General features: G+C 64.8%; 46 protein-coding genes and 1 tRNA gene (1 of these 47 running past the window's edge). 7 read left to right on the top strand and 40 right to left on the bottom strand.

Features of this window, described 5'->3' with window-relative positions; translation table 11 throughout:
• The 22 genes from AC1DOP_RS25745 to AC1DOP_RS25640 all read right to left on the bottom strand — a co-directional run.
• Positions 1 to 1,903, bottom strand: the 5' portion of a protein-coding gene (locus AC1DOP_RS25745) for a heparinase II/III family protein (RefSeq protein WP_442124346.1). The gene continues 80 nt to the left of window position 1, outside the view; 1,903 of the gene's 1,983 nt are visible here — the first part of the coding sequence; it begins with the start codon at positions 1,901 to 1,903; its stop codon lies beyond the left edge, outside the window.
• Positions 1,903 to 2,976: a glycosyltransferase family 4 protein gene (locus tag AC1DOP_RS25740; protein ID WP_477254102.1), complete on the bottom strand. Its 1,074-nt coding sequence runs from the start codon at positions 2,974 to 2,976 to the stop codon at positions 1,903 to 1,905. Before AC1DOP_RS25740 ends, AC1DOP_RS25745 begins: the two co-directional genes overlap by 1 nt.
• 84 nt (positions 2,977 to 3,060) lie before the next feature.
• A complete protein-coding gene (locus AC1DOP_RS25735) occupies positions 3,061 to 4,383 on the bottom strand; it encodes a phenylacetate--CoA ligase family protein (RefSeq protein WP_477254100.1) in 1,323 nt (440 codons plus the stop codon).
• 9 nt (positions 4,384 to 4,392) lie between these two features.
• Entirely contained in the window at positions 4,393 to 5,640 is a 1,248-nt protein-coding gene (locus tag AC1DOP_RS25730; protein WP_477254098.1) for a glycosyltransferase, read from the bottom strand.
• Positions 5,641 to 5,685: 45 nt separating this feature from the next.
• A complete protein-coding gene (locus tag AC1DOP_RS25725; RefSeq protein WP_442124342.1) occupies positions 5,686 to 6,540 on the bottom strand; it encodes a beta-1,6-N-acetylglucosaminyltransferase in 855 nt (284 codons plus the stop codon).
• A gap of 109 nt (positions 6,541 to 6,649) precedes the next feature.
• Positions 6,650 to 8,881, bottom strand: coding sequence for a DUF4962 domain-containing protein (locus AC1DOP_RS25720; protein ID WP_477254096.1), 2,232 nt, complete (start codon positions 8,879 to 8,881; stop codon positions 6,650 to 6,652).
• A 317-nt stretch (positions 8,882 to 9,198) separates the two neighbouring features.
• Entirely contained in the window at positions 9,199 to 9,957 is a 759-nt protein-coding gene (locus AC1DOP_RS25715; protein ID WP_477254094.1) for a glycosyltransferase family 2 protein, read from the bottom strand.
• A 2-nt stretch (positions 9,958 to 9,959) separates the two neighbouring features.
• Complete coding sequence (locus tag AC1DOP_RS25710) at positions 9,960 to 11,171, bottom strand: glycosyltransferase family 4 protein (RefSeq protein WP_442124339.1); 1,212 nt, start codon at positions 11,169 to 11,171, stop codon at positions 9,960 to 9,962.
• A complete protein-coding gene (locus tag AC1DOP_RS25705; RefSeq protein ID WP_477254091.1) occupies positions 11,168 to 12,685 on the bottom strand; it encodes an oligosaccharide flippase family protein in 1,518 nt (505 codons plus the stop codon). The genes AC1DOP_RS25710 and AC1DOP_RS25705 overlap by 4 nt, the downstream gene beginning before the upstream one ends.
• 1 nt (position 12,686) lies before the next feature.
• Positions 12,687 to 14,156, bottom strand: a complete 1,470-nt coding sequence (locus AC1DOP_RS25700) for an O-antigen ligase family protein (protein WP_442124337.1) — start codon at positions 14,154 to 14,156, stop codon at positions 12,687 to 12,689.
• Between the two features lie 9 nt (positions 14,157 to 14,165).
• Positions 14,166 to 14,858, bottom strand: a complete 693-nt coding sequence (gene epsI, locus AC1DOP_RS25695) for an exosortase-associated protein EpsI, B-type (protein ID WP_442124336.1) — start codon at positions 14,856 to 14,858, stop codon at positions 14,166 to 14,168.
• Entirely contained in the window at positions 14,855 to 15,760 is a 906-nt protein-coding gene (xrtB, locus tag AC1DOP_RS25690) for an exosortase B (protein ID WP_442124335.1), read from the bottom strand. The genes epsI and xrtB overlap by 4 nt, the downstream gene beginning before the upstream one ends.
• 1 nt (position 15,761) lies before the next feature.
• Positions 15,762 to 16,631 (bottom strand): chain length determinant protein tyrosine kinase EpsG, encoded by an 870-nt coding sequence (epsG, locus tag AC1DOP_RS25685; protein ID WP_442124334.1) that lies wholly within the window; start codon positions 16,629 to 16,631, stop codon positions 15,762 to 15,764.
• Positions 16,632 to 16,644: 13 nt separating this feature from the next.
• Positions 16,645 to 18,051, bottom strand: coding sequence for a chain length determinant protein EpsF (epsF, locus tag AC1DOP_RS25680; RefSeq protein ID WP_442124333.1), 1,407 nt, complete (start codon positions 18,049 to 18,051; stop codon positions 16,645 to 16,647).
• Between the two features lie 57 nt (positions 18,052 to 18,108).
• A complete protein-coding gene (gene epsE / locus AC1DOP_RS25675) occupies positions 18,109 to 18,897 on the bottom strand; it encodes a polysaccharide export protein EpsE (protein ID WP_442124332.1) in 789 nt (262 codons plus the stop codon).
• A 34-nt stretch (positions 18,898 to 18,931) separates the two neighbouring features.
• Entirely contained in the window at positions 18,932 to 19,996 is a 1,065-nt protein-coding gene (locus AC1DOP_RS25670) for an EpsD family peptidyl-prolyl cis-trans isomerase (RefSeq protein WP_442124331.1), read from the bottom strand.
• 146 nt (positions 19,997 to 20,142) lie between these two features.
• Entirely contained in the window at positions 20,143 to 21,123 is a 981-nt protein-coding gene (gene fcl, locus AC1DOP_RS25665; protein ID WP_442124330.1) for a GDP-L-fucose synthase, read from the bottom strand.
• Between the two features lie 3 nt (positions 21,124 to 21,126).
• Entirely contained in the window at positions 21,127 to 22,242 is a 1,116-nt protein-coding gene (gene gmd / locus AC1DOP_RS25660; protein ID WP_442124329.1) for a GDP-mannose 4,6-dehydratase, read from the bottom strand.
• Positions 22,243 to 22,406: 164 nt separating this feature from the next.
• On the bottom strand, positions 22,407 to 23,786 hold the full coding sequence (locus tag AC1DOP_RS25655; protein ID WP_442124328.1) for an undecaprenyl-phosphate glucose phosphotransferase: 1,380 nt from the start codon (positions 23,784 to 23,786) through the stop codon (positions 22,407 to 22,409).
• 20 nt (positions 23,787 to 23,806) lie between these two features.
• Positions 23,807 to 25,015: an XrtB/PEP-CTERM-associated polysaccharide biosynthesis outer membrane protein EpsL gene (epsL, locus tag AC1DOP_RS25650; protein WP_442124327.1), complete on the bottom strand. Its 1,209-nt coding sequence runs from the start codon at positions 25,013 to 25,015 to the stop codon at positions 23,807 to 23,809.
• A 39-nt stretch (positions 25,016 to 25,054) separates the two neighbouring features.
• Positions 25,055 to 25,780 carry a CAAX prenyl protease-related protein gene (locus AC1DOP_RS25645; protein ID WP_442124326.1) on the bottom strand — a complete coding sequence of 242 codons (726 nt, stop codon included), beginning with the start codon at positions 25,778 to 25,780 and terminating at the stop codon, positions 25,055 to 25,057.
• A gap of 50 nt (positions 25,781 to 25,830) precedes the next feature.
• Positions 25,831 to 27,747 carry an ATP-binding cassette domain-containing protein gene (locus AC1DOP_RS25640; protein ID WP_442124325.1) on the bottom strand — a complete coding sequence of 639 codons (1,917 nt, stop codon included), beginning with the start codon at positions 27,745 to 27,747 and terminating at the stop codon, positions 25,831 to 25,833.
• Positions 27,748 to 27,891: 144 nt separating this feature from the next.
• Here AC1DOP_RS25640 and AC1DOP_RS25635 point away from each other — a divergent pair.
• Positions 27,892 to 27,966 (top strand) — tRNA-Arg (locus AC1DOP_RS25635).
• Positions 27,967 to 28,102: 136 nt separating this feature from the next.
• Here the strand turns inward: AC1DOP_RS25635 and AC1DOP_RS25630 are convergent.
• Positions 28,103 to 28,912 carry a LuxR C-terminal-related transcriptional regulator gene (locus AC1DOP_RS25630; RefSeq protein ID WP_442124324.1) on the bottom strand — a complete coding sequence of 270 codons (810 nt, stop codon included), beginning with the start codon at positions 28,910 to 28,912 and terminating at the stop codon, positions 28,103 to 28,105.
• A gap of 785 nt (positions 28,913 to 29,697) precedes the next feature.
• Positions 29,698 to 31,149 carry a tyrosinase family protein gene (locus AC1DOP_RS25625; protein WP_477254085.1) on the bottom strand — a complete coding sequence of 484 codons (1,452 nt, stop codon included), beginning with the start codon at positions 31,147 to 31,149 and terminating at the stop codon, positions 29,698 to 29,700.
• Between the two features lie 161 nt (positions 31,150 to 31,310).
• On the opposite strand from AC1DOP_RS25625, the gene AC1DOP_RS25620 reads away from it, so the two are divergent.
• Positions 31,311 to 31,610: a nuclear transport factor 2 family protein gene (locus tag AC1DOP_RS25620; RefSeq protein WP_442124322.1), complete on the top strand. Its 300-nt coding sequence runs from the start codon at positions 31,311 to 31,313 to the stop codon at positions 31,608 to 31,610.
• Here the strand turns inward: AC1DOP_RS25620 and AC1DOP_RS25615 are convergent, their stop codons facing one another.
• From AC1DOP_RS25615 to AC1DOP_RS25585, 7 genes are all read right to left on the bottom strand, one after another.
• On the bottom strand, positions 31,611 to 33,722 hold the full coding sequence (locus AC1DOP_RS25615) for a hybrid sensor histidine kinase/response regulator (protein ID WP_477254083.1): 2,112 nt from the start codon (positions 33,720 to 33,722) through the stop codon (positions 31,611 to 31,613).
• A gap of 109 nt (positions 33,723 to 33,831) precedes the next feature.
• Complete coding sequence (locus tag AC1DOP_RS25610) at positions 33,832 to 34,536, bottom strand: response regulator (protein WP_442124320.1); 705 nt, start codon at positions 34,534 to 34,536, stop codon at positions 33,832 to 33,834.
• 56 nt (positions 34,537 to 34,592) lie between these two features.
• On the bottom strand, positions 34,593 to 38,909 hold the full coding sequence (locus AC1DOP_RS25605; protein ID WP_477254080.1) for a hybrid sensor histidine kinase/response regulator: 4,317 nt from the start codon (positions 38,907 to 38,909) through the stop codon (positions 34,593 to 34,595).
• A 60-nt stretch (positions 38,910 to 38,969) separates the two neighbouring features.
• Complete coding sequence (gene ggt / locus AC1DOP_RS25600; protein WP_477254078.1) at positions 38,970 to 40,751, bottom strand: gamma-glutamyltransferase; 1,782 nt, start codon at positions 40,749 to 40,751, stop codon at positions 38,970 to 38,972.
• 130 nt (positions 40,752 to 40,881) lie between these two features.
• Positions 40,882 to 41,649: a 3-hydroxyacyl-CoA dehydrogenase gene (locus tag AC1DOP_RS25595; protein WP_442124317.1), complete on the bottom strand. Its 768-nt coding sequence runs from the start codon at positions 41,647 to 41,649 to the stop codon at positions 40,882 to 40,884.
• Between the two features lie 93 nt (positions 41,650 to 41,742).
• The gene (locus AC1DOP_RS25590) at positions 41,743 to 42,519 is read right to left on the bottom strand and encodes a hypothetical protein (protein WP_442124316.1); all 777 of its coding nucleotides are present in this window, start codon (positions 42,517 to 42,519) and stop codon (positions 41,743 to 41,745) included.
• Between the two features lie 76 nt (positions 42,520 to 42,595).
• On the bottom strand, positions 42,596 to 42,982 hold the full coding sequence (locus AC1DOP_RS25585) for a VOC family protein (protein ID WP_442124315.1): 387 nt from the start codon (positions 42,980 to 42,982) through the stop codon (positions 42,596 to 42,598).
• A gap of 136 nt (positions 42,983 to 43,118) precedes the next feature.
• On the opposite strand from AC1DOP_RS25585, the gene AC1DOP_RS25580 reads away from it, so the two are divergent.
• Entirely contained in the window at positions 43,119 to 44,417 is a 1,299-nt protein-coding gene (locus tag AC1DOP_RS25580) for an acetyl-CoA hydrolase/transferase family protein (RefSeq protein ID WP_442124314.1), read from the top strand.
• Positions 44,418 to 44,507: 90 nt separating this feature from the next.
• Positions 44,508 to 45,032, top strand: a complete 525-nt coding sequence (locus AC1DOP_RS25575; RefSeq protein ID WP_442124313.1) for a DsbA family protein — start codon at positions 44,508 to 44,510, stop codon at positions 45,030 to 45,032.
• Here AC1DOP_RS25575 and AC1DOP_RS25570 read toward each other — a convergent pair.
• The 8 genes from AC1DOP_RS25570 to AC1DOP_RS25535 form a co-directional block, all read right to left on the bottom strand.
• On the bottom strand, positions 44,956 to 47,130 hold the full coding sequence (locus AC1DOP_RS25570; RefSeq protein ID WP_442124312.1) for a sodium-translocating pyrophosphatase: 2,175 nt from the start codon (positions 47,128 to 47,130) through the stop codon (positions 44,956 to 44,958). The two genes, AC1DOP_RS25575 and AC1DOP_RS25570, sit on opposite strands and share 77 nt — an antisense overlap.
• A gap of 147 nt (positions 47,131 to 47,277) precedes the next feature.
• Positions 47,278 to 47,934, bottom strand: a complete 657-nt coding sequence (gene adk / locus AC1DOP_RS25565; RefSeq protein ID WP_442124311.1) for an adenylate kinase — start codon at positions 47,932 to 47,934, stop codon at positions 47,278 to 47,280.
• A 180-nt stretch (positions 47,935 to 48,114) separates the two neighbouring features.
• Positions 48,115 to 48,867: a 3-deoxy-manno-octulosonate cytidylyltransferase gene (gene kdsB / locus AC1DOP_RS25560; protein ID WP_442124310.1), complete on the bottom strand. Its 753-nt coding sequence runs from the start codon at positions 48,865 to 48,867 to the stop codon at positions 48,115 to 48,117.
• Positions 48,868 to 48,875: 8 nt separating this feature from the next.
• Positions 48,876 to 49,049 carry a Trm112 family protein gene (locus AC1DOP_RS25555; protein WP_442124309.1) on the bottom strand — a complete coding sequence of 58 codons (174 nt, stop codon included), beginning with the start codon at positions 49,047 to 49,049 and terminating at the stop codon, positions 48,876 to 48,878.
• Positions 49,030 to 50,073, bottom strand: coding sequence for a tetraacyldisaccharide 4'-kinase (gene lpxK, locus AC1DOP_RS25550; protein ID WP_442124308.1), 1,044 nt, complete (start codon positions 50,071 to 50,073; stop codon positions 49,030 to 49,032). Before lpxK ends, AC1DOP_RS25555 begins: the two co-directional genes overlap by 20 nt.
• Positions 50,074 to 50,147: 74 nt before the next feature.
• On the bottom strand, positions 50,148 to 50,600 hold the full coding sequence (locus tag AC1DOP_RS25545) for an ExbD/TolR family protein (protein ID WP_442124349.1): 453 nt from the start codon (positions 50,598 to 50,600) through the stop codon (positions 50,148 to 50,150).
• Positions 50,600 to 51,205, bottom strand: coding sequence for a MotA/TolQ/ExbB proton channel family protein (locus AC1DOP_RS25540; RefSeq protein ID WP_442124307.1), 606 nt, complete (start codon positions 51,203 to 51,205; stop codon positions 50,600 to 50,602). The genes AC1DOP_RS25545 and AC1DOP_RS25540 overlap by 1 nt, the downstream gene beginning before the upstream one ends.
• 48 nt (positions 51,206 to 51,253) lie before the next feature.
• Positions 51,254 to 51,718, bottom strand: coding sequence for a hypothetical protein (locus AC1DOP_RS25535; RefSeq protein ID WP_442124306.1), 465 nt, complete (start codon positions 51,716 to 51,718; stop codon positions 51,254 to 51,256).
• Positions 51,719 to 52,455: 737 nt separating this feature from the next.
• On the opposite strand from AC1DOP_RS25535, the gene xseA reads away from it, so the two are divergent.
• Both xseA and AC1DOP_RS25525 read left to right on the top strand, forming a co-directional pair.
• Entirely contained in the window at positions 52,456 to 53,817 is a 1,362-nt protein-coding gene (xseA, locus tag AC1DOP_RS25530; protein ID WP_442124305.1) for an exodeoxyribonuclease VII large subunit, read from the top strand.
• A gap of 81 nt (positions 53,818 to 53,898) precedes the next feature.
• A complete protein-coding gene (locus AC1DOP_RS25525) occupies positions 53,899 to 54,477 on the top strand; it encodes a superoxide dismutase (RefSeq protein WP_442124304.1) in 579 nt (192 codons plus the stop codon).
• Here AC1DOP_RS25525 and glpD read toward each other — a convergent pair whose 3' ends face one another.
• On the bottom strand, positions 54,478 to 56,052 hold the full coding sequence (gene glpD, locus AC1DOP_RS25520) for a glycerol-3-phosphate dehydrogenase (protein WP_442124303.1): 1,575 nt from the start codon (positions 56,050 to 56,052) through the stop codon (positions 54,478 to 54,480).
• A 615-nt stretch (positions 56,053 to 56,667) separates the two neighbouring features.
• Here glpD and AC1DOP_RS25515 point away from each other — a divergent pair.
• Positions 56,668 to 57,671: nucleoside-diphosphate sugar epimerase/dehydratase (locus AC1DOP_RS25515; protein WP_477254070.1), on the top strand; the 1,004-nt coding region annotated here is incomplete at its 3' end.

The following is a 57,671-nucleotide window of genomic DNA, read 5'->3' as shown; positions in this document are numbered from 1 at the left end:
CCTTCGATTCGTAGCAGCGCGAATACCAGCCCAGCGGCGGATTTTCGTTGGCGCGCACCAGTTCCAGCTTGAGGTCGGCGCCATGGGCGTGCATCTGCAGGGCGAAGCGTTTACCGCGCACGTGCAAGCCAGAACTATCCAGGCGGACACTCAGTCCCGGCGCGAAATGCCAGAACAGCTCGACCTGGTGATGCTTCCTGGCGGCGAACTCGTCGCGCACGACCAGGCTGGAGGTCGCGGCGTCGAAACGCACGCTGCGCATGTGGCGCACCGGGTCCGCCAGGCGCTCGTAGCCGTCGTGCGAGCCGCGGAAATCGAATTCATGGGGCGACTGCGGCATCCTTTCGATGGCCGCCCTGGCCTTCTTCAGCCACATGAAGCGACCGCCCGACACCGACTGGTCGAGACCGTCGATGCGCACGGTGTTGTGGGCCGAGGTGCCGCGGAAGTAGTCTCGCCACTTGTGCTCCTGCCAGTAGGAATAGGTGCCGGGGTCGACCAGGCATTCCTCGCCGCCGACCGACAGGTTCAGCGCCAGCGCGTCGGCGTGGCCGTGGGCGGCGATCCCGAGGTAGCCGAGCGGCCCGCAGTCGACCATGCCCTTGATCTCGTTGGCTTCGCCGAAGTGGGAGCCGAACAGCAGGTAGCCGCCGTCCGGGAAGGCCCAGCCGGTCTCGGATTCGTGCGGATCGGTTTCCGGGCGCTTGCCCGGCAGGGTGTGCAGCAGCCAGCGCACGCCCGGATGCTCGCTCGCATACGCGCTGTCGTGGCGCCGCAGCACGGCGTCGCCCAGGGCCAGCAGCTGGGCCGCGCGGTCGCTGCCCGGGGCGTCCAGGCGGAACACGATGCCGTCGTCGGCGTCGCCCACCATCGGCACGTTGCCGCCGACGTCGCGCAGCGACCGTAAGAATCGTAATGCGCGCTGCAGGCTGGCCCAGTAGGCGCGCGAAAAAGGCTGACTGCGGGGATGGCCGCAGGCCTGGCCGACCAGGCCGGCGACGAACAGGAATTCGGACGAGAAGATGTGGTAGGCGAAGGCCTGCTCGCGGTTCACGCCGTCGCGCGAGAACTGGGCCTGGGCCTCGTGTTCGAGTTCGCGCCTGGCCTGCTCGAGCCAGGCCCCGGACGACTTCCAGCAGGGCCAGATCGAGGCGCCCACATACAGGCCGGCGAGTTCGCCGATCAGGTGGTTGTTGGCCGAGGAATGGCGCGACAGGTGGCGCGCGATCGCGCTGCAGTGGGCGTGGATGGAATCGAGCCAGTCGGCGCGCAGGCGCTCGCCGTCCTCGCCGGCGAACAGGCCGCTGCCCTCGCCGCCGATCAATTGCCAGACCAGGCTCCAGTTGATCAGGCGGATGCCCAGTTCCAGCGAGCTGGTCCAGTTGGGGCCGACCAGCGGCGGACACTGGTCGAGCCAGCTGCGCAGCTGGTGGTGCAGGGCGTGCAGCCAGGCCACGTCGTTGGTCGCGGCCCAGGCCTGGCCCAGGCGCACGAGGTGCAGGTGGCGGTTCAGTTCCCAGACATGCTTGATGTCGCCGACCTGGTCGCGGTTGGTGATGGCGATGTCGCCGGCGTAGATGGCCGGTCCGGTCACGCCGCTTTCGGGATCGCGGTTCCACAGCGGCGGCATGCCGACGTCGAAGCGGCGTTCGGCGAACAGGACCACGTGGCCGGCGCAAATGCTGTCGGCGTCGGCCAGCAGGGCTTCGCGCTCGGCCGCGCTCAAGGCGGGCGCGCCATGGATGGCGAAGGTGCGGGCGCGCGGCAGCGGCGGCGCGGCGCGCTGCCTGAGCCGTTTCGCCACCCCTTTCGCCGCCGCCTGCTGGATCCGGTAGCCGACCTCGGCCACCGACATGCAGCGCAAACGGTTCACCAGCCAGACCATGCCTGTCGCTTCGCTCATCATTGTGTCCCCGCCAAGTCACGGTAGATCGCGGACAATTGCCCGCACACTACCTCGGTTGAGTAATGCTGCTCGATGGTTGCGCGCGCCCGCTCCGCCAGCCGTGCACGCAGGGCGTCGTCGCCCAATACCCGCTGCAGCGCCCCGGCCAGCGCCGCCTCGTCGCGCGGCGGCACCAGCAGGCCGTTGTCGCCGTCGACGAGGGTTTCCGGAATCCCGCCCACGCTGCTGGCGACCACCGCCCGGCCGGCCGCCATCGCTTCCAGCATCGACATCGGCAATCCCTCGGCATGCGAAGGCAGGCAGAATACGGCGGCGCGCGCCAGCTGCCCGTCGCGTTCGCGCGGGCCGAGCCAGCCGGGCAGTTCGATGCGCTCCAGGATGCCGAGCTCGGACGCGCGGCGGCGCAATGCTTCCGCATCGCCCTCGCCGCCGAACACCAGGCGCAGGTCCGGGAAGCGCGTCGCCAGCCGGGCGCCGGCGCCGAGCAGTTCGAACACGCCCTTGGCTTCCTCGATGCGGCCGAGGAAGAGGACGCGCTGCGCTTCGCCGCGAATGCCGGAGGGCGCCGGCAGCGGCACCGAATTCGGCACCACCGCCACCCTGGCCTTCGGCGCAAACGCGCGCACGAAGTCGGCCCAGCCGGCCGACAGCGTGATCACGACGGAACTGGCTTCCAGCGTGTGGCGGATCCAGCGCCGCATCAGGGCGCCGGCCTCGACGGTGGCGAACTGGCGGAAGCCGCCGCCATGCAGATGAAAAATCGTCTTGCAGCCCGCCAGGCGGGCGATCAGCAACACGATGGACTTGCGCACGAAGCTGGCGCGCGAGGCAGCGTGCACATGCACCACGGCCGGATGCTGGCTCACACAGGCCAGCACGGTCTGCCAGAAACCGGACAGCGCGCCCTTCGCCTTCTCGGCTTTCGAACCCTCGCGGTGGGTGGCGACGTAGCGCACCCGCTCGCGCTCGAACAAGCCATGCTGGCGCAGCACGGATACCACCGCCGCCACCCCGCCCCTGCCTTCCAGGGCGGTACCGACCATCAGGATGCGCGGCGCGGGCGGTTTCACGCGTACGTCTCCCCGGCTATTCCCTGCATGGTCGGTGGCTGTTTCAACAAAATACACGCTCTTATTAAACGGGCAATATTTCGATCATACATCATGAATTTCCCGTGGTGCGCACGGTTCGTCTTCCTCATCGACAATAACGAACTCGAACTTGCCCCGCGGTCCGCGCGGAATCGCCTCGATCCGCGCGACGCTCACCTCGACACCGGGCACGCGCAGCAGGAATTTGTCGACCATCGCGCGCGCGTCCGCCTCGCTCCAGGCCTCGGTGGCCACCACCCGCAACAGGAAGCGGCCGTGGCCGCGATACACCACCTGGCCTTCGACCAGGTGGCGGTCGTGGCCCTGGAAGATGCGGTCCAGGCGGCCGATCATGCGGCCGTCCGGCAGGGTGAGGACTTTTTCCTGGCGTCCAAGGATGGTCTTGACGGTCGGGAACACGCGGCCGCAGGCGCAGGCTTCGCCGCCCGGGATCACGGTGTCGCCGGTGCGGTAGCGGACCAGCGGCATCGCCAGGTTGTTCAGGCCGGTGCCGACCAGCTCGCATGCCTCCGGCTGGTCGGTGTCGAGCAGGGCCACGCTGCCGTAGTCGGTCAGCACGTGGTAGCTGCCGTGCTCGCAGGTGCCGATCGCGGCCACCCGTTCGGACTGGCCGTACCAGTCGAACACGCGCACGCCGAAAGCCTGTTCGACCGCCGCCCTCACCTCCGGCTCCATGGTTTCCGACGAGGTCATCACGCCCTTCAGCGCCCTGCCTTCGTAGCGTCGTCCGCGCGCGTTCAGCCAGGCCGCCAGCGCCGCGATCGAGGATGGATAGGCATGGATCACGACCGGATCGACCCCTTCGAGGGCGGCGACGTAGGCGCCGATCGTGTCATTCGACAGGTGGTAGGAGGACATCATCAGCATGTTGCCGACCCAGTCGCGGCACCAGTAGCGGCCGTCCTTCGGCTGGTCGGCGCAGACGATGTCGCCGCGGATCCAGGCGCGCGGCTGGCCGGGGCGCCAGCCGATCCAGCGCAGCTGGCGGTAGACGAAGCCCTCCTCGCGCACCATATTGCCGAGCGACTGGACGATGGTCAGCGGCGTACCGGAGGTGCCGCTGGTCTTGATGGTGGTGCGGATCAGGGAGCCGAAGCGGCGCGGGCGCAGCAGGCGTTCGGGATGCTGGCGCAGCTCCTGCTTGGTCAGCAGCTGGGTGCCGGGCGCCAGGCGCGGCAGGCTGAAAGGATCGCCGTCGAGCGGCACGCCGACCCTGGCGGCACGCCTGGCCACATAGCGGGCCAGGGTCTCGCGCGAGCGCTCGTTCCTTGCGAGTGCCGGGTAGACCAGCAGACGCCCCCAGATGTTGCGGACCAGTTCACGCCCGAGAGAACGCAGGGAGAACTTGAGCGAATGGGTCCACATCGTGCAGGGCTACTCCATCAGGATCTTTTTATAAGTTCTTGCAACATTTCGGCCGAGAATATCATAGGTACGATGGGCTTTTACGTACGCTGGGCCACGCATGGCAAACTGCCGGGCTTGCTCAGGATTGTTCAATAACTCGCGGACGGCGGCCGCGAAAGCCTGCGCTTCCATCGGCACGCACAGGCCCGCGCCGCTCTGCGCCAGGACCAGCTGCTGGTCGGGAATGTCGGTGGCGACGGTGGGAATGCCGAGCGCCATGTATTCGATCACCTTGGTCGGCGACATGGTGTCGCCCAGCACCCCGCGCGGCATCGGCGCCAGGCCGACCTCGGCCCGCACCGCATAGCCGAGCGCCGTCCGTTGGGGCAGCCAGCCGGTCAGCAGCACGTGTTGTTCGAGCCCGCGCGCGGCGATCTCGCGCCGCATCCACGCCATCTCGTCGTTCGAGGGCGCATCGCCGGCGATCACCAGCAGGACCTCGGGACATTCGCGCCGCAGTTGTTCGGTGACGTCCAGCAGGAAATCGGACCTGCGCGACTGCGCGATGCGGCCCAGGTAGAGCACCACCCGGCGGCCGTCCAGGCGCGGATCGGCGACGGGCTCGACCGTCGCGCGGTCGAACAGGGCGGCGTCCACGCCCATCGGCACCGCCGTCATGCGCTCGCGTGGAAAACCCTTGCCGGCCAGCCAGTCGGCCATCGCATCGCTCTGCACGAAGATGTGGCGCGCGCCCGGCAGCACCAGGCGGTAGATGACATGCCAGGACGCCCAGGCGCGCAGCGCATGCGCCGCCCATTTGAGGCGGCCGACGGGGCCGCGCTGGTGGCGCGCGATGTCGTCGCGGCGCACCGCATAGCCTTCGACGATGGGGAAGGACATCCAGTAGACGAAGGGCACGCGCAACAGCGCGGCCGCCACGCGACCCAGCACGCCGCTGGCGATCTTGTCGCGCACCTGCAGGCAGTCCGGGCGCCGACCCTGCGTCAGGCCGCGCAAGCCGCCGAGGGCGCGCCACAGGCCCAGGAGGTCCCACAGCGGCGAGCAGACACTGGCGAGCGGCGAGTGAAGACGCCCCACCACGTGCATGCCGCCGGCCGGCCATCCGGGCGCGCCGGCTTCCTGCCCGCCCTGCCCCACCAGCTCGGTATGCACGCCGTAGCGCGGCATCTCGATACCGAACAGGGTCAGCACATCGGCACGGGTCGGAGGGAGCGGATCGCGAAGGATGCAGGCAATCGATAACTGGGTCGGCATGAATTTATTCTAACGCAGCCGTACCGACGCACGATTGCGCGGTATTCAGCCTGCCCGCAGCGCTTCGAGGCGTTGCAGGAGCGCGGCACTGGTCCGGCTGTCGATCTTGCGGCAGAAATGGGCGTTCGAGGCGGCGATGCGCTCGAAGTCGTGCTCGTCGAGGATCTTTGGATTGCGCGCGCCGCGCTGCGGCCACTGGACGTAGCGGAAATTTTCCGACAGCACGCGTTCCCTGAAACGCGAATTCATCACCAGGGTCTGGAAGAACAGCTCGTCGGCGCAGGACACGCTGCGGAAGAAACGCAGGAGGCCGGGCTCGCGGCGGATCCGCGCCAGCACGTCGCGCACGCAGTCGCGCGACAGCGCCCACCATGACGAGCCGCCATGGGGCTGCAGGCCGTTCGGCATGCGCCGCGTGAGGCCGCAGGCGCGCATCGCGCGGTTCGCCAGCGAGCAGGCCAGGCGCAGCGCCGGCCCCGCGTCCGGGCGGTAGAAATACTGGTAGCGGTAGGCGGCCGCCCACTGTCCCGGTCCGCGGCCGATCGGCGCGGTGTCCAGCAGCTCGTGCCCGCGCAATGCCGCCAGCGCCGACTTCAGTGCGGCGTTCGACAGCAGCGGGAAGTCCTGGGCGCTAAGGAACAGCAGCTTGTCGAACTCGGGCACCTCGGCCACGATCTGCGCCAGCGAATTGAGGGTGGCCTCGACCTGGCTGAAGCAACCCCAGTGCACGGCGACGCGCTGGCCGACCAGGCGCGCGCCTGGGTGGACTTCGGCGGGTTGGATGGCACCCTTGGCGTCGAGGTGGACGTAGATCAGGAAGTCCTCGTCGCGCAGGCGTTCGACCAGCGCGTTCAGCTGGGCGGGATCCTTGTGGGCGGCGATGAGGAAGACCTGCTTCATGATGAGCTACCGGCGAAAAAAAAATCCTTCGCGGCGCCTTGCCTGCGAAGGATTCCGGCCCGCGCGCCGAGTGTAGCACGGCGCTTCGGGAACTCGACGGACGCTTGGATCAGTTGAGATTCACGGTCTGGGTACCGATGGTGAAGGTACGGGTGCTGCCGGAGGCGCCGATCTTGACGGTCGGACGCTTGCAGCCGACGTCCATCAGGACCAGGAATTCGCCGACCGACTTGCCGTCGTTCTTCAGGTAGAAGGCGCCGTGCGCTTCGGTCACGCCGGCCTTCGCCGCCGGGCCGGTCCAGGTCGCGAACGGGGCGTTGCCGTTCAGGTCGCGCAGGCAGACCGACTGGCCGCCCGCCGTGATCTTCACGCTCGACGGGCTCTCCACCGTGAACGCCACCGGGGCGTGGAGGTTGAACTCGTAGGTGTGCGGAACCACGGCCGACAGCTTGTCGCGCACCAGCATCGCATCCTGGGCCTTGAAGTACCAGATCTGGCGCTTGGCCATCGTCAGCTGGCCGCCGTAGGCCGGGGTCGCATCGCCTTCGGCGTAGTCGTAGTTCGGATTCACCGCCCACGCGGTGATCTTGCCGTTACGCTGCAGCTGCTCGCGGTAGCCGTCGACCAGCTGGCCCTTGCCGCCGTCGAAGGTGATCGCGTTCTGCGACCTGGTCTGGTGGTACCAGTCGCTCCACTGCGGCGAGCCGTACCAGTCGTACCAGCCCGACTTGATCAGCAGCGGCTGGCCGGCCACCGACAGCAGCAGGCCGTTCTGGTCGCCGTGGCTGTGGTTGAAGGAACCGTATGGGCTCGACTTGAAGTAGAACGAGCTGCGGTTGGTGTTGCCGATATCGCTGTGGATCGCGACCCAGCCGATGCTCGGGTAATACGACTCGTTCGACGGCGCCGCGAACACGGTGTTGCCGGCGATCGGCATCGGGTACGGCGCTTCCAGCACCTGCATGCCGTCTTCGATGCCGCCCAGTTTGGATTGGTACCAGTTGGCGCGCGGGTTGACCAGGCGCTGGGCGAAGGCGTGGAACACGCGCGGATCCGGCTTGGTCTCGGAACCGTCGCCGAAGGCGTGGACCTTCGAGCCCGGCGGCGTCAGCATCATGGCGAAGTCGAGGAAGCCGAGGGTCCAGGGCTTGGCGTACATGTTGACGCCGGTGGCCTGGTTGATCGAATCCCACAGCGCGACCATGTAGCCGGCCGCGTATTCGGCGTAGGCGGTGCCGTTGGCGTAGCCGCCTTCCGGACCGGACCACGGCGACGGCGTGTTCACGTAGGCGCGGAAGGTGAAGTCGAACCACTTCTGCGCATCCGGGATGTCGCCCAGCGACAGGCTCGAGATCAGCGACATGAAGATCATCAGGGTGTTGCCGTGCGAGTCGAACGGGAACTGGTCCAGGCGGCCGTTGTCGCCGGCCAGGTTGCTGAACATCTCGTTGGTGCGCACGCGCACGACGTCCAGCCAGCGGTTGCGGCGGGTGGCGTCGAGGTCACCCGGCAGCAGGTCGATGGCCTTGATCAGCGACAGCGCGATCTGGCGGGTGGCCTGGTCCTGGTTGGCGTAGCTGGTCGGGCCGGTCGGGGTCAGGGAGGCGAGCTGGTCGCCGCGCTTGATCGCCTCGTTCAGGTAGATCGGGTCCTTGCGGATGCGCCACAGCAGGGCCGCGGCTTCCATCTGACGGGTGGCTTCGTTGATCCTGTTGCGCACGTCGACCTGCTGGGCGGCCATCTGCGCCGTCAGCGGGGCGCCGATGGTGATCGGCCACGTTGCATCGCTCAGGTTGGGCAGCGCACCCATCTGCAGCTTGACTTCGTTGGTGAGGCGGCTCAGGTAAGGATCGAGCTCGGCCTTCTTGGCGGTATTCCAGGTCGAGTAAGGCGTGGTGGTCGCCGGCAGCGAGCGCGGGCGAGCCTTGGCCAGGATGCGGGCGCGCAGGGTGGCGTTGTCGGGTACTTCGAACACGGCCGATTTGCTGGTGATCGCGAAGGAACGCGGGGCCGACCAGTCGGACGAATTCGCCGGGCGCACGCGCCAGGTGTAGTTGCCGAGCGCCATGGCCTTGGTCGGCAGATACCAGTTACGGTCGACAGTGGCCGTCACCGGTGCGCCGCCGGCCGGCGTGATCTCGATCACGTAGCTGGCCGGACCGGAGGCATAGCGCGCCCAGGCGAAGCCGGGCGGGTTCTGGGCCTGCACCTGTCCGTTGGCCGGGGCCGGTTGGACGACGAGGGGATCGGTGGATTGCGCCCAGTCGGCACGCGCGCTGAACGAGCAGAACAGCGACATCAGGGCGACCGCGAGGACGATTCCTTTCCGATGAAATTTCATGTGGGAGCTCCGAGAATATTAACTAAGACTTACAAGGGATGGCTCGTCGGCATGGCGCCAGACGTATTCGGCGACGCGCGCTTTTTGTGAGTGAAAAACGCTGTCCGGTTCCAAATAATAGTACCGCACATCAATTGATCTGCGGCAAAATTCCCTTAGAAATCAAAGATTTTTCTCGCCCATCGCGAAAATCCAACGTGTGTACGGACAACTTTGCAGAAGGAATATTTTCAATAACACCAGCCTCGTTTTTCAACTGAAAAGACAGTCTGGAAACTCCGAGAGCAATTCTGCAAACTTGCCTTAAAAACCACAAGTCAAAACACCTCTTCCGCGCGCAGGGTCCGCATGCGTTTCATGTAGCGCAGGCAGTAGATACCAAAAGCCAATGGCGCCTGCGTCAGGTAGCGCCGCCGGACCGCGAATTCTTCCTGGCGCGCCTTGATCCGGTTGGCCGAGGACAGGCTGCCGGCATGGTCGCGGAACACCGCCAGCGGGCGGTCGACGGTCGACGGCCGCGCCACCCGGCCCAGGCGCAGCCAGAGGTCGACGTCCATCGCGTACTTCAGCTGTTCGTCGAACATGCCGACCCGGCCGAAGGCGCTGCGGCGGATGAAGACGGCCGGATGCGGCACCCAGGCGCGGCCGGCGGCGAAGGAATCGAAGCTGAACGGCAGCATCGGATAAGGCGGCACCAGGGCTCCGTTCTTGAGCACCTGCACGTTGCCGAACACCCAATCCGTCCCTTCCCTGGCGAAGCGCTCGGCAACCGTCTCCAGCACGTCGTCGCTGGCGTAGTAATCGTCCGAGTGCAGGTGGGCCACGTATTCGCCGGTGGCCGCTTCGATGCCCTGGTTCATGGCGCGGCTGACGCCGCCGCCGACGTCGCGCAGCACGCGCTTGCGGCCCGGGTAGGCGGCGATCATCTCCAGCGTGCCGTCGGTCGAGCCGCCGTCGACGAAGATGTGTTCGAAGTCCTGGCAGGTCTGGCGCTGCACCGAGGCAAGGGTATCGGGCAAGGTGGCGGCGCTGTTCCAGGTGCAGGTGACGATCGAGAAGGTGGGTTTGCTGGTCATGGTCATTTGGCGTAGAGATCGAGTAGTTGAGGGATGGCGCGCGACACGTCCATCGCGAAGGAATCCGGGAGCGGCACCGTCACTGGCGCACGTCCCAGCATGCCGACCAGCCGCTCCACCAGCCGCGGCATGGTCTCGGCCAGCTGCAGCTGGCCGTCGTAATATTGGTAGGCGGCCAGCTCCGGCGTGCCGCCGCGCGCCAGCGCCACGCACTGCTTGCCGAGCGCCAGCGCTTCCAGCACGGTGGTGGAGCAGGCTTCCTCGCACACCGACGGCACCACCAGCACGTGGCTGCGCGCCGACAGCTTGATGACCTCGCCATAGGGCTGCCAGCCGAGGAAGCGCACCTGCGGACCGGCGTAGCGGCTCTCGAGCTGCTCGCGCAGCGGGCCGTCGCCGACGATGGTGACCCGCGCATGCGGCGGCAGCCAGCCGGCGACCTGGCCCAGGAATTCGCCGAAGCCCTTGCCGGTATCGATGCGTCCCACCAGCAGCACCTCCCCTGCCCGGAGCTCGCCGGCTTGAGCCGCGAGCTCGCGCAGGAAGGGATAGCGGATGAAGTTGTGGATCACGCAAGCGCGCGACAGGTCGGCGTCCGGCACCGAGCGCAGGAAGGCGCGGCGCAGGAAGTCGGACACGAACACCGTCTTGTGGCGCGCGAAGGACTCGGCCGTTTCGGAACGGTAGCGCTGTACGGCAAAGCCAGAAACGGTCCGGCGTAGCGAATTCGGCGCCGGATGGATACAGGCGGCGCAGTCGCGCCGGTCGCGCGTCTCGCACACATGCCCTTCCTTGAAGCGCAGGTGGGTCACGCATTCGCTGCCCTGGTCGTGCCGGGTCTGGACGAAGTTCATCGTCGGCGGCACGTAGCGCCCCACCATCGGCAGGTGGCCGTGGTAGTGCACCACGTCGTACTGGCCGGCCTCGCGCATCAGCGCGCGCGCCACCCGCCGCGCGAACCAGGGGCGCTTGACCGGGTTGAAGAAGCCCAGCTGGGACTCCTTCCAGCCGGGCCGCGCAAACGCGAAGCCGGGCAGCAGCCGGCCGTGGAAGCCGATCTCGCGAGCAGCCTCGGCATGGAAGCGGTCGCTGCGTCCCATGATGTCGACTTCATGTCCCTGCTCCAGCAGGGCGTTGGACAGGGTGACGACATGCTTGCCCAGGCCGCCGATCTGGGTGCCCGGCAAATCCTCCGATACCATCAGGATCTTCAAACTGCTTTCCTCATCGACAATAAACCTTTGACTCTGGACCAGGCGAGAATCTTGTCGTCCTTTTCGATCACGAACAGCGCGCCCCAGGCGAACAGCAGCGCCACCGTCAGCAGCACCAGCAGCACGAGGTCGAGCGGACCGCCGTCGAACAGGCGATTGCCGGCGTCGGCGAGCACGGCCACCAGGCCAACCCCGAACACGCTCGGCAGGTAGGCATGGCGCACCAGGTCCTTCATCCGCGCCGGCACGGTGCGGCCGTGTACCGCCGCCAGGAAGATGCAGGTCATCAGCACCGATGCAATCAGGTGGCCCCAGGCGGCGCCGACGATGCCCCAGCCATCCACGCCGAACCACACCACGACCAGGCCGAAGGCCGCGCGCACCAGCGCGAACATGCCGCTGACACGCGGATGCCCCATGCCGTCGTTGACCAGCGACGGCAGGCTGGTGAGCGAATCGATGAACTGCGACAGCGCCATCACCGCCAGCACCACCTGGCCGGCGCGCGCGAACTGCGGATTCATCCAGTAATACAGGATCTGGTAGGAGAACACGGCCACCAGCACCAGCACCGAGGCGTTGATGAACACGACATAGCGGCTGGCCTTCAGGTAGAGGGCGCGCAGGCGCTCCAGCTCGCCGCGCGCGGCCAGGGCGCTGGCGGCCGGGAACAGCACCCCCGACAGGCGGAAGGTCAGGCTGAGGATGCGGTTCGCCAGGGTCGAGGCCACCGTGAAATACGCCAGCCCGGTCACCCCCACCAGGGCGCCGATGATCAGCTTGTCCGCATAGGCATACGACAGACCGGCGAAACGGCTGAGGAAGGAATAGGCGGAAAAGCCCAGCAGCTCGCGCCGGATCTGGGCGCCCGGCCGGCGCCAGGCGAGTTCCGGCAGCAGGCGGCGGATGCAGCGCCACAGCACCACGCAGTTGATCGCGCTGGTGACGACGCGCAGCAGGATCACCTCGAACAGGCCATGGCCCAGCATCAACACGGCCACCGTCAGCAGCGGCACGCCGGTGCCGAACACCATCTCGATCCGGCCGGCGATGTCGTAGCGCATCAGCGATTGCGGGATGCTCTGCAGATAGCTCTGCAGCTGGCCGAGGAAGAAACCGAGCGCCGCCAGCTTCAGGGTGGCGGCGGCCTCGCCCACCAGCTGCGGCGGCACCGAGAACACGCGGGTGACGAAGAAGTGGGCGCCGCCATACAGCCCGATGGCGCCAAGGAGGCCCAGCAGCGAATAGACGGCCAGGCCGAAGAACACGGTCTCGTCGATGCGCTTCTGGTCCTGGCGTGCATTGAATTCGGCGATGTACTTGACCGAGCCGGCGGTGACGTTGATGTCGATGACGGCGAAATAGCCGACGATGGCGGTGACCAGCGAATACACGCCGTAGTTCGCATCGCCCAGGCCCTTGACCACCAGCGGTACGGTGCCCAGGGCGACCAGCGCGGGAATGACGGCGCCGAGCAGGTTGGAGAAGGCGTTGCGAACCAGGCTCGGAGTCATCTCACAGCCGGGCTTGCGCCGGCACCAGGTTGACGTGGCCGCGCTTGTTCGTCTCCCTTACCGGCTGGACGGCAGCTTCGCGGCACACGGCCATCGCCACATAAGGCAGGGCCAGGCAGATCGCCAGCATCTGGGTCGTGCGCACCTGCGGGAACGGCGTGCCGACCAGCAGGTCGGGCAGCATGAAGGCCAGCCCGGCGGCGCCGGCGGTCGCCACCCCGAGCACCTCCGGCGACACGGTCCGCAGCGCGCGGCGCGCGAAGGCGGCGAAGGCGAAGATGGTGCCGCCCAGCAGGACCAGCCCGGGCAGGCCGGCTTTCAGGGCGATGTGCAGCACGCCGCTGTGCAGGAACAGGCCGCCGTCCGGATTGGCCTGCCACGAAATGTGCTGGTAGCCCGTGTAGCGGCCCCAGGTGCCGATGCCGGTGAGCGGATGCGACAGGAAGTCGCCCATTGCGAACTTCAGCTCCAGCACCCGTTCGCTCTCGCTGCCGAAACGCTTCGACTGCATGTCGAAGAACAGGCTGGACAGGCCATGCGCGCCCTTGGTCTGGCCGAGACGCTTGAACGCGGCGTACAGCAATCCCACTCCTACCACCGGCGTGCCCAGCACCATCAGCTGGAGGCGGCGCTGCATCGGGAAGCGCATCATGACGATCAGGCCGGCCAGCACGAAGCCGATCCAGGCGGTGCGGCGGTAGGACAGCACCACGCACATGGCGGTCACGCACAGGGTGGCCCATTCGACCAGGTGCCAGAAACTGCCGCGCCTGGTTTTCACGATCTGGAACAGGTTGACGGCGGCGATCGCAAACGCGATCGTGCACAGCAGGCTGTCGTTGATGTCGAAGAAGGTCAGCTTGATCTTCAGGCCGTTCATGTTGGCATAGACGTTGTTCGGGTCGCCCTTGAAGATCGCCCAGCGCACCAGGCCGAACAGCGCACGGCCCAGGCCCGCCAGCATGATGAAGCGCGACAGTTCCACCACATCGTCGCGGGTACGGAAGGACAGCAGCAGCAGCGAGACCAGCGGCGCCATCCAGATGATGTTGGAGAAGCCGGCCACCGTCAGGATGTCCTGCAGCTTGACGTCCATGAACAGGCCCACCGCGACATGGCCGCAGAGCAGCAGGAACCAGGCGAGGAACCAGGGCCGCAGGTTGCACGGCGGGGTCGGAAAACGCTGGAAGTTGGCCGACACGCGGGCGCAGCACCAGAACGCGAACATCATCCAGAACAGCAGCGGGAACAGCAGCACGCCGGAACCGCGGGTGTAGATGCCGGGCGAGCCCGCGGTCGACAGCGAGCCGTAGGTGGTCGAGTTCATGCAGAAGAACACCAGCATGTAGGCATACGCCAGCCAGCGCGGCCGCACCATCCCGATGCCGGCACCGACCACCGCCAGCAGGCACAGCAGTGCGACGATGATGAAAGGCAGCGAGGTGTAGACGTAGAGGATGAAGTTCTGCATCGAAGACCGCTATCCGTGGTTGGTGGCCGCGCCCAGCAGGCGGCTGCGCGCCTGCGGGTCGAGCGCACCGAGCATCTGGTTGACGAAGCGGTCCTGGACCTTGTAGGCATTGCCCTCGTCGGCCTCGATGGTCGAGACGCGCACCAGCATGCCGTCCGGGATGCGGCCCGACAGGCCGTACATGAAGCGCTGCAGCTTCTGGTCGAGGCCCGACATCACGGCCTTGTCGCCGATCGTGACCCAGTAGGTGATCGGCTCGTTGCGCGCGTTCTGGCGCGCCACCAGGCGCTTGACCGGCAACTTGCCGAAGCCGGTCGCCAGCTCGTCGCGGCGGTCCTTGAGCATGTCGAAGCCCTGCGCCACGTAGCAAACCTCGGGCAGGTGCAATTGCAGCTGCTTGCTCTGGTCGCCGCCGTAGGCAATCGACAGCATCACGCGCTGTCCCTGGGCGTTGATATAGGTGCGCGACAGGGTCTGGTCGTAGAGCGCGGCGATCAGTTCCTTCTGGTTCGGATCGGGTGTCAGCGGCACCACGCTGTTGTCGATGGTCCAACCGGCGAAGCTCTTCGGGATCATCGTGTCGAGATTGAAGTTGGCGCGGGCGTCGGCCACCTTCTGGGTCGGCGTCAGGGCGCCGGTCAGGGCCGAGGTGCCGGCCATCGCCACGCCCAGGATCACGCTGGCGGCAAATTTGCGGTTCATGCGGCCTCCCTGGTGCGCAGCGGCGCGTTCTTCGCCTCCCTGCGGCGGATGGTCCACTGCAGGGCCGAGTCGATCGACAGGATCAGCACCAGCGCGGTCACGAACAGCACCATGCCGGCAAAGCCGTGCAGGAAGCCCTGCCCCGCCGCGTCGCCGTAGTAATAGGTGATCAGGGTCAGCACGATCACGCGGATCACGTTGGCCGAGAACGAGATCGGGATGATGAACAGGGCCAGGCCGACGTTGCGGAAGGCCGAGGGGTGGCGCATCAGGTTCAGGTAGAACAGGCCCAGCGCCTCCAGCGTGAGCAGGGTCTGCAGGCCGGCGCAGGCATCGGCCACCAGCAACTGGTACTGGCCGATCTGCAGGATCACGCCGGAGCGGCTGATCGGGTAACCGAAGGCGAACAGGATGTGCTCGGTGCCCCAGGAGACCGCCATCTTCATCGGCATCGTCACCGCCGCCACGAATTCGCTGGGCAGCGGCACCATGAAGATCATGAAGAAGAACGGGAACCACAGCACGCGCATGGAGCGCCCGCCGCGCTTGATCAAGAGCACCGACATCATCACCAGGATGATCGACAGCACTTCGAGCATCAGGATCTTCTGCGAGCGCCCCAGCATGTGGGTCAGCAGGCCGATCGCCAGGATGGGCCAGCCGGTCCAACTGGCGCGCGGCGGCGTGGTCGCTTCCAGCATCTCCGGCCACTTGCGGTAGATCAGCCACAAGGCCAGGCCGAAGATGATCGGGCCATGGCCCTGCTCTTCGCCGACCCAGGCCCCGGTGAACAGGTCGTAGAAAGTCGGGACGAACAGCACGGCCAGGCCGAGCAGTACCGGCCACCATTCGGGCAGCGCGGCACGGAAAGAGCGCATCGAGCGAATGGCCAGCGTGTTCATTTCAGAACTCCATCACCACCGAACCGAGGATCTCGCAGCCGGCGTCGACCAGATGTTCGGCGGTGCGGCCGATGTGCGAAATACGGGTGTAGTTCTTGCGCGTGACCAGCAGCGCGCCGCCGGCACGGCTGGCGACCGCGATCGCGTCGACCCCGACATGGAAGGGCGGCACGTCGTACAGCACCACGTCGTAGCGGCTCTCGAGCATGGTGTTGAGGTTGCGGAAGCCCTCGCGCGCCAGCAGTTCCTGGGGGTTCGGCGGCAGCGTCCCGGCCGGCATCACCGACAGGTCGACGAAGGCCGGCACCCGTGCGATGACGTCGAGGTCGGCGCGTCCGGCCAGCAGGTCGGACAGGCCGGCGCGCGGCTTGATCGCGAACGCATCCTGCTGGCGCGGGGCGCGCAGGTTGGCGTCCACCAGCAGGGTTTGCTCGCCGAGCTGGGAGAACACGATCGCCAGGTTGGCCGCGAATAGCGCGGCGCCGTCGTCCTGGTCGACGCCGACGATGGCCAGGGCGCGCCGTCCGCGTGCGAACCAGCGCAGCATCAGCTGGCTGCGGATCGCGCGCAGCGACTCGACCTGCGGCGAGAACGGTTCATAAGCGGCGATCAGCTTGGGCGACAGCCCGGCCTGCCCTTTCTGCAGATAGGGATAGGAGAACTGGCGCGCCAGCACCTGCTGGATGTCGTCCTCGCTCACCAGGCCCAGGCGCACGGCCGCTTCGCCGAAGCGGATGCCGGTTTCCTTCTGCATGCGCAGCACGCGTTCGGCGTCTTCCGGATTGAGCTTGCCCGAATCGAGCAGGAGGGCGCCCATGCTCATTTCGGCGGCGTGGTCGGCGTGGACGGCGGATAGCATCGGAGAATTCATGGTCTGTCCTCGATCAGTTCAGGCGCAGCAGGCGGCGCGGTGCCAGGGAGCGGATACCGCCGAGACGGCCGCGCGCCGGTTTCCATTCGATGGTGCCGAGCACCGGGATGCCCAGCATGTCCTTGACGTCGCTGGGCGAGCGCACCGGGCGGTTCAGCAGTTCCAGCAGCAGGGCCAGGCCGACGCCCAGCACGGTGCCGGCCAGGATGCCGATCAGGGTGTTCAGCAGCACGCGCGGGCCGGACGGCTCGGTCGGCGCCACGGCCGGGTTCAGCAGCGAGATGTCGGACTGCTCGGACTGGGCTTCGATACGGGTCTGCGAGAAGCGCTGCGAAGCGGCGTCGAAGGCGCGCTGGGCGCTGTCGAGATCCTTCAGCAGCACGCCGAGTTCGTCGCGGGCGCGGTTCAGTTCCAGCACCTTGGCCTTCTGCTGGGCGACGGCTTCGCGCAGCTCGGATTCGCGGGCACGCAGCACCTGGGCATTCGCGCCGACGCTGCGGGAGACGGTGCCGAGGGCGGCGTTCAGCTCGCCGCGCACCTTGTCCAGCTCGGCCTTGGCGGCCTGGTACTGCGGGTGATTCTTGCCGTAGCGCTGGGAGGTGTCGGCGAACTTGCCTTCGGCGGTCGCCAGGTTGGCGCGCATCTGCTGGATCAGGGCATTGTTGGCGACGTCCGGCGAGGTCAGGGCCGAACCGGCGGCGGCCTGGCGCGAGTTGCCTTCCATCGCGGCGGTCTGTGCCTGGACCAGCTGGCCGGACAGGTCGTTCAGGCGCGACAGTTCGACGTCGACGCGGTTGTTGTCGAGACTGACGATGCCCTTCTCCTGCTGGTATTTGGAGAGGCGGGCCTGGGCGGCTTCGAGGTTGTCGCGCAGCTGCTTGGTCTGTTCATTGAAGTACGACGAGGCTTTCTTGGCCGGCTCGGTCTTGAGCTGGACGGTGATCTTCTGGTACTCGTCGGCGAATGCGTTGGCGACCGCCGCCGCGAAGGCCGGGTCGGCGCCCTTGAAACTGATCTCGACCACCGAGGATTCGCGCGAGGGCACGATCTCGAGCTTCTTCAGCAGCAGGTCGGCCAGCCAGTCGCGCACCGAGCCACGGCCTTCGGTGGCTTCGTTGAACTGCTGGATCACGGCCGGGCTGCTGGCCAGGTGCAGCGCATCGACCACCCGCAGCGCCACGTTCTTGCTGCTGATGATGTCGATCTGGGTGGCCATATAGCCCGGCAGCAGCTGACCCGGCATGGTCAGTCCGGTCAGCGGATCCACCCCCTTGTAGTTCAACAGAACGGATGCTGTCGCCTTGTACGTCTTGGATTGGATCAGGCTGAACCCGAGGGCCAGCGCGACCGTGACCAGCAGGGTCGTCAGGATGATCTTCTTCCGTGCAAGCAAGATCAGCAGGAATTGATGAACGTTCATGATGAACCTTTTTCAAAACGGGGTGGAACAGGAAACCGGGACTGCCTTACACAAAAATCAGAACCACGATTCGCGCACCGTGATGACGTCGTCGGTCTGCACCAGGTCGTCGTTCTTCACGTCGATCGTATGCGCCACGCCGCTCGCATCCTTGCGGGTCACGCGCAGGCCGCGCTGGGTGCCGCGCTGGGTCAGGCCGCCGCCGGCCGAGACGGCCTGCTGCACGGTCATCGCGCGCTCGATGCGGAACGGACCCGGACGGTTCACTTCGCCGGAGATGTAGGCGCGCGGTGCGCGTTCGACGAAGATGATGTCGCCGCCGGCCACTTCGTAGTCGCGGTCCAGTTCACCCTTGCGCACCATGTCGACGATGTCGATGGTTTCGCGGGTGGTCTTGCCGTTACGGTTGCGTACCAGGCTGACCATGTCGCCTCCATCCTGACTGATGCCGCCGGCGATCGCCAGCAAATCGAGCACCTTGCGCTTGCCCTCGATCGGATAGCGTCCCGGGCGGTTGACCTGGCCCAGCACCGACACCTGCTGGCTGGCCAGGGTGGTGATCAACAGGTTGACCTGGGCCTTCTTCAGGTAGCCGCCCTTCTCCAGCAGGCCGCCGATCTTCTTCTCGGCCTGCTGCGTGGTCAGGCCGCCGACCTGCACCTCACCCAGCAGCGGGAAGGTCATGCTGCCGGCTTCGGAGACGCGGGTCTCGGTGGCCAGGTCCGGGCTGCCGTAGACCGTTGCCTTGACCACATCGCCCGGGCCCAGCACCACTTCGGCGGCGCTGGTAAAACCGGCGGCCAATGCCAGGGTTGCTGCGATCATCCAGTGTACGAGTCGTTTCATTTTTGTTCCCTCTTTTTGATCAATGTTGAACGTGTCACTTCAGTCCGGCGACGCCGCGGTCGAGCGCTGCCTTGTCGGCATTGTTTTCCGATGCCGGCGCCGGTGTCGCGGCGGCACCGTTGGCCGGTACGCCGCCCTGCTGGTCGGCAACCGGCACCCCGTTGGTCCTCGCCACCGCGCTGGTCGGCGCACCGCCAGCCGGCAGCGTCGGCGCCGATTTCGGGTCGGGCATCAGCGATTTGTTCAGGTACTCGATCTTGGCGTCGGCACGCAGGCGCTGCAGCTCGGCCGTAGCCAGCTCCTTGTTTTTCTTGTTGACCAGGAACTGCTCGATCTGCGGCGAGGCAACCGCCAGCGTGACCGGTGCGTCCTTGACTTCGGTCACCGAAATGAACATCGCACGTGAACCTTCCTTGACCACGAACAGCTGCCCCTTCGGCATGCCGAGCAGCTTCGACGACAGCTCAGGCGGCACGTCGGCCGTGCTGCGGGTGACCTGGGTGCGTCCATACTTGAGCTTGTGGGCATCCAGCCAGACCGCGACTTCCTCCAGCGACTTGGCGCTGTCGGCGGCGGCCCGTACTTCCGGCGTCAGGTCGTTGGCACCGATCACGATTTCGCTCATGCTGAACTGCTTGCGGTTGGAGAAGAATTCCGGATGGGCATTGAAGTAATCCTCGACCTCTTTCGGCGTCGGCTTGGTCACGTTGCCGACCCGCTTCTGCAGATAGGCCTGGGCGATGATCAGCGACTTGGCGCGGTCGATCGCCTGCATGACCTTGGGATCGCGGTCCAGGTTTTCCTTGGCCGCTGCCTCCTCCAGCAACTGGCGGTCGATCAGGACCTGAAGCAATTGCTTGCTGGCGGTGTCCTGCTGGGCCGCCGAGACGCCTGCCCGCTGCAGCTCCTCGTTCAGCTGCAGCACCGTGACTTCTTCGCCGTTGACGCTGGCCAGCGCTTGTCCCGGTTTCTTTTCCTTGGCCTTGTCGCCGCACGCGCTCAAGGTTGCCGCAACGAGGATCAGCGCGGCGCACAGCACGCGTTTCGGAGTGGAGGGGGCATGGCTCGTTTTCATGGCCGCCAGGTGGTGTGTGTTCACTTTAGTTTCCTTGGGTTGGTGGGAACTCTTTTTATGACGAAGATGTCTCACATTTCAGTCTGCTACTGATGCATTCTGGGTGCCGCACGCTTGGGGCTCTGTTCGTCGGCTAACACTCAACCTTCGCCTTGCGTGCGGTTCTCGTGTCAGGCCGCGGCCCGGTTCTCCTGCGCTTCCATCAGTTCGACGAAAGCGGCATAGGCGCGGCGCAGGCCCTCCGGCAGCGGGGTCGTGGCCTGCCAGCCGAGCTGCCTGAGCTTCGAGACGTCCAGCAGCTTGCGCGGCGTGCCGTCCGGCTTGCTGGTATCGAAGCCGATGCGTCCCTTGTAGCCGACCACCTCGCCCACCAGCCGCGCCAGCTCGGCGATGGTGACGTCCTCGCCGGTGCCGACGTTGATGTGCGAATGCATCGGATCGGTGAGCTTCGCATAGGTGTCGTGGTCGAGGTTCATCACATGGACGCAGGCGGCCGCCATGTCGTCGACATAGAGGAATTCGCGCATCGGCTTGCCGCTGCCCCAGATCACGACTTCCGGCGCATTCGCCAGCTTGGCTTCGTGGAAGCGCCGCATCAGGGCCGGGATCACGTGGCTGTTTTCCGGGTGGTAGTTGTCGCCCGGACCGTAGAGATTGGTCGGCATCACGCTGCGGTAGTCGGTGCCGTACTGGCGGTTGTAGCTCTCGCACAGCTTGATTCCGGCAATCTTGGCCATGGCGTAGGGTTCGTTGGTCGGCTCCAGCGTGCCGCTCATCAGGTACTCTTCCTTGATCGGCTGCGGCGCCATGCGCGGGTAGATGCAGGACGAGCCCAGGAACAGCAGCTTTTGCACCCCGTTGACCCTGGCTTCGTGCACGACATTGGCCTGCACCATCATGTTGTCGTAGATGAAGTCCGCCGGGTAGCTATTGTTGGCGTGGATGCCGCCGACCTTCGCGGCCGCCAGGTAGACCTGGTCGATGGCTTCGTTACGGAAGAATTGGCGGACCTGCTCCTGGTCCGTCAGCTCCAGTTCCTGGTGGCTGCGGGTAATGATATTCGTATGGCCTTGCGCGCGCAGGGCGCGCACGATGGCCGAGCCGACCAGGCCGTTATGGCCGGCGACGTAGATGCGAGGCTGAGTATTCAACGTTCACTCCATTGAAATTGCAACGTTGTAACCATGCGATGCCAGCAGTTTGTGGCGGCGCGCCGTGTCCAGATCGGACGCCACCATTTCCTGCACCATCGCCGCGAAAGGGGTGCGCGGTTCCCAGCCGAGGCGTTCGCGCGCCTTGCCCGGATCGCCCAGCAGCGTGTCGACCTCCGTCGGACGGAAATATTGGGGATCGACCGCAACGATCGGCTGCCCCATCACCACCCCCGGCGCCTTGTCGCCGCTGAGGGAAGCGACGACGCCGCGCTCGTTCACGCCCTCGCCCTGCCAGGCGATTTCCATGCCCAGCTCGCGCGCGGCGAGCTCGACGAAGGTACGCACCGAGTACTGGCGGCCGGTGGCGATCACGTAGTCCTCGGGCTTGTCCTGCTGCAGCATCAGCCATTGCATCTCGACATAGTCGCGCGCGTGGCCCCAGTCGCGCATGGCGTCCAGGTTGCCGAGGAAGAGTTGCTGCTCCAGGCCCTGGGCGATGTTGGCGAGGCCGCGCGTGATCTTGCGGGTGACGAAGGTCTCGCCGCGGCGCGGAGATTCGTGGTTGAACAGGATGCCGTTGCAGGCATACATGCCATAGGCTTCGCGGTAATTAACCGTGATCCAGTAGGCATACAGCTTGGCGACCGCGTAGGGGCTGCGCGGATAGAAAGGCGTGGTCTCGCGCTGCGGGGTTTCCTGCACCAGGCCGTAAAGCTCGGAGGTCGATGCCTGGTAGAAGCGGGTCTTCTTTTCCAGGCCCAGGAAGCGGATCGCTTCCAGCAGGCGCAGGGTGCCGATGCCGTCGACGTCGGCCGTGTATTCCGGCGACTCGAAGGACACCGCCACATGGCTCATGGCGCCCAGGTTGTAGACCTCGTCCGGCTTGACTTCGCACATGATGCGATTCAGGTTCGAGGTGTCCGACAGATCGCCGTAGTGCAGGAAGAAATTCTTGTTTTCGACGTGGGGATCCTGGTAGATGTGGTCGATGCGCCCGGTATTGAACAGCGAAGCGCGCCGCTTGATCCCGTGTACCTCGTAACCCTTCGAGAGCAGCAGTTCGGCGAGGTACGAGCCGTCCTGTCCGGTCACTCCTGTGATCAGCGCTTTTTTCATGTTCTTGCTTGCCTTTCAGGTAGCAGTCCACATGGGTCTGCCCCTTAAATATTGCAATCTCATCAATTATTCTACGCAGCTCAATCGAGCCCGCAAGCGCCGATCCGATTGAATCCACCCCTTTAAGTCAACCTTAAGTAGACTTAATTTCCGACAAAACACACTTAAAATGCGTTTTCTCGCGTCAATACGACCTTCACCGTCCTGAGCACGATCCACAGATCCAGCCACAGCGACCAGTTGCGCAGGTAATCGAGGTCGTACTGGATGCGCGCTTCCATCTTGTCCAGCGTGGCGGTTTCACCACGCAGGCCGTTGACCTGGGCCCAACCCGTGATGCCCGGCTTGACCTTGTGGCGCAACATGTAGCCCTTGATCACCTTGCGGTACTGCTCGTTGTGCGCGACCGCGTGCGGGCGCGGGCCGACGATGCTCATGCGGCCCTGCAAGACATTGACAAATTGCGGCAACTCATCCAGCGAGGTGCGGCGCAGGAAGCCGCCGATCTTCGTGATCCGGCCGTCGTTGCGCTGGGCCTGGGTGACGGTCGCGCCGTTTTCCATCACGCTCATCGAGCGGAACTTGTAGACGATGATCTCCTCGCCATACAGGCCGTAGCGGCGCTGGCGGAAGATCACCGGTCCCGGCGAACTCAGCTTCACGGCAATGGCGACCACCAGCATCAGCGGCGCCAGCAGCAGCAGGATCAGCGCGGCCAGCGCGACGTCGGAGGCGCGCTTGATGGTGCTGTTCAGGCCCATGAAAGGGGTCTCGCAGATGGCGATCACCGGCATGCCGCCGACGTTGTCGAAGCGCGCCTGCATCAGGTCGAAGATGTAGACGTCGGGCAGGAAATAGACCGAGGCCGTGGTGTCCTGCAATTCGTCGATCAGCTTGCGGATGCGCGGCTGGGCCGAAATCGGCTGGCTGATGAAAATCATCTTGATGCCGTGCTCGCGCACGTACTGCGCCAGCTCGCCGGTCTTGCCCAGCATCGGGTGATGCATGCCGGCCGGGATGCGGTCGTCGGTGCGGTCGTCGAAAAAGCCGCGCACCGCCATGAAGAGGTTCGGATGCTTCTCGACCACGCCGGCGAACTTCAGGCCGACGTCGTTGGCGCCCACCACCACCACCGAGCGCACCTCCTTGCTGCGGTTCGGCGAATTCGCCAGGCGCGCGGCGATGTGGCTGGTCAGCAGGATCGCGGGCGTCGCGATCGCCCAGGTGGCCAGCACGCGGGCGTCGTAGAAGTACTTCAGGCCGCTCGACGAACCGAGGAACCACAGCACGGCCAGGGTCACGGCCCAGCCGAACACGGTATCGCGCGCATAGGCCCACATGCGTCCGCTGCGCCAGGTGCGGTAGGGATCGATGTGCTGGTACACGGCCGACGAAATGAAGAAGGCCAGGATCATCAGCACCAGCATGTAGCCCGAGAACGGTTCGTGGAACAGCAGCGCGGACAGGTACAGCGTTCCCATGATGATCAGGGGATCGAGCACCCGCTGGAAAAACGAGATCAGTGGTATGTCATTGACCGTCATAGGAACCTGTTGGAACTGCCTCAGAACTGGGCGTTGGCCGTCAGCGTCACGCTGTTCGACTTGAAGCTGCCAGTACCGAGGACCACGGAGCCGCTGCGCGACTGGTGCGCCACCCCGCCCTGCACCTGCAGCAGGGGGCGTGGATGCCAGGTCGCGCGCAGGCTGGTCGTGCGGATCGCATCGCGGAGGTTGTCCGAGCCGGCAAAGTCGCGGCGCGGGTTGTAGTTGCGGCGTTCATAGGTGGCGTCGGCGTTGACCGAGATCTTGGCGGTCGCATCCCACTGGGCGCCGACGCTGGCGCCGGTGTTCTGGGTATAGCTGACCACCGTGCTTTCGAGCGGGGCGAAATCGCGCCACACCGCCGCCGTGTAGGTCATCTTGCCGCGCGGCTGGTAGGTCGCGTTGATCTTGCCGGCGAATCCGCTGGTCCGGCCTTCGCCGAAGGAAGGCTGGTTGCGGCGTGTGTAGCCGACCAGGGCATCCAGCGTGGTCGAACCGGTTGCCAGCCATCGCACGCGCGCCTTCAACTCGTCCTGGGTAAAGTTGTCGTTGAAGGCGAAGGGACCGACCGGGCGCGGGACAGGATACTTGCCCTTCACATGGCGCGCCACCAGGCCGACCGTGCTGCCGCTGCGCGCCAGGTAGTCGAGTTCGAGTTCGGAAGCGTCCTCGGTCCGGTTGTTGTAGCGGTTGCTGAGGGCTTCGTAGCTGTACTTGTCGCGCTGGAAGCCGGCCCGCACCCTCCAGGCCGAATGGAAGCGCCAGGCGCCTTCGGCGTAGCTGCTTCGGGTGCGGCGCAGGTTGCGCTCCGTGCTGGCGAAATCGGTGTACGGGGCCAGCACCTGCTCCAGCGAGGTGCCGATCTTGCCTTCGAGGTGATTTCCGAGTTGCCAATTCCAGTTCGCTTGCAAGTCCTTGCCGTCGTAGTCGAGCTGCTTGAAGTGATCGAAGCTGGTCTTCGACAGCTTGGCGACGAGCGTGATGCGCTGCCGGCTGTAGGTCTTATCGAAGATCAAGCCAGCTTCACGCGTCCACCACGAATCGCCGCGCGTGTTGTCAAAGGCGGGCTGGTCCTCGGGAACGCGCAGCAGGTTGTCGTCGTGACCGTAAGCCACGCCGCCATAGACATGCAGCGCATCGTTGGGCCCGGCGCCGGCCGGCACGGCCGGGATCGCAGCGAAGGCGGAGCAAATCAGCAGGGCAAGGGGACGCACGCGGGAATTCAACATGATTGTTTGTCTTCTTAAGGTTAAACGCGCTGGACGGATTTACCAGTACGACCAGTTACCGGTACGGACGACCCAGATCCCCAGCAGGCCGTTGGTGACGGCGTGCGCCAGGATCGGCGACCACAAGCTGCGGTGACGCATGTACAGCAGGCTGTAGGCGGCGCCCGCGACGATGCCGGCCAGCCACAGGTTATGCTCGAAGCCGAACAGCAGGACGGTGATGATGAAGCTCTTGGGACCGAGTTGAGATGGCTCAACCGAGTCGAAATTGGGGGCAGCAACCCAGCGCATCAGGAAGGAGCGCCAGAACAATTCTTCCATCACTGGCACGACCAGGGCCGCGCCGAGGATGCGGATGGCGACCAGCAGCCAGTCGATCCGGCCCTCGCTGCGAGGATCGAAACCCGCAGGCGAGCCGAAGATCATCCAGCCGGCGTCCAGGCTGACCCACAGCACCAGCACCACGACGCCGGTGGCGAGCGCGGTCAGGACCGCGGGCGTGGAAAGGCGGAAATGCCTGAGTTCGGAATAGTGGCGCCAGAACAGCGCCAGCAGCAGCACGACGGCTGCGATCTTGGCGGGATACAGCCACAGCAGCGCGGAGGAGGCGACGCCCAGGCGTTCGAGGACGTCGCCGGCGACGATGAAGAACAGATAGGCCGCGAACGGCAGGATGCGGACCCAGGCCGCACGGCTGAACATGGGTGCATCGGCCGGATGTGTCGCCGCGGCGGGTGGAGCGATGCGTTCGTCATGTTCAGTCATGTCTCTCCATCATCGGCAGGCACTTGGCCTGCGCTCTCTAGCGAGCCATGCTACTCCCCCCTGACGCGCGCCTCGAGGCGCTCCCAGCGTTCCAGGGCATCAAGCAGCAAGTCCTCGATCTCCGCGAAACGGCCGTTGATTCTGCGCGCATCGGCGGGATTGGTCTTGTAAAAGTCTGGCGCGTTCAGTTGGGCCGTGATCGCCGACTGCTCGTCTTCAAGGCTGGCGATGAGCTGAGGGAGCTCCTCCAGCTCTCGCTGTTCCTTGTAGCTCAACTTTACCTTCTTGCCAGACGCGTTCTGTGCGCTGGATGACATTTCGTTCGCTTTAACCGGGCTGGTCTTCGCGGCCGCAGCCGGCGCCTTGGCAGCCTCGGTTTTCACGCGCTCCCAGTCGCTGTAGCCACCGACGTATTCGCGCCACATCCCCTGCCCTTCGGAAACGATTACCTCGGTGACGACGTTGTCGAGGAAGGTACGGTCGTGGCTGACCAGGAAGACCGTGCCGCTGTACTCGGCCAGCAGCTCTTCCAGCAGCTCCAGGGTGTCGATGTCGAGGTCGTTGGTCGGCTCGTCCAGCACCAGGCAATTGGCCGGCTTGGCGAACAGGCGGGCCAGCAGCAGGCGGTTGCGCTCGCCGCCGGACAGCGACTTGACCGGCGAGCGGGCACGCTCCGGCGCGAACAGGAAGTCGCCCAGGTAGCTCATCACGTGCTTGCGCTGGCCGTTGACCTCGACCCAGTCGCTGCCCGGCGAGATGGTGTCGGCCAGCGACGCCTCCTCATTGAGCTGCGCGCGCATCTGGTCGAAGTAGGCCACGTTCAGCTTGGTACCGAGCTTGACCGTGCCGCTGTCGGCCGTTTCCTCGCCAAGGATAATCCTGAGCAAGGTGGTCTTGCCGGCGCCGTTCGGACCGATCAGGCCGACCTTGTCGCCACGCAGCACGATGCCGGAGAAGCCTTCGATGATCACTTTCTCGCCGTAGGACTTGGAGACGTTTTCCAGCTCCGCCACGATCTTGCCGGAGCGTTCGCCGGAGCCGACGTCGAGCCGCACCTGGCCCTGCTGGTCGCGGCGCGCGGCGCGCTCCAGGCGCAGGGCTTCGAGGCGGCGCACGCGGCCTTCGTCGCGGGTGCGGCGCGCCTGCACGCCCTTGCGGATCCACACCTCTTCCTGGGCCAGCACCTTGTCGAACTTGGCATTCTCGATTTCCTCGATCGCCAGCAATTCCTTCTTGCGCTCCTGGTACTTGCTGAAGTTGCCCGGGAAGGACAGCAGGCGGCCACGGTCGAGCTCGATGATGCGGGTGGCGACGTTGTCGAGGAAGCGGCGGTCGTGGGTGATGAACAGCACCGAGCCGCGGTACTCGCGCAGCAGGCCCTCCAGCCACTGGATCGAGCTGAAGTCGAGGTGGTTGGTCGGCTCGTCCAGCAGCAGCACGTCCGGCGCAGATACGAGCGCCACCGCCAGCGCGACCCGCTTCTGCATCCCGCCGGACAGCGTGCCCATCTGCGCATCGCCCTTCAGGCCGAGGCGGTCCAGGGTCGTCTCGACCTTGTTGCCGATGTTCCAGGCATCGCTTGCATCGAGCTTGTGCTGCAACTCGTGCATGCGCTCCATGAGCGCGTCGTCGTTGCCCTGGCCGAACTGTCCGGTCAGCGATTCATACTCGGCCAGCATCGCCTGTTGCTCGCCCATGCCGCCGGCGACGGCATCGAACACGGTCATGGCCGGATCGAACACCGGCTCCTGTTCGACGTAGGCGATCTTGAGGCCCTGCTGCATGACCAGCAGGCCGTCGTCGAGTTTCGAGCGCCCGGAAATGATCTTCAGCAGCGAGGATTTACCGGTGCCGTTGCGGCCGATGAGACCGACGCGCTCGCCGGCCTCCAGGGAAAAATCGGCATGGTCGAGCAGGGCGACGTGGCCGAAGGCCAGTTGCGCGGAAGTGAGGGAGATGACAGCCATGATCGTGTGCAGCAATGAGGGAAAGACGCATTGTACCGACTGGCGGGACCGAACTTCCAATATTGTCTGGATCATCGGCTATAATTGCGGTCGGTTCACGATTCCGGCCTGTTTCTCAGGGTCCGCTCGCCGAACCGCTGAGTCCTCCCCGTAGTACAATGGATAGTACGCGCGCCTCCTAAGCGTGAGATACAGGTTCGATTCCTGTCGGGGGGACCATCTTCACGTATCCGGATGCTCCATCATCTTCTTGATGGCTGCTCTCATCAACGCTGTCGAGCGATCCCCTTGTTTATCTGGTTTGCGTTTTGCAAAAAATACCAGCAGAAGCAGGGATTGCGTCAGAACATAGCGTTCACGAATCGACTTCGGGTCCGGATACACTCCCGATACGATGTCGTCGATGAGTTCTTGTACCGGACTCGATTTCATGACAGTCCTTCGTGAAGATCACGCTTTGCCCTATGGCGTTCATGCCATTTCTGAATTGTGTCCTCTTGGCGACTGTCTTTTTACGTTTAGTGTGATCGACTAATAGATCGAACAGATCGTTTTCCATGGCATACAGAACCAGTTCCGAGTCGGATGTCAGGGCCAGCTTATCCAAAATATTTGCCTTGTGCGAACTCACTGTCTTTGAACTGATTCCCAATTCCCGACCGATCGTCGACATTCTTCTGCCGATCGCAATACGCTTTAGTATTTCCAACTCACGTTGTGTCAAGTGAACGAAGGCATTCATTGCACTGAACGACTTCAAATTTGTCGCAATGAGTGTTGCTATTTCTTTTGCGACATAAAACTGATTCTCTGCCACGATACGGATAGCATTCAAAATATTATCCGGCGTGCAACTTTTATATAAGATTCCCCTGGCCCCCATCTGCAGGGCCGCTTGCACCGTAACAATGTCATCTCCCAAGGTCACAGTGATCAGACGCCGATGCTTCCATTCGGAGGAGGCCAGCGCTGCACTATTTTCATCACGATACTGCAAGGGTGCCAGGATGACTGCAACGCCATTCTTAACGGCCGCATCGGCTGCCAAGGCGTCTTCCATATAAGCAACTTCCGCAGCCACTCGTATGTCCTTATGTCGTAAAAGAAGCGATTTCATGCCCTCACGAAGCAAGGACAGGCTACTTGCCACGACTACATTAATCATTTTCAGGAGCCTTTCTTTTTTATTTCTTCTGAACAGTTCTTTACACCGCAATAGCAACTGATCGGCGGCCTCACTTATCTCACACAAATTTCACCATGATAAATAAGCTTCCCGTTCAACTACCACTAGTCAAACAGCGGACTCAACTGATAATGTAATCGATCGCACCCTTGGTGTGTCAATAAAAACACTGTTGTTTTATAGGCCCATATTTTTACACTTCTTTCCTTTCAATATTGAACAACACACCATAAATAATGAACAAGCAAGACAATCGTCATATTTGGCGTTTGCGTGATTTAACTGCCGATCCAGTTCAAAAGATTTCCGCATGCATTGCCCTAATCCATCCGCATCCCCGATTACGACATTCCGTTTATTATTTTTACCTGGAAAACCGAATTCACACCCACTCATTCGTATAGCTAACCTTATTCGCCAACATTTATTTATTTACAATGAAATAAACAAGAACCGAGCGGCCAGGGACCCTGCTTCCGCACCGCGCCCCTGGACGATAGAGAACCTTGCGGCGTCGTTCTTATTCCAGAATACACTGCGATAAGAACCATATCGACATTACGAATATTGGGCGTTGGATACTCGGGACTCGAAACATGGACGCAGCTTTATCAAGCATGGCATTGAATGTATCGAGTCCACCTTTTATTCGCGCAATCCTCATTTGATTGCCGCGTTGTTCACTTCCGAAGCACATGATTTACGGAGCCACTCCTGCACTTGAGCAAAGTGCCGGAACTGCTGGATCCAGCCTTATGCCGGCATTAAGAATCGTCGTCGTCGGCTTCCACCCGCACTTCCCCAATGCCGATCGCTCCGCCGTTCTTGGTATCACTGCCGCTAACCCGCACGAACGATAGCGACATCATGCCGATCTCGGTGACTGTAGCGCCGCCGATTGCCTGCTTTATCTTGTAGCGAAGACGCACAGGACCATGTCCGCTGCCGTGATGAGTCGCAGCATGAATCTCGAAAGCGCCAAGCGTACCGAGGTAGACGCTGCGCGTATTGCCAGACGAGCGATTGCTTGAAGGAATGTTCAAATAGATCTTGTAGAAATAGCCACCCTTCTCTCCCAATTCGGACAGTTCGATGGCATCCAGCACGATATGCGCCGACCGGTAAGTCTTCGCTACCCCGGCGATGCGTGCCGGGTTCCCTTTTGCGATGTCGGCCAGTGCCCGGCCGTGTTCCGCGCTGACAGGTAACTGTACGCTCACCGAACGCTCGGCGAGCCCGACATCCAGCGCACCGCCCAGCGCGAAGCTCGTGTCGCTGGTCTGGTGCGGCGGGGAAATCCGAAACGAACCCACGGATGGCATCGTGGCGGGCAGGCTATCCATGGTTGCCTGCACGCGGAACAGCCGTGCATTCTGCCTGTCGCTTTCCACCTGGGCCAGAGGCAGCTTGGTCGGCATGGTTTCGTTCTGATAGCGGTAGGCCAGTGTGGTTCGAGTACTGTAGGTTTGTGTCCTGAGCATGCTCAGGGAACTCGTATACACGTGCTTCCCCGACCAATAGGAATTGGTCAGCGCCGGCATCTTGCGCCCACCGCCGGCAGCGACCCATGACACCCATATTCTGTCGACGTTCGCGTGGTGGAGCCAGAAAATGGGATCGTTGGGCGAAACCATGTCCGCCATCGCGTTGCCGATGAGGTTATGGAGTTGATTGTGCGGAGCACTCTCGAAGATCGGTTCGAATGCCTGCGACTTACCTTCCTGGAAATTAGTCACCGTGCTGTCAAAGGCCGCCATGCTCAAAGCCTGCAGGACATTCGTGTTCACCCGCTCGACATAAAGAGGATTATCGGTGCTCGGGTTCGTGAACTCGGCCGGAAGTTGGGCATAGGTATAGTAATCCCAGTATGGGAGGACCAGCTTGCTGTCTCCGGAAACGGCGCGCAATTGGCGCTCGAAATAGTAGATGTAGCCGCGATGCCATGCGAGGAAATATGGAAGGCTGTGCGGGCATTTACTAACGTGAATATTGGTCCAATACGTCCAGCTATTCGGACTGCCGGCATTCGTATTCGCTTTCATCAGCCTGACGGCTTTCAACAACGAGTCATATTGTGGCGTAATCTTAAATGCCTGCCACTCGGGACGAACCGTCAGGAGGGTCTGCCCGAACAACTCGATCGGCGCAGCGGCTGCGCCCAGGGCGAGCGCAGAGCGCTCCAGAAACGCTCTTCTGCTCATATTTGCATGATCCATCTCAAACTCCTTAGTAGCTTTGTCCTACCTCAAGAACTACGCGGCCAATTGTGCTAAGCAGCCCGAAGCGTAGTTCTTGACGATATTGCAGCGTACGTAGGGGGCGTTGATCTATCTCATATGAATTGCTGTTTCCCTTAAAAGCAACCCTGCCGTTCAAGTTGCTTTCCTCGAAACCCATAGGCCATGAATGGAAGAAGTTCTTCAGCAGCACGCCGCGCGCGTTCATCGAGATGGTCGCCAAAGCACCGATGCCGGCCGAGGAGACCTTCTCCAACGTCCGCATCGACACCGATGGCGAAGTCGCCCAGGTGTGGTTCGATTACAGCTTCCTGGACGGCAGCTACCGCCGCAACTGGGGCAAGGAAAGCTGGCAGCTGGTGCGCACCGAGAAGGGCTGGAAGATCGCCGCCGTGGTCTGGTCGCAGGAAATCAATCCGGTGCCGCCGCCGAAGAAGTAATCAGGCCGGCACCTCATCGGCGGCGCCGGAGTTCGCGCCGCTGCTGACACTGGCGCCGGTCCCCGCCCCCAGCATGGCGCCCACTTTCTTGACCAGCGCCGTCATCGCGAAGGGCTTGGTCAGGAGTTCCATCTGCGCCGGCAGGGTGTCGTTGCGCATCACCGTGCTTTCCGCGTAACCGGTCACCAGCAGCACCGGGATCTGCGGCCACAGCATGCGTACCTGGTCGGCCAGCTGGCGGCCGTTCATGCCGTTCGGCAGGCCGATGTCGGTCACCAGCATGTCCGGGCGCCCGCCGCGGACGCGCTCCTGCAGCTGGCGCAGGGCCTGGGGCGCATCGGCCGCTTCCATCACCGTATAGCCCTGCAGGCGCAGGACTTCTGCCATCACGCAGCGGATCTCGGCCTCGTCGTCGACCACCAGCACCGTGCCCTTGCGACTGGCGGCCGGCAGCGGGGCATCGCCATCCGCCACTTCCGGCTGCGGCGCTTCGGCGACCAGGCGCGGCAGCAGCATGCGCACCTCGGTGCCCTTCCCCGGCATGGAATCGATGCGCACATGGCCGCCCGACTGGCGCGCGAAGCCGTACACCATCGACAGCCCGAGTCCGGTGCCCTGCCCCATCGGCTTGGTGGTGAAGAAGGGATCGAAGGCGCGCGCCAGCACGTCCGGCGGCATGCCGGCGCCGCTGTCGCGCACCGTCACCAGCACGTATTCGCCGGGCTTCAGGTCGCCGTAGCGGCCCGCCTGCAGTGGCGAGATCACCGCATTCTCGGTTTCGATCACGATCACCCCGCCTTCCGGCATGGCGTCGCGCGCGTTGTTGGCCAGGTTCAGCAGCGCGCTCTCCAGCTGGTTCGGGTCGCACAGCGTGGTCCACGGGGCCGAATGCAGCTGGGTGCGCAGGGTGATCGAGGGTCCTGACGAGCGCTTGACCAGGTCGACCATCGACATCACCAGGGCGTTCACGCTGGTCGGCTTCGGGTCGAGGGCCTGGCGGCGCGAGAAGGCCAGCAGGCGGTGCGTGAGCGAGGCCGCGCGCTGGGTCACGCCGAGGGCGGCGTCGATGCGCGCCGGCAGGTCGCCGGTCTGGCCCATGCGCAGGCGCAGCTTCATCAGCTCCAGGTGGCCGGCCACGCCCGCCAGCATATTGTTGAAGTCGTGCGCCAGGCCGCCGGTCAGCTGGCCCACCGCTTCCATCTTCTGCGACTGGCGCAGCGCCTCCTCGGCCTGGCGCAGGGCGTCGGCCTGCTGCTTCTCGGCCGTGATGTCGCGCGCCACGCCGTACAGCAGCTCGCCCTCCGGCGAGAGCGTCCACTGCACCCAGCGATGCGAGCCGTTCTTGTGCAGCACCCGTGTCTGGTAACCGACCAGGGGCGTGCCCTGGGCCAGGATGCCCATGTGGACGGCGACGTCCTCGCGGTCGTCCGGATGCACCATCTCCATGAAGGGCCGGGTGATCGCCTCCTCGGCGCTCCAGCCGAAGGCTTCGGTGAAGGCCGGGTTGACGGTCAGGAAGCGCCCGGTCGCCAGCGAGGCCGCCGCCATCACGTCCGGCGAGATCCGCCACAGGCGGTCGCGGTCGGCGGCATGGGCGGCTACCTGGTGGCTCAGGCTGTCGTTCAGGCGCCGCAGCTCGTCGATCGCGCGCACCTTGCCGGTGGTTTCGATCACCGTGCACAGGATGCCGGCCACCTGGCCGTCCTCGTCGCGCACCGGGCTGTACGAAAAGCTGTAGTGATGCTGGGCCGGATAGCCGAGGCGGGTGCTGGTCACCGGCAGGTCTTCGAAATAGCAGGCTTCGCCCGCCCAGGCGCGCTCGGCGATCGGACCGACCGTGTCCCAGGCTTCGCCCCAGACCTCGCGGAAAGGGCGTCCGAGCGCCGTCTTCAGGCCCAGGATGGGAAGGTAGGCGTCGTTATGGAAACTGATGAGCTCAGGGCCCCAGCACAGGAAATTCGGGAACTTGGAATTGAGGACGCTGCCCAGCGCGATGCGCAGGGCGGACGGCCAGGACGGTATCGGTCCCAGCGGCGTCGCCGACCAGTCGTGCGCGGCTATGTGTTCGCCCATCAGGCCGCCGCCCGTGAGGAAGCCGAAAGAAGAAGTCACCGTCCTGTCCATCTTGAAGCGCTCATCCGGCCGATTGTAATAAGAAACAATGGCCGGGCGGCGCGCAATTGGCACAGGCTTGCGGTCTCGCTCTGTGCGGTGACGCCCCTTACAGGGGAGCGAAGCGGCGCGCCGCCTCGATCTTGCGCTGCACCGCGGCGCCGGCAGTTGCGAGTTCGCGTGCGAGGGCGGCGCCCGCCAGCGGCAGTGCGGCCTGGGTCTCCAGCGCGGCGGCGGCGTGCAGCAGGCCGAGGGTGCGGCAGCCTTCGGCCAGGCGCGCGAGGTGGGCGCGGACGGCGTCGAACTGGCCGGCGCCCAGCAGGCGCTCGACCTCGGCGCCGGCGCTCGCCAGCTGGCGCTGCAGGCCGCCCAGGTAGAGCAGCAGGCGGGAGGCGTCGATGCCCAGCCTTTCCATGGTGGCGTCCGGGCTTTCGTGCGCCTGCTCTTGCTGCCGGGCCAGGCTGTCCAGGTAGCCGCGCACCTTGCCGGCGTCGAAGGGCTTGACGATGTAGCCGTCGGCGCCCAGGCCGATCGCCTGTTCCATGGTGGCGCCGTCGCCGGCGGCCGAGACCAGCACGAAAGGCAGGCCGGCAAAGCGCTCGTCGGCCTTGACCCGGGCCAGCAGCTCCATGCCGGACAGGCGCGGCATGCGCAGGTCGCAGAACAGCATCGCCGGATCGACGCCGGCGTCGAGCTGGCGCCAGGCGTCCTCGCCGTCCTCGGCTTCCAGTACCTCGTAGCTGCCGGCGCTGTCGATCATGTGCATCAGCATCATGCGCGACACCACGTCGTCATCGACAATCAAGACCTTCATCGCGTCTCCGCTATTGTTCTTAAGCAAATTATACCCAGTGCCCGGGCGCGCACGATTCAGGCCGTGGTTTCCTCGAAGCGCGCCAGCATGGCCAACAGCTCGGGCAGGCGCGCCCTCACCTCGTCCAGCCGGCCGGCGTCGGCTTCGCTCTCGAGTTCGGTGCACAAGCGATGCAGCTTGGCCTCGCCCAGGTAGCCTGCACTGCCGCGCATGCCGTGCAGCAAGCGGCCGCAGGCTTCGGTGTCGCCGGCTTCCAGCGCCGCGTCGAGCTCGCTGCGGCGGCGCGGCAGGTCGGCGGCGAAGGCGGTGCGCATCTTGCCCATCATGTCGCCGGCACGGCGGCCGAACTTCGGCGAGATGCCGACCGGCGCCGAAGGGTCCGGCAGCGCCGGCCCGCTGGACACGCCGAACATGGCGTCCAGCTCGGCCGTGGTCGGCTTGGCGGCCGGCGCGCGCACCTCGGGCGGCACCATCGGCTGCAGCTCGATCCCGCGCTGCAACTGGCGCTCGATCGCGCGGCTCAGGTGGAAGTGCAGCTGGATGTCGTCGATCGGCTTGGTGAGGAAGGCGTCCATGCCGCAGGCCAGGTAGCGCGAGCGGTCTTCCTCGCTGGCGTTGGCGGTGAGGGCGACGATCATCAGGTGCTGGTCGAGCACCGGCGCCTCCATCGGGCCGCCGGCGCGGATCAGGCGGGTGGCGGTGGCGCCGTCCATATCTGGCATGCGGCCATCCATCAGGATCAGGTCGTAGCGGGTGCGGGCGCAGGCCGCCACCGCCAGCAGCCCGTTCTCGACCACGTCGACCTGGTGGCCCAGCTCTTCCAGCATCATGCGCGCGATGATCTGGTTGGTCGGGTAATCCTCGGCGCACAGCACGCGCAGGCGGTGGGTATGCGGCTCGCGCGCCACCTGCGCCACCACCGGTGGCTGCACGCCGTCGGCCAGCGGCAGCACGAAGCTGAAGGTCGAGCCCCTGCCCGGCGTGCTGGCGGCGCCGATCGTCCCGTCCATCAGTTCGACCAGCTGGCGGCAGATCGCCAGTCCCAGGCCGGTGCCGCCGTAGCGCCGGGTGGTGCCGGCATCGGCCTGCTCGAATTTCTGGAACAGGCGCGGCAGCGCATCGGCCTCGATGCCGATGCCGGTGTCCTCGACCGAGAAGCGGATCATGTTGCGTCCCGGCGCGTCGACCTGGTCCTCGGGACGGCGCTCGACCCGCACGGTCACGGTGCCGCTCTCGGTGAACTTGAAGGCGTTGCCGACCAGGTTGACCAGGATCTGGCGCAGCCGGGTCGGATCGCCCACCACGAAGCGCGGCAGGTCGTCGTCCAGGCGGACCGCGAAGCCCACGCTGTGGGCGCCGGCCTGCTCCTCGAACAGGGTGACCACGTGGCCAATGGTTTCGTCGAGGGCGAAGTCGATGTTCTCGGTGGTCAGCTTGCCGGCCTCGATCTTCGAGAAATCCAGCAGGTCGTTGATGATCGCCAGCAGCGACTGGGCATTGGCCTGGCCGCGCAGGATCTGTTCGCGGGTCGTGTCCTTCAGCTGGCCGTCGCGCAAGGCGAAGCCGAGCATGCCGATCACGCCGGCCAGCGGAGTGCGCATCTCGTGGCTCATGTTCGCCAGGAACTCGGACTTCTGGCGCGTGGCGTCCTCGGCGCGCTGCTTGGCCAGATAGAGGCGCTCCTCGTTCTCCTGCAGGGCGCCGTTGGCGCGCGCCAGCTCGTCGGTGCGGCGGCGGACCTGGCGCTGCTGCTCGCGCAGCTCGGCGGTCTGGCGCTCCAGCTGGCGGTTCTGCTGTTCGATGCGCTCGGTACGCGCGCTGACCTGCAGCTCAAGCAGCTCCTTCTGGCGCCGCAGGCCGTCCACGCGGATGCGGAACACGCCATAGCCGATGCCCAGCACCAGCAGGACCACCACGCCGCGGAACCACCAGGTCTTCCAGTACGGCGGCAGCACCGTGATCTTGAAGGAGGCAGGGGCGTCGCTCCAGACCCCGTCCTTGTTGGCGGCGCGCACCTGGAAGGTGTACTCGCCCGGGTCGAGGTTGGTGTAGGTGGCGAAGCGCTTGCCGGCATCGGCGGCGATCCAGTCGTGGTCGAAGCCGAGCAGGCGGTAGGCGAAGCGGTTGCGCTGCGGGGCCGCGAAGTGCAGCGCCGAGAACTCCAGCGTGAACACGGTGTCTTCCGCGGTCAGCGTGATGCCTTTCGCGCTTTCCAGCGGCCAGGACGCCAGGCCCGGATGGCTCTTGTGCACCGGCGCGCCGAAGATCTGCATGCCGGTGATCACGGCGCGCGGCGCGATCAGGTTGTCGTGCAGGGCGCGCGGGTGGAAGGCGGTGATGCCGTTGTTGCCGCCGAAGTAGAGGGTGCCGTCGGGCGCGCGCAGGGCCGAGGCGTCGAAATAGGCGCCCTCGATGGTGCCGTCGGCGGCGTCGTAGTTGCGCCAGCTGCCGCTGACCGGATCCAGGCGCGCGATATTGCTCGAGGTGCTGACCCAGATCTGGCCGTCCTGGTCTTCCAGCATGGCCGCCACGGCGTCGTCGTGCATGCCGTCGCGGCTGGTGTAGCGCTGGAAGCGCGGGGTGCCGTCGCTGCCCACCACCATCTTGTTCAGGCCGACCGCGGTGCCGACCCACAGGTCGCCCAGGTGGTCTTCCAGCAGGTAATGCACCTCGTCGTGGCTGAGGCTGGTGATGTCGGCCGGATCGTGGCGGAAGTGACGGAACTTGCCGGTCGCGCGGTCGAGCAGGTCGAGGCCGTCGAAGGTGCCGACCCACATCCGGCCCTGGCGGTCCTCGAGCATCGGCCGCACGATGTTGTCGGCCAGGCTGGCGCCCTCGGCCGGGTTGTGCTGGTAGGTGACCAGCTTGCCGCTCTTCGGATCCAGCCGGTGCAGGCCGCCGCGGGTGGCGATCCACAGCACGCCGTCTCGCGCCACCATCAGGTTGCGCACGAAGTTGGCGTTGGCGTCGCTGGCGGACAGCGTGCGCCGCGTCAGGCGGCCGCTCTTCGGGTCCAGGTGGACCAGGCCGTTGCGGGCGCCGATCCACAGGCTGCCGTCGCGGTCGACGGCCACCGCGGTGGCCATCGCGTTACCCGACAGCCCGGCCTCGCCCGGCGCCAGGCGCCAGGTCTTTTCCTGGCGGGTGAGCGGATCGAAGTGGTGCAGACCGCCGTTACTGGCCAGCCACAGCTTGCCGCCGGCGTCGGCGACGATGCCGCGCACCTTGTTGTCGTTGAGGGTGATCGGCAGGTCGGGACCGCGCACGATGCGCGCGAAACCGCCGCCGCCGAGGTCGGCGCGCGAGACCCCGCCATACCAGGTGCCGGTCCAGAAGGTGCCGACGCGGTCGCTGTACAGGGCCGACACCTGGTTGTCGCCCAGGCTGAAGTTGTCGGTAATGCGGTGCGGATGGTTCTCGAAGCGGCCGGCCGCCGGCAGCCAGCGGTACAGGCCACTATCGTGGGTGCCGACCCAGACCTGGCGCTCGCCGTCCTGGTAGAGCGCGCTGACCTCGCCAGGCGGCATGCCGTTCGCCACGCCGAACAGGGTGAGCGCTTCCGCCCCGCCCTGCCCCTGGCCCTTGGAATCCAGTGCGCGGCGTTCCAGGCCGCCCATGCTGCCGATCCACAGGCGGTGGCTGGCGTCCAGCAGCAGGGCCTGGACCACGTCGAACTTGCCGCCCTGCGGCGAGCGGTGGTGGTTGAAGCGCATCAGGTCCGGCTCGATGCTGTCCAGCCCGTTCGCCGTGCCGACCCATAGCCGGCCGCCGGGATCCAGCGCCAGCGAGCTCAGATTGTCGGATGCCAGGCTGTCGGCCACGCCGGGCACGTGGTGCCAGGTGGCGAAGCGCTTGCTGGCGATGTCGAAGTGCTGCAGGCCGTCGCTGGTGGCCAGCCACAAGCCTTCCTTGCCGTCGTCGGCAATGGCGCGGATGTGGCGGTTGCCGTTGCCGCGCTTGGCCGGCTCGTCCGGCAGATAGCTGGAAAAGCTGCCGCTGTCCGGATGGTAGAGGGCGAGGCCGCCGTCGGTGCCGATCCACAGCCGCCCCTTGTGGTCGACGTAGAGCACGCGCACCCAGTTGTTGACCAGCGAGCTCGGATCGCCAACCACGTTGCGGAAGTTGGTGAAGCGGTAGCCGTCGTAGCGGGACAGGCCGGACTGGGTGCCGAACCACATGAAGCCGTCGCGGTCCTGGACGATGGCCAGCACCGATTCCTGGGCCAGCCCGTCGTCCACCGACAGGTGTTCGAAGCGCAAGGTCGGGGTCGGCGCAGCGAACGCCGTCCCGCCCAGCAGGCAGGCCAGCGTCAGCAGCAGCAACGCGCAAAGGCGCTGCAGCGAGCGCCCTACCAGGTCATGTTTAGTATCCACAAAGCAAGGGTAGCAAAGTCTGCCGCCCCTTTGTTGGATAAATACACTTTTGCTATCGTTTTAGTCGCCTTTTGCCACACCTTCGCGGCGCGGGTCGGCGCCGCCGAACCACAGCGGCACGCCATGGATGTCCATGCGTTCGATGCCGTGCAGGCCGGAGTTCTGGTCGAACACGCGGACCGTGTGGCCGCGCGCCTTCAGCTGCTCGATCGTGGCAAGCGGGAAGCGCCCCGCTTCGAGCTCGGTCGGGCCGTTGCGGCTGCCGAAGTTCGGCAAGGCGATCGCCTCCTGCACGTTGAGACCCCAGTCGAGGGTGCCGACCAGGACCTTGGCCACATAGTTGATGATCAGCGGTCCCCCAGGCGAACCGATCGCCTCGACGAAGCGGCCGGTCTTCTTGTCGAAGACGATGGTCGGGCTCATCGCGCTGCGCGGACGCTTGCCCGGCTCGACCCGGTTGGCGATCGGACCGCTGGCGTCACGCGAATCGAAGGAGAAGTCGGTCAGCTGGTTGTTGAGGATGAAGCCGTCGACCATCTGGCGCGAGCCGAAGGCATCCTCGACGCTGGTGGTCATCGACAGACCGGCGCCATACTGGTCGACGGCCACGATATGCGAGGTCGAATGCGCCTCGATCGAATTGTCCAGGCCCCAGTTCCAGGCCATTTCCACGCCCGGCGGATTGCCCGCCTCGGCCTTGCCCATCGAGCGTGGCCCGATCAGGCTTGCGCGTTTGCCCAGGTAGTTCTTGTCCAGCAGGGCCGGAATGCCTCGGCCCGGCAGCGGCACGAAGTCGGTGTCGGCGGCGTAGCGGTCGCGGTCGGCATAGGCCAGGCGTCCGACTTCCGATAACAGGTGCACCGCGTCGGCGTTCGGGATGCCGTTGGTGGGTGCCAGCGCCTTCATGTCGCGGGTTTCGAACATGCCCAGCATCTGGGCCACGGCGATGCCGCCCGAGGATGGCGGCGGCATGCCGCAGACCGTGTAGGCGCGGTAGTCGCTGCAGACCGGCTCGCGCAACTTGGGCTGGTAGGCGGCGATGTCGGCGGCGGTGAGCAGGCCCGGATTGGTCGGGTGGCTCTTGACCTTGGCTTCGATGTCGCGCGCGATGCGCCCCTGGTAGAAGACGTCGGCGCCGCCCTCGGCGATCTCGCGCAGGGTGAGCGCCAGCGCCGGATTCTTGAGGACGTGGCCGACCGGCCAGGGCTTGCCGTCCGGGCCGTAGAAATAGGCGCGCGCGGCCGCATCCTTGCGAATCCAGGCGTCGCCGGCCAGCAGCTGGTGCAGGCGCGGGCTGACCTTGAAACCGTTCTCGGACAGGCGTATCGCCGGCCCGAACAGGGTCTTCCAGGGCAGCTTGCCATGCTGCTTGTGGGCCAGGGCCAGCATGCGCAGCACGCCCGGCGCGCCGGTCGAACGGCCGCCGACGATGCCCTCGGTGCGCGACAGCGGGCTGCCGTCCGGATGCTGGAACAGGTGCTCGTCGGCTTTCGATGGCGCGGTCTCGCGGCCGTCGAAGGCCTGCACCTTCTTGCCGTCGTAGTACATCAGGAAGGCGCCGCCGCCGATGCCCGAGGATTGCGGCTCGACCAGGGTCAGCACCAGCTGGGTCGCGATGCCGGCGTCGATCGCCGTGCCGCCCTGCTTCAGCATCTCGTAGCCGGCCTCGACCGCCAGCGGATTGGCGGCCGCGACCATGTAGTTGCGCGCGGCCCAGCCGGACTTCTGCTGGTAGCCGGTGGCGGCTTCGGGTGCGCGCTGGAGTGAATCCTGGGCGAGGACAGGGAATTGGATGCTGGCCAGGACGGCCGCGAGGACGATCAGCTTCGACTTCAACTTCATTCGGTTCTCCGGAAAAAACAGGGCGTGCAGCCGAAGGTGTTGTCGACCCGCACGCCCGATATCACGGAGCATCCTACATCAAATAAGCAAGTTGCTCACGGCAAGTCCGCGCCTGACTATCCTCTGCCGATTATTTCGGCTGCATCCGGATCGCGCCATCCAGGCGGATCGTCTCGCCATTCAGCATGGTGTTTTCGATGATGGTCCTGGCCAGGTGGGCGTACTCGCCCGGCATGCCGAGACGCTGCGGGAACGGCACCATCTTGCCCAGCGCATCGCGCACTTCCTGCGGCATGCCCATCAGCATCGGGGTCTCGAAGATGCCCGGGGCGATGGTCATCACGCGGATGCCGCTGCGCGACAGGTCGCGCGCCATCGGCAAGGTCATGCCGGCCACGCCGGCCTTCGAGGCGCCGTAGGCAGCCTGGCCGATCTGGCCGTCGAAGGCCGCGACCGAGGCGGTGTTGATGATGACGCCGCGCTCGCCGTGCTCCAGAGCGTCGGTCTTGCCCATGGCGTCGGCCGCCAGGCGGCACATATTGAAGGTGCCGACCAGGTTGATGTTGATCGCGCGCTGGAAGGCGTCCAGCGGGTGCGGGCCGTCCTTGCCGACGGTCTTGATGGCGGGCGCCACGCCGGCGCAGTTGACCAGGCCGCGGACCGTGCCCATCGCGGTGGCGGCCTCGACGACGGCCATGCCGTCCGCCTCAAGGGTCACGTCGCACTTCACGAAGCGCGCCTTGCCATTGCCGAGTTCGGCGGCCAGCTTCTCGCCGGCGTCAAGCTGCACGTCGGCCAGCACGACCATGCCGCCGGCTTCCACGATCATGCGCGCAGTCGCGGCGCCCAGGCCGGACGCGCCGCCGGTCACGATGAATACATTGTTCTGAATCTGCATGCTGCTGTCTCCTCCAGTTTCGAGTAAATCGAGTAACGTTTACGTAAACGTCAACTCCTGGATTGTAGCGAGCTTCAGCGATCAGCGCCATGTTTATAAGCATTGAACGGTCGTGCCGATGCGGGTGCAGGGGCGCCCACTGCTGCTGACGCCGGCGCCGGTGGGGCCGAGGTTGTAGGTGCCGCCGGCGGCGTCGCGGCAGGCTCCGCCGACGCAGGAATTCAGCGGCGCCGAACTCGGCACCACGGGCTCGGGCGCCATGGCGGGCGCCGGCACCGGCACCGCGCCATAGCCGATCGCCGCCGCCTCGCCGCCATCCAGCGGACGCGGCGCCAGCGGACCGGCCGGCTGCCAGGCTTCGCGGCGGCGCTGGGTCCGGCTCGACTGCTTCTGCTGCTTCTGGCGCGGCTGCTGCGACTGCTGGGGCGGGGCCTGGCGGGTCAGGCTGTCGGTCTCGTCATGCACCTCGGCCGGGTCCTTGCGCGTGGGATCGGCGGTCTGCGGCTGGCGCGGGTTCAGGACTGGACCGTAGCTGGGTCCCTGGTTACCGCTCGGCAGCGTCGAGGGCGGCGCCGCGTTCGGAGTCGTACTGCGCGCGGGCCGGGCGGCATCGCTGTGGCCGGCCGCCTCGTCGGCCACGCCGGCATCCTGGTTGGCCCGGTCGGTGCTCTGGGTCCGGGCCCCGGTGGCGGCGCTCTCCTCCTTGCGCAAATAGGATTCGGCCTGCTGCCTGGCTTCCTGGGCCTGCCGCGTCTGCTGCGGACTCTCGACCTGGGGCTGGACTTGGGACTGGCGCGCCTGGGCCGCCGGGACCGTGCCTACAAGCAGCGCGGACAGCGCCAACGCGCCGCATATTCCGATCTGATTCATGGCTCACCTCGATTGGCTGGATGAGGCCATTATCGGCGCGCGCAGTGACGGCAGGCGCGCGCCTGCATGACAGGAATTACTGGCCGGGCGGCGGCTCCCACAGCTCGACCTTGTTGCCCTCGGGATCGATGACCCAGCCGAACTTGCCGTACTCGCCGTCCTCGGTCTTGTCGAGCACCTGGCAGCCCTCGTCGCGCAGGGCCTGCAGCAGCGCGGCCAGCTCATGAACCCGGTAATTGATCATGAAGGGCGCAGTGCTGGGCGCGTACAGCGTGGTGTCCGATGCGTTGATCGACCAGACCGTCATGCCGCCGGTCGGCTTGCCCTCTTCGTCGCTCCAGCTGAAGGCCGTGCCGCCCCAGTCCATGACGTCGATGCCGAGGTGTTGCTTGTACCAGGCACGCAAGCTCACCGGGTCCTTTGCGTTAAAGAAAATGCCACCGATGCCAGTTACCCGTTTCATGCGCTCTCCGTCTCCAAAAATTGTCGAATTAAAACTCTTTCACTGTAGCAGGCCGTCAACTCCCTGTCAGCATCCGGGCCTAGCCTGCTATGCTGGACAGGAATACGGCACCACAGGATAACGACAGGAGACGGCAATGCAGACTCTGCAGGAGATGTACCAGTCGAAACGCGGCAGCGCCCTCGACGCCCTCGATCACTTGCTCGACGGTGACATGATCATCGTGCCCACCGGGGTCGGCGAGCCCCCTTCCCTGCTGCACGCGCTATCCGAACAGTACCGGCGCTTCAACGACGTCAAGGTCGCGCAGATCCTGGCGATGCGCAAGTACGGCTACTTCGAGAAAGCGTGCCGGCCGCACGTGCGCCACGCGGCGCTGTTCTTCGGCGGCGCCTCGCGCGCCGGCGGCCAGGGCGGCTGGTGCGACTTCATCCCGAACTATTTTTCCGAGATCCCGACCCTGATCGAACGTGGCCTGATGCCGGCCGACGTCGTGTTCGCCATGGCCTCACCGATGAGCGCCTCCGGCCACTTCGCCCTCAGCCTGGGCGCCGACTACACGATGGCGGCGGTGGCCAAGGCGCGCGCGGTGGTGCTCGAGGTGAATCCGAACGTGCCCTTCACCCATGGCCAGTGCCACGTCCATCTGTCGCAGGTGACGGCGATCGTCGAGAGTGACGACCCGATCATGGAAGTCGGCCTGCCGAAGATCGGCCCGGTGCAGGAAGCCATCGGGCTTCTCGTGGCCGAACACATCGAGGACGGTTCGACCCTGCAGATCGGCTACGGCGGCATCCCGGACGCGGTGGTGATGCAACTGACCGGCAAACGCGACCTCGGCATCCACACCGAGATGATCGGCGACGGCATCCTGACCCTGGTCGAATCCGGCGCCGTCAACAACAGCAGGAAGACCCTGTTGCCGGGCAAGATGGTGGCCACTTTCGCGCTCGGCTCGCGCAAGCTCTACGAGTTCATGCACCACAACCCGATGCTGGAGATGCATCCGTCGAACTTCACCAACGACCCGTATATCGCCGGCCAGAACGACAAGCTGGTGACGATCAACGCCAGCCTGCAGGTCGACCTGCTCGGGCAATGCGGCAGCGAAAGCATCGGCCACCTGCCCTACTCAGGCACCGGCGGCCAGGTCGACTTCGTGCGCGCCGCCAACCGCTCGCGCGGCGGCAAGTCCTTCATCGTGCTGCCTTCGACCGCCAAGGACGGCACGGTGTCGCGCATCGCGCCGACGCTCTCGCCCGGCACCCACGCCACCACCAGCAAGAACGACGTCAACTATGTGGTGACGGAATGGGGCGTGGCCCAGCTGCGCGGCAAGTCGGCCAAGCAGCGCGCCCAGGCGTTGATTGCGATTGCGCATCCGGATTTCAGGCCGTGGCTGAGAGAAGAAGCCGACAAGATGTGCGTGTTTTGATTCGACGCTCCTCTTGATTCCTTCCCGAAACTCACGGCGGCGATCCTGAGCGCATGCCATGATGCCGCCATCGCAAGCACAGGAGGATCGATGAACCGAGTAGACGACATCGGCACGGACGAACACGTGCGCGGCCCGCAGGATGCCGCGCTGACCTTGATCGAATATGGCGATTTCCAGTGCCCCTACTGCGCGCGGGCACATGCCGGCCTGACCGCCCTGACGGACGAGGTCGGCAGCATCCGCCTGGTGTACCGCCACCTGCCGCTGGCCGGCTTCCACCCGCTGGCCGAACTCGCGGCGGAAGCGGCCGAGGCCGCCGGCAGCCAGGGCAAGTTCTGGGACATGCACGACCTGCTGTTCGAACAGCAGCGCACGGTCATGGACAAGCAGGACCTGGCCGTGCTGGCCGAAAGCCTGGACCTCGACATCGAGCGCTTCCGCATCGAAGTGCTGGAGCGCCGCCATCGCCCGCGCGTCCAGCAGGATCTCGCGCGGGCCCACCATGACGGCGCCACCGGCACGCCGACCTTCTTCATTAACGGCGTGCGCTATCGCGGTGATTCGGATCGCGATTCGCTGCGACGGGCCCTGGAAGAGGCGCTGGGACGCTGACGGCGCGTTCGGCCACGGCGGCCGCCGGGTGCATCAGGCCGGGCTCCGTCACCGCCAGCCAGCCGCCGCCCGCCGGCAGCAGCGGCACCAGCAGCAGCGCGACGATGTTGATGATCTTGATCAGCGGGTTCACCGCCGGCCCGGCCGTGTCCTTGTAGGGGTCGCCGACCGTGTCGCCGGTGACGGCCGCCTTGTGGGCATCGGAACCCTTGCCGCCGAAGTGATTGTCCTCGATGTACTTCTTGGCGTTGTCCCAGGCGCCGCCGCCGGTGGTCATCGAGATCGCCACGAACAGGCCGGTGACAATGGTCCCCATCAGCATGCCGCCCAGGGCGATCGGACCCAGCAGCATGCCGACCGCCACCGGCACCACCACCGGCAGCAGGGAGGGCAGGACCATCTCGCGGATCGCCGAGGCGGTCAGCATGTCGACGGCCTTGTCGTATTCCGGCTTGCCGGTACCGGCCATGATGCCGACGATCTCGCGGAACTGGCGCCTGACCTCGACCACGACGGCGCCGGCGGCCCGCCCCACCGCCTCCATCGCCAGCGCCCCGAACAGGTAGGGCACCAGGCCGCCGATGAAGAGGCCGACGATCACCATCGGATTCGACAGCTCGAAGCTGATGCGGGTGCCGCCCGCCTCCAGCGCATGCGTGTAGTCGGCGAACAGCACCAGCGCCGCCAGCCCGGCCGAGCCGATCGCATAGCCCTTGGTGACGGCCTTGGTGGTGTTGCCGACGGCATCGAGCGGATCGGTGACGGCGCGCACGCTGTCCGGCAGGCCGCTCATCTCGGCGATGCCGCCGGCGTTGTCGGTGATCGGCCCGTAGGCGTCCAGGGCGACGATGATGCCGGCCATCGACAGCATGGCGGTGGCGGCGATGGCGATGCCGTACAGCCCCGCCATCGCAAAGGCCAGCAGGATCGCGGCGCAGACCGCCAGCACCGGATAGGCGGTCGCCTTCATCGAGACGCCCAGGCCGGCGATGATGTTGGTGCCGTGGCCGGTGGTGGAGGCTTCGGCGATGTGGCGCACCGGGCGGAACTCGGTGCCGGTGTAGTACTCGGTGATGTAGACCATCGAACCGGTCAGCAGGATGCCGACCAGGGCGCAGCCCAGCATGCGCCAGCGCATGGCGTCGTCCGGCCACACCAGCCAGGTGACCACGGCAAAGCCGATCAGCGACAGCCCGGCCGACCACCATAGCCCCGTGTACAGGGCCGACATGATCTTGTGCCCGGGCCGGTTCTTGACCAGCGAGCAGCCGATGATCGAGGAGATGATCGACACCGCGCCCAGCAGCATCGGGTAGATCACCGCCGTCCCGCCCATCGTCGGCACCATGAGGGCGCCGAGCAGCATGGTCGCCACCAGCGTCACGACATAGGTCTCGAACAGGTCGGCCGCCATGCCGGCGCAGTCGCCGACGTTGTCGCCCACGTTGTCGGCGATGACGGCGGGATTGCGCGGATCGTCCTCGGGAATGCCGGCCTCGACCTTGCCGACGAGGTCGGCGCCGACGTCGGCGCCCTTGGTGAAGATGCCGCCGCCCAGGCGCGCGAAGATCGAGATCAGCGAGGCGCCGAAGGCCAGCCCGACCAGGGGCTGGATGGTGTCATGCAGAGACAGCGCCGGGTCGGCGCGCGCCACCAGGAGCCAGTAGAACAGCGAGACCCCGAGCAAGCCGAGGCCGACCACCAGCATGCCGGTGATGGCGCCGCCGCGGAAGGCCACGTGCAGGGCCTGGTCCAGTCCGAGTGAGGCGGCCTGGGCGGTGCGGACGTTGGCGCGCACCGAGACGTTCATGCCGATGAAGCCGCAGGCGCCGGAAAGCACGGCGCCGGCCAGGAAACCGGCCGCGGTCAGACCGCCGAGAAGAAAGAAGATGAGCACCAGCAGGATCACGCCGACGATGGCGATGGTGCGGTACTGGCGCGCCAGGTAGGCCGACGCGCCCTGCTGGATGGCCAGCGAGATTTCCTGCATGCGGCCGTTGCCGGGATCCTGTTGCAGGACCCAGCTGCGCGACCACAGCCCGTAAAGTACCGCGATGACGCCGCATGCGACGGCGAAGCCCAGCTGTGTGGATGCCATATCGTCCCTCCCCCATTGTCCTTCGATCAAGTACTACTATTACTTACGCGAGTAATGCGAACTTTGATCCAAAAACCTGGACGGATGGCACGACGTCATCCGGAGCCAACGGGCGGCCGCGTTCTGCGGGCGCGCCCGGATAAGCGATTATTCAGCCAGTGCGGCGAAGGCGGCCTCGCGCACCTGCTCGACCGGGCCCACGCCCGAGATCTTGCGGTACTTGGGCGCACCCGGCAGGCCCGACTGCGCCCACTTGTTGTAGTAGCCGAGCAGGACTTCGGTCTGGTTGTGGTAGACGGCCAGACGCTTCTTGACGGTTTCTTCCTGGTCGTCGTCACGCTGGACCAGCGGCTCGCCGGTGACGTCGTCCAGGCCTTCCACCTTCGGCGGATTGAACTTGACGTGGTACACGCGGCCCGAAGGCTGGTGGGTGCGGCGGCCGGTCATGCGCTCGACGATCATCTCGTCCGGCACGTCGATTTCCAGCACGTAGTCGATGTTCACGCCGCTTTCCTTCATCGCGTCCGCCTGCGCGATGGTGCGCGGGAAGCCGTCGAACAGGTAACCGTTGGCGCAGTCCGCCTCCTTCAGGCGCTCCTTCACCAGGCCGATGATGATGTCGTCCGACACCAGCTGGCCCGCGTCCATCACCTTCTTCGCCGCCAGGCCCAGCTCGGTGCCGGCCTTGATGGCTGCACGCAGCATGTCGCCGGTGGAGATCTGGGGAATATTGTATTTTTCTTTAATGTAATTCGCCTGAGTGCCTTTACCGGCGCCGGGGGCTCCTAACAGAATGAGACGCATGAAGGATTTCCTAAAAGGTGTTGAAGACGGTCATCATTTCTGATGGCCGAGTTTGATGCATATTTGACTAGCTTGATCCGAAAGTTACCACAAAAGCAGGCCCCGACGCCACTGCCGGAGGGCCATCGCAGGGTCTGCTTGACATGGCGCAGACCGCTAGCGCCATGGTTTCCATCAGGATCAAGATGCGAAGTAAGAACGTACCCGCGCCAGGTCTTCCGGGGTGTCTACCCCAGCCGCAGGGGCGCTGTCGGTGACGTGGACCGCGATCGGCACGCCATGCCAGAGCACGCGCAACTGTTCCAGCGCTTCGATCGTTTCGAGCGGGGAGGGTTCCAGTTGCGGATACTGCTGCAGGAAAGCGTTGCTGTAAGCATACAAACCGATGTGGCGCAGCGGCACGTAGCCGCCCGGCAAGGCGTCGCGGTTCTGGGCGAAACCGTCGCGGTGCCAGGGGATGGTGGCGCGCGAGAAGTAGAGGGCGCGGCCGAGCTTGTCCAGCACGACCTTGACCACGTTCGGATTGAAGGCGTCCGCCGCGTCGTGCAGCGGATGGGCGCAGGTGGCCATCGGCACCTCGGCGCCGATGCGGGCCGCGCAGGCGGACAGCAGGGCCGGGTCGATCAGCGGCTCGTCGCCCTGCAGGTTGACCACGACGGCATCGGCGGGCAGGCCGAGGGTGCGCGCCACTTCGGCGATGCGGTCGGTGCCCGACGGATGGCTTGCTTCGGTCATGCAGGCTTCGACGCCATGCGCGGCGCAGGCGGCGAGGATGTCGGCGTGGTCGGTGGCGACCACGATGCGCGCGGCGCCGGACGCTTTGGCGCGCTCGGCCACGCGCACCACCATGGGCTTGCCACCGAGGTCGGCCAGCGGCTTGTTCGGCAGCCGGGTCGAAGCCAGGCGCGCCGGGATGATGACGATGAAGCTCATGAGGCGATTCAGACGGCCGGTTCGACCTTGCGGGCCTGGTCGGCCCACATGATCGGGATGCCGTCGCGGATCGGATAGGCCAGGCGGTCCGGGCGGCAGATCAGCTCCTGCGCTTTCTTGTCATATTCGAGCGGGCCTTTGCACAGAGGGCAGACCAGGATATCAAGCAGTCGGGCGTCCACGACATTTCTCCACGATTTGAGCGGCCAGCGCAGGGTCGATCTGCGCCGTGACCGGGACGACCCACAGGCGCGGGTCGTTGTTCAGGTGTTCAAGTTGCCGACATTTTACTGCATCCTTCTCGGTAATCAGGATGAGCCCGGCGCCCAGGTCCTGGAAAGGATCGTCCAGGAAGTCGTGGTGGTCGGGCAGCGGCAGCTCCTGCGGCGCCAGGCCGGCATTCCGCAGCATGGCGAAGAAGCGTCCCGGATTGCCGATGCCGGCCGCGGCCACGACGCGCTTGCCGGCCGCAACGCCGGCCAGCTCGGCCAGCGGCAGGCGCCGCGCCGGATCGCAGAGCTGCTCGGCATGATCGCCCGCCAGCCGCATCTGGTAAGGCCGGCCGCCCACCGCCAGCGCCAGCGCCGGCGTCAGCTCGGGCGTATTGACCACCGTAAAATCTCGGCGGCGCGAAGGCGGCTCGCGCAGCGGCCCGGCCGGAAGTAGCCAGCCGTTGCCGACGCCGCGACCGTCGAACAGCACCAGCTCGACGTCGCGCCGCAGCGCGTAATGCTGGAGCCCGTCGTCCGTCACCAGCACGTCGACCCCGGGATGGCGCGCCAGCAGATGGCGGCCCGCCTCGGCGCGGCGGCGCCCCACCACCACCGGGCAGCCGGTGCGGGCGGCGATCAGCAGCGGTTCGTCGCCGACTTCGCGCGCGCTTGATCCGGCCAGCACCTCGCGCGGACCGCTGTCGGCATCGCCGCCATGGCCGCGCGAGATCACGCCCGGGCTCAGGCCGGCTGCGCGCAGCTGCTCGACCAGCCAGATGGTCAGCGGGGTTTTACCCGTACCGCCGATGAAGATATTGCCGACCACGATGACGGGCACCGGCAGGCCTTCGGATGGCAGGATGCCAAGGCGGAACAGGCCCGCGCGCAGGGCCGCCAGCAGGCGGAACAGCAGGGACAGCGGCCACAGCGCCAGGGCCAGCGGGCCGCGCCGCAGCCAGGCGCGGGTGAGGGTTGATTCGAGGGAGGATGCCATATCAGGAACGATACGCGTTACCGCATAAACGTCGTTCCCGCGAAAGCGGGGACGACGGTAGCTTGGCGCCGTGTTTACTTCTGCCCGCCCGTCTGCGCCGCGAACGTCAGCTTGTCATACCCCGCCATGCGCGCCGCTTCCAGCACATTGATCACCATCTGGTGCATGGCAAACTGGTCGGCATTCACGATGATCACCGGGTCCTTGACCGGATTGGCCAGCGGCTGGCCGTCCGCGCCGGTGCTTGCCGCGCGCTTGAGGTCGTCGGCGAGGCCGGCCACGCCGTGGAAGGACACCGGCAGGTTATTCACAGTGTAATTACCCTTGGCATCGACGGTGACGTTGATCTCGAAGGGCTTGTCGATCGCCTTCTCGGCGTCGGCGGTCGGCAGGGTGATCTGCAGCTCGGTGAACTTGCTGTAGGTGGTGGTGACCATCAGGAAGATCAGCACCACCAGCAGCACGTCGATGAACGGGATCAGGTTGATCTCCGGATCCTCGCGCTTGCGGCCGCGGCGGAAGTCCATCATTTGCGGGCACCGTGGACGACGTCGACGAATTTCACGGCCTTCAGCTCCATATCCATGATGAAGCTGTCGACCAGGGCGCGGAAGTGGCGGTAGAACACCAGGGCCGGCATCGCGATCGCCAGGCCGAAGCCGGTGTTGTACAGGGCCACCGAGATGCCGTGGGCCAGCTGGGCCGGATTGGTACCGGACGCATTCTGGGCGCCGAAGATCTCGATCATGCCGACCACGGTGCCGAACAGGCCCATCAGCGGCGCCAGCGAGGCGATCGTGCCCAGGGTGGTCAGGAAACGCTCCAGCACATGGGCCACGCCCCTGCCCGCCTCTTCGATCGACTCCTTCATCACGTCGCGCGGGGCGTCGACGTTGCGCAGGGCCGCGGCCAGCACGGCGCCGAGCGGCGAGTTGGTCTGCAGCTTGTCGATGATGTCCGGCGTAACCTTGCCGCTGCGATAAACCTGAATGACTTCGTCGAGCAGCTGGCGCGGCAGGATTTTTTCGCGGCGCAAGTAGATCAGGCGTTCGATGATCAGCGCCAGTGCGATGATCGAGGCAATCAGCAACAACCAGATGGGCCAGCCGGCGGCTTGGAGAATGGCGAGCAAAAGGAACTCCTGGGTGAATGGAAAACGGTGCGTATGTGTATAGAAAAACTATACGTGAACGAATTCCGCAATGTAACGTGTTGCCCGCTTTGCGGCAAGTAGAGTTCTGCACACTTTCTGTGGATAAAAGTGTGCGCAAGCCTGCCACCGACAGGCAAGTTCTTTGATTCTTAAAGGATATTTTTCCATGCGTAAAAACATGGCACCCTGATCGAGGGATTTCCAATACGCAACAAAGTCCTCTTGCGACAAGGACACTTGCCCACAATTTCTGTGGATAAATTTGTGTGAAATAGCCTTTCCACAAGGTAAGTTATTGATTTTAATCAGGTAAATTTTCCCGATGAAAAATTTAGCAGGGCGGCGACCGGATTCCGCCCCTTCAGCCGAGTCTGTTTCTTCACATTTTTTGTGGACAAAATTGTGCGCAAGAGCAAATACCCGCCGTAAAGCCTTTGATTCATAAGGAAAAAATGGCCGAGCCCGTTTTTTGGGCAGGATGGGGTTCTCCACACCGCCCCGGTCTTTGCACACAAATTGTGGAAAACGATGTGAGCAAGGCCACTCAATCAAGCCTAAGCGTTTGAATTCAAAGGAAATAGCTCGTTGAGCCTAAAATTTAGGCAGAACCGGGGGCTTCCCAGTGCTGGTATAGTCCCATCCCTGACGATGCCAGGGCCGGAATGCCGTGACATCGGTCCGATACCGCCGACGCGACGAAGCGAAACAGTGGACATCCCCAGGCAGGCAGGATTCTTCACAAATTTTGTGGAAAAGATTGTGAGCAAGGCGCTTGATCGATATCAAAGTATTTGAATTTAAAGGATAATTTATCTCTGCAGAATTTTTAGGCAGGCGCCGGCTTGTGCACAACACCCTGCCCTGGCCGCCCGGATAGCCCGGGTGTGCACATAAATTGTGGAAAACGATGTGAGCAAGGCCCTGAACAGCAGCCTAAGTACTTGATTGCCTTAAGAAAACATATGCATGCCTTATTTTTATGCAAGCGGGATCGCCGAAGCGCTTATCCACTTCCTCACAGATTCTGTGGATAAGATTGTGGCCAAGTGCCGGCCGGACTCGACAAGTCTTTGATCCGTAAGGAAATTTTGTTTCTGCATCGAAATCAGGCAGCCAAAATAAACATTAAAAATCAACTGTTTACAAAAACAATTTGTTGTACACCCTGAGATATGGCGCCCGTATCGGGCCGCCCTATTTTTGTGGACAGTTCCATTTAGCTCATCCATATGCTGACTTCCTCCGACGCCGATCAGGCCTACGCCGCCCCGCCCGTCCTCACCGTCACCGCGCTCAACCAGCAGGTCGCGCGCCTGCTGGAACGCTCGTTTCCGCTGGTGTGGATCGGCGGCGAAATCTCGAACTTCACCCGCGCGGCGTCCGGACACTGGTATTTCACGCTGAAGGATGACGCCGCCCAGGTACGCGCCGTGATGTTCCGCGGCCGTGCCCAGTACGCCGGCTTCACGCCGCGCGAAGGCGACAAGGTCGAGGTGCGCGCCCTGGTCACCCTGTACGGCGCACGCGGCGACTACCAGATCAACGTGGAGGCGATCCGCCGCGCCGGCGTCGGCGCCCTCTACGAAGCCTTCATGCGCCTGAAGGACAAGCTGTCGAACGAAGGCCTGTTCGACCAGGAGCGCAAGCGTCCGCTGCCGCTGTTCACGCGCGCCATCGGCATCGTCACCAGTCCCCAGGCAGCGGCCCTGCGCGACGTTCTCACCGCGCTGCGGCGCCGCGCCCCGCATGTGCGGGTGGTGCTCTACCCCGCCCCCGTGCAGGGCCAGGGCGCGGCCGAGAAGATCGCCGAGGCCATCGCCACCGCTTCCCGCCGGCGGGAAGTCGACGTGCTGCTGGTCTGCCGCGGCGGCGGTTCGATCGAGGATCTCTGGAGCTTCAACGAGGAAGTGGTGGCGCGCGCCATCAACGCCGCCGCGATGCCGGTGATCTCGGGCGTGGGCCACGAGACCGACTTCACCATCGCCGACTTTGCCGCCGACCTGCGCGCGGCGACGCCGACCGCCGCCGCCGAGCTGGCCGCCACCGCGCGCGACGAGTGGATGAGCTCGCTGGAAGCGGATGCGGACGACCTGCGCCGCGCCATGGACCGCATCCTGTCCGAGGCCAACCAGGGCCTGGACAAGCTCAGCAGCCGGATGATCAGCCCCTCCGACCGCATCGCCAACCAGCGCCTGACACTCCTGGGCATGGCCAGCGGTCTGACGCATGCGGTGCGCGCGCCCATCAACCGGAATGGCGTGCTGCTGGCCCAGCTGCAGCAGCGCTGGGCCCGCCACCTGCCGGACCTGCGCTCGCTGCGTACCCTGCTGGCGTCGGAGCGGCGCCAGCTGGTGTCCGGCATGACGGGCCAGCTGCGCCAGCGCCGCGAAGCGCTGGCCGCGCTGTCCGCCCAGCTGGAGCTGCTGAACCCGCAGCGCACGCTCGAGCGCGGCTATGCGATCGTCCGCAATGCCAAGGGCAAGGTGCTGCATTCGCCTGGCCAGATCAAGCCGCGCGACACCATCATGGTGCGCCTGGCCGAGGGCAGCGCCGAGGTCGGCGTGGCAAGCGTGCAAGATCTGCTAGAGTAATCTGCAACCTTTTCGCATCCGGTTTAGAATAGCGACCGTTTCGGAAGAACGACCCGTTTCCAACCAATCAAGGAATAAGACATGGAACATACTCTGCCGCCGCTGCCGTACGCCAAGGATGCCCTCCAGCCGACCATGTCGGCTGAAACCCTGGAATTCCACTATGGCAAGCACCACCAGGCCTACGTGACCAACCTGAACAACCTGATCAAGGGCACCGAGTTCGAAAACCTGTCCCTGGAAGAAATCATCAAGAAATCGCAGGGCGGCGTGTTCAACAATTCCGCCCAGGTGTGGAACCACACCTTCTTCTGGAACTGCATGGCCCCGAACGCCGGCGGCGCCCCGACCGGTCCGGTCGCCGACGCGATCAACGCCAAGTGGGGTTCCTTCGACAAGTTCAAGGAAGAGTTCCAGAAATCGGCCGTGGGTAACTTCGGTTCGGGCTGGACCTGGCTGGTCAAGAAGCCGGACGGCACCGTCGACATCGTCAACACCTCGAACGCCGGCACCCCGCTGACCACCGAGAACAAGGCCCTGCTGACCGTCGACGTCTGGGAGCACGCCTACTACATCGACTACCGCAACGCCCGTCCGAAGTTCGTCGAGTCGTGGTGGAACATCGTCAACTGGGACTTCGTGAACAAGAACTTCGCGTAATCACCTCAGCCGCTCAGGCTTGGCGCCCAGCCAAGCCTCCAGGCGCCGCACGCCGGCTACATGCATTTGCGCTTGCATGTGCAAACCGAGCTTGGTGCGGCGCCACAGAATATCTTCCGCCGTCTGCGCCCATTCCTGCCTGACCAGCCAGTCCGCCTCGACTTCGAATAGACCTGGCACGATTTCTTCTCCCAGATCCGCGCGGCTGCGGCAATGGCCGAGCATGGCGCTCAACCTGGTACCGTAGGCGCTCGCATAGCGGGCTACCAGCGTTCGCGGCAAGCCGGCATACTGCTGCTGGCGCGCTTGAATCCATGCCTTGGCCTCCCGCACTGCGCGGGCACTGGGCTGGCGCCCGAACAGGTCGCCGCCCGGCAGGCAGGCTTTGTCGGTCCAGCCCGGCACATGGCGGCCCAGCGCAGGCGCGATCCAGTCCACCGCCTGCTCGGCCAGCTTGCGGAAGGTTGTGACCTTGCCGCCGAAAACGGACAGCAGGGGTGCGCCGTCCAGGCAGGTCTCCAGCCTGTAGTCGCGGCTGGCGCTCTGCGCGCTCATTGCTCTGCTACCGCCCTCCTCCCCGATCAGCGGCCTGACACCGGCATAGCTCCATACCACGTCCTTCGGTGCGATCGGCTGCGCAAAAACCCGGTTGATGGCTGCGCACAGGTAATCGATCTCCGCAGCCTCGACGGCCACACGGTCGAGGTCGCCCCGGTAGTCGGCGTCGGTGGTACCGACCAGGGTGAACTGGCCTTCGTAGGGAATGGCGAACACGATGCGGCCATCCGGCTGCTGCAGAATGTAGGCGCTGTCGTGCTCGAACAGGCGCGGCAGCACGATATGGCTGCCCTTGATCAGGCGTAGCGGGCGCGGGCGCGCGCCCGTGCCGGCCAGGCCAAGGAAGCTCGCGGCCCAGGGACCGGCGGCGTTGACCAGGCAGCGTGCCTTGACACGGATCTCGATGTCCTTTCCCAGTAGCGTGGCCACCCAGCGCTGCGGCTCGCGCACCAGGGCGGTACAGCGAGTGCGCGTGAGGACGGTGGCGCCGCGCTCGCTTGCATCGACGGCAGCCAGCACGACCAGCCGGGCATCATCGACCCAGGCATCGGAATAAGCGAAGGCATGCGTGTAGCGCGGCTGCAATGGCGCCCCGGCCGAGTGCTCGTGCAGGGCAATCATTTCCGAACCTGGCAGAAAATCACGATGCGCAAGGTGGTCATAGAGGAACAGGCCAGCGCGGACCAGCCAGGCCGGACGCTGGCCGGCCCCACCGCCGCCAGCAGCATGCGGCATAAGGAATCGCAGCGGACGCATGATGTGCGGACCGCTCTTCAGCAAGACCTCGCGCTCAGCCAGCGCCTTGCGCACCAGGCCGAATTGATATTGCTCCAGATAGCGCAAACCACCATGGATCAGCTTGCTCGACGCCGACGAGGTGTGCTGGGCCAGGTCATCCTTTTCGCACAGTACTACCCGCAGCCCACGCCCGCTGGCATCGCGCGCGATGCCGGCACCATTGATGCCGCCGCCCACCACCAGCACGTCGCAATCGATGCATCGTGAACGTTCGCTCATGTTCCATTCTCGTTTTGCAGGATATGGAAATTCTGGATGCCATTTTACGTATGGCAAAAGCTGTGCAAGAAAACGACAAATAGAGTTTATATCGTTGAGTAAATCTTCGCACTAAACCCGTCACCGCCGAACAACGATCTAGTCATGCATATCAAGATTAATTTCTTGGCCTGCCGAAATAAATTATGTAGCTCCAGCTTCAGAGGCCACATCCTGGCGCGTGAGGACAGCGCGATATCCCGACATCTTGTCGATCATATATCCAAAGCTGTCGACACCCAAGTTTTCCTTCCTCTTCCGTAAATTTTCATTCCATTCGGTCACTCATCACTAAGACAGATATTCTTCTGCAGCCTTGAGCCTGATCAAATCGCGAAAACGCTACCTGCGCAAATAATCAACAAATAGAGAAATAGATTTCACGCATTAGCTCTAAAGATATTTTTTCTTGGAATAAATTTAATTTCATAAAAAAAATTTACTTAATTAAATTTATAGAGCAATTCTGAACCCAACATAAGATCCGTCATCATGCCAAGATTAAATAGCGCCAACAATCATATTGGAATCAAGCACTTGTGTTCAAAGTTGGTTTCATTGCATCGGACAAAGAAAATGGCTTTGATGATCATGGCAGACCTGATCGCACTGCCAGTCTGCTTTCTCATTGCCCTGTTACTGCAGGGTGGCGACCAGAAGCTTCTCTTCAGTTTCGGCCCGGGCTCCTATGCATTGATTGCTGCAATTACAATTGCCACGTTTTCCGTGTCAGATCTTTATCGCGCCGTCATCCGCTTTATTGAACATCGCCTGCTTGGCATCACAGGGATATCACTGGCCATCGCTATCCTCTGTGTCTATATTGTTATGGCTTTTATTCACGAGGAAAGCTTTCCACGTAGTACCCTGGCCATTTACTGGTTCATCGTGTTTTCCTATGTTATTGCCTCCCGCGTCGGCGTACGGAATCTCCTGCGTCATCAACATGCACATACGGGGTCAGATCCCGAGTTGGTGGCAATCTATGGTGCCGGCGAAGCCGGAGCCAAATTGGCTACCACCATGCGCACCAGCGAGGAATACCGTCCGGTCTGCTTCTTCGATGACAAGCACGCACTGAACGAACGTAAGATCGGCGGCTTACGCGTCTTTAATACCGAGCGCCTGGCGGAAGTCGTCAACACCATGCACATCCGCTCGATCGTCATCGCGATTCCGTCGGTGTCTCAGGAGCGCCTGCGCGACATCATGCAGCGCATGGCCCAGACTGGCGTCAGCACCAAGATCCTGAGCCGCCTGGTCGACCTGGCGGACGACAGGGTCAGCTCGCACAAAGCCATCCGCGAACTGAAGTTCGAAGACCTGCTCGGCCGGCCGCCGGTGCCGCCGCGCATCGACCTGTTCGCCCGCTGCGTGCGCGGCAAGTCCGTGCTCGTGACCGGCGCCGGCGGCTCCATCGGCAGCGAGCTATGCCGCCAGATCGTGACCGTCGCGCCGAGCCGCCTGCACCTGCTCGACCACTCCGAGTTCGCGCTCTACACGATCCGCCAGGAGCTGGCCACCCGCTTTCCCGACATCCCCATCGAAGCCCACCTCGGCTCGGTATGCAATGCCGACCT

The sequence above is a fragment of the Massilia sp. 01N410 genome, assembly GCF_056399665.1.
Note: the sequence above shows the minus strand (reverse complement) of the source record. Positions and strands in the feature narration are given on the sequence as shown.

Coding starts and splice junctions, on each gene's coding strand:
- AC1DOP_RS25735 (WP_477254100.1), bottom strand. CDS start 4,383: ATGTGGACCCATTCGCTCAAGTTCTCCCTGCGTTCTCTCGGGCGTGAA.
- AC1DOP_RS25730 (WP_477254098.1), bottom strand. CDS start 5,640: ATGCCGACCCAGTTATCGATTGCCTGCATCCTTCGCGATCCGCTCCCT.
- AC1DOP_RS25725 (WP_442124342.1), bottom strand. CDS start 6,540: ATGAAGCAGGTCTTCCTCATCGCCGCCCACAAGGATCCCGCCCAGCTG.
- AC1DOP_RS25720 (WP_477254096.1), bottom strand. CDS start 8,881: ATGAAATTTCATCGGAAAGGAATCGTCCTCGCGGTCGCCCTGATGTCG.
- AC1DOP_RS25715 (WP_477254094.1), bottom strand. CDS start 9,957: ATGACCAGCAAACCCACCTTCTCGATCGTCACCTGCACCTGGAACAGC.
- AC1DOP_RS25705 (WP_477254091.1), bottom strand. CDS start 12,685: ATGACTCCGAGCCTGGTTCGCAACGCCTTCTCCAACCTGCTCGGCGCC.
- AC1DOP_RS25700 (WP_442124337.1), bottom strand. CDS start 14,156: ATGCAGAACTTCATCCTCTACGTCTACACCTCGCTGCCTTTCATCATC.
- epsI (WP_442124336.1), bottom strand. CDS start 14,858: ATGAACCGCAAATTTGCCGCCAGCGTGATCCTGGGCGTGGCGATGGCC.
- xrtB (WP_442124335.1), bottom strand. CDS start 15,760: ATGAACACGCTGGCCATTCGCTCGATGCGCTCTTTCCGTGCCGCGCTG.
- epsG (WP_442124334.1), bottom strand. CDS start 16,631: ATGAATTCTCCGATGCTATCCGCCGTCCACGCCGACCACGCCGCCGAA.
- epsF (WP_442124333.1), bottom strand. CDS start 18,051: ATGAACGTTCATCAATTCCTGCTGATCTTGCTTGCACGGAAGAAGATC.
- epsE (WP_442124332.1), bottom strand. CDS start 18,897: ATGAAACGACTCGTACACTGGATGATCGCAGCAACCCTGGCATTGGCC.
- gmd (WP_442124329.1), bottom strand. CDS start 22,242: ATGAAAAAAGCGCTGATCACAGGAGTGACCGGACAGGACGGCTCGTAC.
- AC1DOP_RS25655 (WP_442124328.1), bottom strand. CDS start 23,786: ATGACGGTCAATGACATACCACTGATCTCGTTTTTCCAGCGGGTGCTC.
- epsL (WP_442124327.1), bottom strand. CDS start 25,015: ATGTTGAATTCCCGCGTGCGTCCCCTTGCCCTGCTGATTTGCTCCGCC.
- AC1DOP_RS25645 (WP_442124326.1), bottom strand. CDS start 25,780: ATGACTGAACATGACGAACGCATCGCTCCACCCGCCGCGGCGACACAT.
- AC1DOP_RS25640 (WP_442124325.1), bottom strand. CDS start 27,747: ATGGCTGTCATCTCCCTCACTTCCGCGCAACTGGCCTTCGGCCACGTC.
- AC1DOP_RS25630 (WP_442124324.1), bottom strand. CDS start 28,912: ATGATTAATGTAGTCGTGGCAAGTAGCCTGTCCTTGCTTCGTGAGGGC.
- AC1DOP_RS25625 (WP_477254085.1), bottom strand. CDS start 31,149: ATGGATCATGCAAATATGAGCAGAAGAGCGTTTCTGGAGCGCTCTGCG.
- AC1DOP_RS25610 (WP_442124320.1), bottom strand. CDS start 34,536: ATGAAGGTCTTGATTGTCGATGACGACGTGGTGTCGCGCATGATGCTG.
- ggt (WP_477254078.1), bottom strand. CDS start 40,751: ATGAAGTTGAAGTCGAAGCTGATCGTCCTCGCGGCCGTCCTGGCCAGC.
- AC1DOP_RS25595 (WP_442124317.1), bottom strand. CDS start 41,649: ATGCAGATTCAGAACAATGTATTCATCGTGACCGGCGGCGCGTCCGGC.
- AC1DOP_RS25590 (WP_442124316.1), bottom strand. CDS start 42,519: ATGAATCAGATCGGAATATGCGGCGCGTTGGCGCTGTCCGCGCTGCTT.
- AC1DOP_RS25585 (WP_442124315.1), bottom strand. CDS start 42,982: ATGAAACGGGTAACTGGCATCGGTGGCATTTTCTTTAACGCAAAGGAC.
- AC1DOP_RS25580 (WP_442124314.1), top strand. CDS start 43,119: ATGCAGACTCTGCAGGAGATGTACCAGTCGAAACGCGGCAGCGCCCTC.
- AC1DOP_RS25575 (WP_442124313.1), top strand. CDS start 44,508: ATGAACCGAGTAGACGACATCGGCACGGACGAACACGTGCGCGGCCCG.
- AC1DOP_RS25570 (WP_442124312.1), bottom strand. CDS start 47,130: ATGGCATCCACACAGCTGGGCTTCGCCGTCGCATGCGGCGTCATCGCG.
- adk (WP_442124311.1), bottom strand. CDS start 47,934: ATGCGTCTCATTCTGTTAGGAGCCCCCGGCGCCGGTAAAGGCACTCAG.
- kdsB (WP_442124310.1), bottom strand. CDS start 48,867: ATGAGCTTCATCGTCATCATCCCGGCGCGCCTGGCTTCGACCCGGCTG.
- lpxK (WP_442124308.1), bottom strand. CDS start 50,073: ATGGCATCCTCCCTCGAATCAACCCTCACCCGCGCCTGGCTGCGGCGC.
- AC1DOP_RS25545 (WP_442124349.1), bottom strand. CDS start 50,600: ATGGACTTCCGCCGCGGCCGCAAGCGCGAGGATCCGGAGATCAACCTG.
- xseA (WP_442124305.1), top strand. CDS start 52,456: ATGCTGACTTCCTCCGACGCCGATCAGGCCTACGCCGCCCCGCCCGTC.
- AC1DOP_RS25525 (WP_442124304.1), top strand. CDS start 53,899: ATGGAACATACTCTGCCGCCGCTGCCGTACGCCAAGGATGCCCTCCAG.
- glpD (WP_442124303.1), bottom strand. CDS start 56,052: ATGAGCGAACGTTCACGATGCATCGATTGCGACGTGCTGGTGGTGGGC.